The organism is Candidatus Tisiphia endosymbiont of Nemotelus uliginosus (assembly GCF_964264835.1).
In the GTDB taxonomy this organism is placed as follows: domain Bacteria; phylum Pseudomonadota; class Alphaproteobacteria; order Rickettsiales; family Rickettsiaceae; genus Tisiphia.
Genome location: NZ_OZ183485.1, coordinates 1,556,773 through 1,614,443, shown reverse-complemented (window position 1 = coordinate 1,614,443; position 57,671 = coordinate 1,556,773). Strand labels below are relative to the sequence as shown.

The following is a 57,671-nucleotide window of genomic DNA, read 5'->3' as shown; positions in this document are numbered from 1 at the left end:
AAGTTAGGAACTTGCAGATTATAAACAAGCCAAAGAGTCACCATGGTTAATTCCAACCTCTCCCCTTGTTCTTAATACCAAGTACTTTTAATAGTTTAGAGCCAGTAGTGCTTTTTTGTCCTTTGAATTTTAATTCTCGCTTTTTTAAGGCTTCTTGACCTATTTGTTTAGCTTTTTTTTGTAATTCAATATCTACCTCCTGTGTGCTTCTTGGAGGTGGAGGTGGTTTATAGTAATCCTTAGGAGATAAATTGTTCCTTAACATCATATCTGCATACGACTCTCCTGTCATTTTACTCACCAACTTATTTTTTAATGCATACTGTAAAAATTCAGAGGCAGAGTTTGATAATGGAACCCTTACGCTAGGATCTGATTGGCTATTAAAAAATAACAGTCTCTCTACGGGATCAGATTCTATAAATGCTACTTTTTGTTGTATAGCAGTCGTATTAACGTCGCTCCATTTACCATTTTCTTTATGCCAGAGCCTTTTTGGGACATTCACATATTGAGTACGATCGAATCTTTTTACCCTATAATCATTTTCTGTTGCCCAAATAAGCGCATTTTTACCTTCAATTTTAATATCATTAATACTTGCAAATAATACTGGGTTGCAAAATTTAGCTTTAGCCATTTTTTCTACCCACTGCCCATTTTGAAATTTTGCATCAACCTTAGGCCCTAAACTGAATTTAGCTATTACTTCTACGTCTTTTGCTACTTCTTTCATACTATCTACATTGTTCTGCAACCATTTCTTGTAGTGGCTACCTAATGCTTCGAAGCTAGAAGATAAGCCCTTGGGATCAACACCATTGTCTTGTAATGCTTTTACATTGCTGTCAATAGTATTATTAATTAAATCAATAGTATTGTTCACTCCGGTTAACCGTTTTTGCTCTTCTGATGGTAAGTTTTTATAATCAGCAACAGCTATGTCGAAAATAGTATCCTTTTTTAGGTTGCTCCTATTATTTAGATTACTCCTATCTTCTGTCAAACTATTACTCATATTGTTAAGTGCTTCAGAATATTTTTTAATGTTAAACACCAAATTCCCTTCATTAATTGCCTGTTGATAGCCAAATAGTTTAAATAGTGTATCTGTTAAAGTGATAAATGAATCAAAATCTTTACTAGAATTGCTAAAGGACTTTCCATGATCTATTTTAGTTAAGGTCCTACCATTTTGTACCATCAAATTACCAGCATGGTAATCACTTTCTCCAAAAAAATCACAAGCTGCTTTAATGTGCTCAAATCCTTGTACTTCTTGTAATTTTTTACTGTTATAGTTTAATTGGGTATTATCAGCACCAGTAAATTGATCTAAGGTTTCAGCATTGTCAAAAAACTTAGAACGAACATATAAGGACTCTTTATTATTATCGTCACTAATTACTAATTGTTCTTTTGGCGCACTATTAGATATTAATATTTCATAAGCAGGTGCAGCAAGTAATTCAAGTACTCCTTCACACCTATTAAGGTGCATTTGCTTAACCAGTTTTTCTTGTAATTTTCCCATTAACTTTTCATGACGCAAAGTAGGATATCGCGTTCTTAGGTCTGCAACATATCCTTTAGGAACAATATCTTGATAATTATCATTCAATTGTGTTAATATAAGTTTTTTTACCTTGTTCAGCATTTTTATAAAATTGCTTTAATATAAATGTTTTATTACTACCCTGTTCCTTCGCAACATAACCTGCCGACATCCCTTTGTCTTTTTTATTTATTGGAATAAACCTAGATTGATGTGCTACAGTCCTGTCTTTTAGTAACGTATCTAAAACTCTATTCTGCTCGCCAACTTCAACTGTTTTATACTTTTTACCTTTCAAATCTACTTTATTAGGTTTATCAACCATAATGCCCCACTTTATAAGACTGTTCGTAACATATTCTTTTTGCTAACTTAATGATATGTATTACCCTTACCATCTACCTTGATGTAAATTTTTATTTTGCTTAACTAGCGTCATGGGCAAATTAGTAATATTCATTTTAGTCTTACTTATAAAATTTCGTACCTCTGAGGTTTTAACTTCTTGGGTAATAAATTCATTGAATATATGCTGAAATTCCTTACGCTGATTAAGCGGTGCTGTATCTAGAAGCTTATTAAAGTTTCTATTGTATGTTTTAGTATTGTCAGCTCCTGCATTAATTAATGTAGTTATTGCTTCCGTATGTCCATTTTGTACTGCAAGATGTAAAGGAGTCCTATCAGATTGATTAAGTGCATTTAGTGCTGCTCCTTTCTCACTGAATGCCTTTATTGCTTCCCCATGTCCTTCACGTGATGCTATATGTATTGCACAACTGTCCTTATCGTGCCGACCCTAGTTTAATCTCTCATGTTTATACTCCTATAAATATTAATAGTAATACAACGCTCAACTATTTAAAAATTATTTACCTTAAATTCATAATATAAATAATTAATTAGTGTTGCATTTATGCTAATAAATCTAAACTATTAACTAGAAAAGTATGAAGAGGTAAGGGATAGCTAAAAGAGTTGTGCTAGAAAACAAAGTTAGCAATCCTTAAATTTTTATTAACTTTATAAAAATTATATGCAAATACTAAGAATTACCTCATAATTGGAGTTAGGATACAAAACGGATGACTAAAGGGCAAAATCAAAATAAGATAATACAAGTTAGGTAATTATGGCAACAAATACGAATCAATATGCTTCCAATTCTTCCTTTACCTATCAGGCGTTAACAATTGATGAAATTAAATTAATGGACTCTAATAGAGATGAGGAAGAACGTAAAACCAATATTCAAAAAATCAAGTTACAGTTACTGAAGAATGAGGCGTCTGTCAATGAGATGGAGATAATAATCAGGCCAGTAAATCCTGGATCATTTAATCACTTCCAAAAAGGAAAAGTAGTTGGCAAGAATATATTTGTCCATAATAAATCTGCTGATTCTGGCCCAGTAAGTGGCTTAATTCCAGTTAATGTTTCTCTTAGTAAAATAGGAACAACACGAGATTTTGATAAAATTAAAGAATTTCAAGAATATAATAATCATTCATTAGAAAATTCTAATAAGGAATTTAAACATTTAGAGCAACAATTTATAAAAGCACGTCAGAGCATAGTTAATAGTGGGGTAACTAATATAACAGAAGAAGATTTATGGACAAAAGCAAATATTGATATATCAGTACTTGAGCCTTTAATTAGTGTTGTTAATATAGTAGATAAAAATAATAATCAAATTTATATATTTACTGGGAAGGATGGAATCTCAGCTAGAGATCCTAAGTATTTAGCTAATACCATATATGCAATTAAGGATGCAAATGGTAAGTTTCAAAGAATAGATGATAATCATAATTCCCTCGGAGAATATATTCCTGCAGCAGATACGAAACCTGAAGCTGTACAAGTAATAGGGAAGCCAGAAATAGGGATTAATACAGAAAACGGTACTATTAAGATTAAATCAGTGAAACCAATTGCTGCTGATATAGATATATTAGCTTACGGTACTAAACTTAATTTAAAGCATGAGAAAATCGAAAATTATACAACAATAGTAGCAGGAACTAAGGAACCTGCGGTCAATCATTCTACCCTTCAACATATTCTTCCTCATATAAAAGCAGAGTTAATTCAGAAGCCAACTAACCAAATATTTACAGAATATATGGGCGAAGAAATTGATAGGGAATATTATAAAAAACAGATCAATCCTAAAATGGGAGAATTGCTCGACAATTTAGCACACATTGAACGGCAGAAAGAATATCTTAAAGGTATGGGCGAAGGACCAAGCGCGGTATTAGCTATAACAGGGGTAATGCGTGATATTTTTCCAAAAGCAGAAATTTCTCATTCTTCTGAACAATTTAACTATTTCTTTACTCAACCATTAGACACAGAGTGGATCCATATTACCTCAGCAGGGCACGTAAATATTATTAAAGGAGAACAGGAGTTGATACAAACCTTTAATCAAGTAGAAGCACAAGGAATGTGTATGCCTCCTAATCCGAATTGGGGGTGGCAACTTAATGATAAAGGACAATATGAAATAGATAGACAATTAAAAAGTAGAAATGAAGATATTGAGATATTGAGAAAACGTGCAAGAAGTGATAATAGTAAGCAAGTTAACAGTATTACAGATATATCCGAAAAAAATTTACAGTTAAACAAATTAAAGTTGGGGCAAGGCACGCTAGATACAATCTCCACAAAGAGTGAAAAAATTATAGCAGAGCAGACTAAGGAGCTAGAGACCCTATTGAGAGTTTATGAAAACAAATACACCGCTAAATCACAAGTGGTACATAGCAATAATTTGGCACCCAGACATCTTAGTCCAGTCTCTCCAGATTATCAACGTCTGTCTAATAACTCACTGCTGCAAAAGATACGAGCTCAAGCGGTAGATATAATAAAACCCATCATGCAGAAAGGTTTATTTCAGAATAACAGTAAGTACAATAATGAAATACCAATGCACAAACCTCATACTCTTGAACTAAGTAAGGAATAACACAAATTATGGAACAACAAACTTCAAATATAGCTCCTCTCACTACACAATTAAAACAGAAAACACAGCAACTTATGGATCAAGTTGTTGCAATAATTGGACAAGAGCAAGCTGACTTGCTGTTTAAGTCTATAAAGCGACCTGATGAAACAAGCACCTTACGAGAAAGGTTAACTACGATAGAAGGTAAGACACAAGCAATAGGCTTACAACATAAGTTAAATAACAATGACCGGGATCATTTAATGAACTCCGTACAACAACTTGTGCGTTTGACTACCGGTGATAAAGAGCAAATTAAAATGGTAGCAGCAAAGGATAATATTGATATTTATTATTTAAATAACCATGATGATGCTAAACATATATCTCAAGAATTAATATCTATGATTAATATTAATAAGAAAAATATTTCACTGAAAACTAAAAATATAGGTATTTCCAGATGATATAGCCTTGTATCTTGATATTGTCTTTAGTGAGAAACTATAAGATACTTAAGGGGACTTAAGTAAGAAGGCTAGATATACTGTGTATAGCCTTAGGACAAAGATCCTGTCGTTTAGATAAATAACTAGCCTTCTCGTACTCAATGGAGATCGGACGGTGTCTTAGGTCTTGAAGTTTATATCAATGAACCTGTATTTACAAGGTTGATCTTTGAGTATTTCATTAATTATAAACATAATAGTATTTTATGGACAGAATAATTTTAGGTATAGATATTTCTAAACAAACATTTGATGTATGGCATAAATCGTTAAGGTGCTGACACTATATGTATCTCCAAGTGCGCATATCTATTATGCTTTTGGTATGTTACCTTGTTTGTATCCTACTGATCTAAGCTATATGTAGAAAAGGGAATTGAAACTTATGAAAAACAATACCAAGAAACAATGGTGAAAAACCTACAAAAACAGGCAACAAGACTGGGGTTTAGTGTGGTTAAAATAGAACCTTCTTTAAAACCAGTTTGTTAGGAGGAGGAGAAGAATAGGAGAGTTGCATGCTGAGCATAGTAAAATGAAAACTCGGATGGATAGATTAACGGACTTATTTCTAGATGGTGATATCAATAAGGAAGAACATGAAAACAAACGCAATCAATTAATACAAAAACGTGAAGACATTGTACGGGAAATAGAGAATCATGACATAGCTGTGACGATAAATTCTCAGAATGTCTTATAAACTTAGTAGAACTGGCCTCCGGAGCACTAGAAACTTTCAAAGGTTCGACTAAGGAGGAAAAACGTAAATTGCTAAATTTTGTATTTGCTAACCTGAAATTAAAAGACGGGAAGCTGAACTTTATGCTACGTCCACCGTTCGACCCATTCGTAAAATGCAGCAAAATCTACGATTGGCACACTCTAGTGGATGATTATCGAACCCAAATGGGGGTGCGAGTTATTGTAATTCAGTATCCTTATCGTAAGTTTGTATAGTGCTATTAAGCCTAGTTATGTTATAATTTGTTAGCAAATATATGATTAAATAATAATATGACAACTACAGAAAGTAAGGCTGTTCAGAACATAGTACCAAGAATGATGGTAGGAACAGATGACTTTTATGAATTACTAGTTAACAGTGATGTATTTGTTGATAAAAGCTTGATGATCAAAGAATTATTAGAAGATCATAGTAAGGTTCTGCTCATTATTCGGCCAAGACGCTTCGGAAAGAGCTTGAATATGAATATGCTCAAAAAATTTTTTGAGATAGAGATAGATCAAGAAGGCATGCCTTTACCCAAAGAAGATAGAATAAATCACAAATTATTTATCGGTGGGGAAATTGATTTAGGACTCGCTAGTGGCAAAAAAAGACTACTAAAAAAACTTAAAATAGCACAATACTCAGATATTATCTCTGATTACCAAGGTCAATTCCCTGTTATTTCCATAAATTTTAAAGATGTTAAGGGCAATAACTACCAAGAAATTGAAAGTGGGATAAGGAACCAAGTGACTAAGTTATTTGCCAATCATTATTATTTAAAGCATCCTATTGCCAAAGATACTATCCTATTAGATAAGGCTCAAAAAGGAAAACTTACTCGGTATTTCGATGGAGAATTCACTAAAGAAGACCTAAAAGATAGTGTAGCTTTCTTAAGCGAGTTACTTTACAAACACTTTAATCAGAAAGTATATATCTTAATCGATGAATATGACACTCCTATCAATAGTTCATATATTAAATTTGGTAATAAACCAGAAGAGTTTGAACAAGTACTTGAACTATTTCGTGGCATATTTGGTAGTAGTTTAAAAAGCAATCCTTATTTAGAAAAAGGAGTTATTACTGGTATCTTACGTGTTGCTAAAGCCAACCTATTCTCGGATTTAAACAATGTTACTGAATATACTCTACTTGATGAAGATTTTTCTGAGTTTTATGGTTTTACTCAAGCAGAAGTTGATGAATTATTAACTATTGTTCCAACTAAGACTAGTCCTGATCAAATTAAAGATTGGTATAACGGTTACACATTTGGTGGCAGGATAATATATAATCCATGATCCCTTATGCAATGTGTAGCTCATAAGGGAAAGTTAGATTATTACTGGCTAGATAGTGGGGGGACTTCGTTGGTTGACAAAGCGTTATTATCAGATGAGATGCAGGAAGATTTGCAAAATTTAGCTGCAGGTAAGAGTATTATCTCCCCCATTACCAAACAAATAAGTTTTGCTGACATCAACAAACCAGTGGGATTATTTAGTTTATTATTATTTAGTGGTTACTTGAATCCTACCCCGCACCAACCAGAAGAAAATATTTATGAATTATCAGTACCCAATAAAGAGGTACGTTATATATATAATGCTAGGATGCTACAATGGGTAACTGATCAGTTAAAGATTGATAGTTCTAGATATTATTCTTTTGTTACTTTATTACCTGTTGGTAAGATAGAAGAATTTAAAGAGAAGCTACAAGGATTACTGTTGAACTCTACTAGTTTTCACCAGACAGGTATTGCTAGAGCTGAGTTATTTTATAGCGGCTTTATGCTTGGCCTAATGAATATACTTGCACCTGATTATATCATAGATAGTGAGCGTGAGACGGGTAGCGGTAGAGCCGACATTGTGCTAGTTCCTAAGAGGGGTAGAAAGGATAATGCAATTATTATTGAATATAAAATATCGAAAACTTCAGAGGATTTAGAATCTACGGCAACAGCAGGATTGCAGCAAATTATAGATAAGCAATATGATGCTAAAATCAAAGAACATTCTCACGTAAAAAAAAATTATTAAGATTGCGATGGCTTTTTGTGGTAAGGAGATGGCCCTAGAATATCAAGTTGATACAATGTCCTAGTTTATTTGTAGAAGTCAAGATTTGATCTTACAGACCCCATAAATTAACTTATTAGATTGTCAGATAAATTTTGACTGTCAGATAAGTGTTCAAGATACAAGATCTCATTATTTTTTTCAAACGCTAATTTTTTACTATCTTTAAAGGTTTGCATAGGCGTTTTACCATAACAATACTTACCAGAATGAGGACGTTCGTTATTATAATAACGTAACCAGGTATCAAGATCTTTTTGCAATTCAAAAAGTGAATTGTAAATCTTTTTACGCATTGCAGTATCATAAAACTCATTTTTCATGGTTTTATGAAACCTCTCACATATCCCGTTAGTTTGAGGGGAATATGCTTTTGTAACGGTGTGTTCTATTCCTTCAATACTTAAAAACAATTCAAAGGCATGATGTTCTATATTTCCTTTATATTCAGTACCACGATCAGTTAATATACGTAGTATAGGAATACCTTGTTCTTCGTACCAAGGTAGAACTCTATCATTTAACATATCAGCAGAGGTTATAGCTGTTTTGTCTGTGTATAATTTGGCATCCGTCACCCTGGAATAGCTATCGATAAAAGTTTGACCATAAACCTTACCTATTCCTTTAAAGTTGCCAACATAGTAAACATCTTGACAACCAAGATAGCCTGGATGTTCTGTCTCTATTTCCCCATGTGCCTCTTTAAGATTCTTACGATTCTCCAAGACACGTAATTGAGCTTCCGTAAGTATAATGCCATCCTGAGCCATTTTAGTTTCTAAAGCTACTAGCCGTTTCTTAAGATTATTGAGATCGTTCCTAAGCCAGATAGATCTAATGCCGCCGGGAGATACTAAAATCCCATCTTTTTTTAATTCGTTCGATACACGAAGTTGACCATAAGCGGGGTACTCTATTGCCATGTCTAATACCGCTTTCTCTACAATAGGATCAACTCTATTAGCCAATATGGGTTTCTTACGGCTTATTTCATACAAGGCTTCATCGCCACCATTCTCATATAATTCCTTGAATCTATAATAACTATCTCTGCTATACCCCATTGTCTTACATGCACTAGATACATTTCCTAAGCTTTTTGCTAGTTCAAGTAATCCTATTTTTGGTCTTATTATTTTCTGATTTAAATTCATTTTAATCTCCATTTAATAATTTGTTTATTTTACTAAATGTAAGATTAAATCTCAACTACTTCAGTTTATTTTACCGTGTATTCGTAACCTTCAGGAACCAGAAGGCTTTTCTCAGATAGAAAGATCTATATTTCCAGTAAGGATGGTGAAACTCCACTACATTTTGCTACATCATAGAAATAATTTGATCTCATGCTACTGCATACAAACAAAGTAGAGTATTACTTACTGTACTACAGTTAACTTAGGCTGTGTGCACCTTTATCTTAGCCCTAAAATAACAGAAGCAAAAGCAATAAAGCCCCCCTGTTCCCTCATTTATTTCTTTACGAACTTTCTTTCACCGTGAATTGTTGTTTTTGTTATGGAAGTTTGATACATGTTATAATACTTTTGCTACACAATAATCTTTACCAATTAAATCACATCCATTATTATTAGATTGCAGAAGTAAGTTGCCTACATTGTCTACCAGCTTATCTACTACCTCTTTTATAACCCAATGTTCTGCTAATTGCTTTTCTCTATCACTAATGTTAATAGTAGGATTTCTCTTCTTGTGCTTATAACTTGTTGCCAAGTTCAAAAAGCTTTCCAGTAAAGCTACTTGATTATCATCTTCTGTATTATTAATATTGCACTTATGTTCTGGATGAAATTGTATACCAAATCTCATTTTATTTTCATGACTATAAGCCATAATTATTTGATCTTCTGATAAACCATCAGTGCGAAGTCCATCTGCTAAAGTTTTTGCAGCAAAATGATGGGCTGTATCACCTTTAACTACTATTTTAGGAAATTGAAAACTATCCAAAGCGAGTTTTTCTTGATTTTTCGTCATTGCCATAAAATAGAGTAAAGTTCCTGGTCGCAATTCTATATTATGAGATCCTTTATGATAGCCAGTAACAGGCATTAATGTACTACCATGATATAAGGCTAAATGTTGTGCTCCTGCACAAATCCCCAAATAAGGAATACCTAGCTTATCAGAAATATCCACAATTTTTTGATACATTTTTTCTATCGCTGTATCAAACTGACAATGTCTTTTAGAAAATTCTTGATCTGCAGGATAACTATCTTCTGCACCAGGATTAATAATAGCATCAAATTGTTTTAAAAATTCTCCTTGATCGTCTACCATCTTATCTTGAATTAAATGAAATTGAATATTGTGATGTTTCTTCATTAATACTCTAGCAGCAGACCATATACCTTGGGACCAAGACTCACTACCATCACTGATTGCTATATGAACTTTAGCATCCTCTGCAAGAGTAAGGTTAGAATCTTTTTTTAGAAAGGAAAATAATGGATCTTTTGTATATTCTAATGCTGTCGTTTTAAGCAGAGTATTAAATAAAACATCAACTAAAGATTCACCACTATCATTTATTGTATAATCCACATCCCCAATATTTTTAACAGTTATATTTAAAAGTTCCTCGATTGATTTCTGGTTTTTGGACATTTCCATTGTTGCAAATGACCCAATAAGTTGTAGCGCAGTGATACCATGATTATTGCAGCTATACAGACTGTATCCTTCTTTAATTAAAGCAATTGCTAATTGGGTTTTATGAGCTAATAAGGCTAGGTGCAAGGGATTAAAACCATAAGGATTGCTTATTTGAAAAGTAAGAGTACTTTCTGTATCTTCTATTGATATCATCTGACCTGTAGTAAGTATTTTCCTTTCGTCCTCACTTAAATTTCTATTATACAAATAATCTTCAGCTAGCTTATACATATCAGTTACCATTTTAATCGCTATATCTGATTGTCCATCGGCCCTCATTTGTTCATAAAAACTTTCTTCTTTATATATATTTGGGAATCTTTTAATAATTTCTGCAGCTTTATTAATATCAGATTGTATTATAGCCATAATATATGGCACTATATTTGGAGAAGTGATTGTTTGAACTTGTAGGAGGGTATCGACAATTGTAAGCGCACAATTGGCATATAACGCTACCTCTAAAATATTTAAATCTCTATCGTGTGCTTTAGCGCTTGGATCTGCGCCAAGCTTTATAGCCCATTTTACTACATCCTCTAATCCATTTACTGCTCCATATTCTAGCAGTAAATCAGGTTTAATTCGCTTAGTATTATTAATATATTCTAATGTTGCTTGAGAAATCAAACATTTAGATCTATTTATATCGTATATTTTATGGTTTATCATATTAGCAAAGACTAAATTTATGTCACCCGGCAACTTTAAGATTATATCTAAAATTTGCTTATTATGATGAGGAATTGGTTTATTGTGGAGGAAAGCAATAGACATTAACGTTTTTTTTATATAACTCTGTGCTATCAGCACAATCAAGATCTATATCGCTTTGACTGAGCAAGTCTAGTAACTCTGATATTTGTGTTGTATTATGAACTTGAGAAAAAAGTATACGTTCTACAACTAATTTTAACAATTTGCTTGGATTCCAGGAGTTTTTTAGCAGCTCTTCATAAACGCTAATAGGCGTATTAGGATCATACAATATATTAATAATATCTTGTTCAGTCATGGTCATTTGAACTCCGTTTTCAATATTAGGTGTAATAGTTAGATAAGCAGACCCTATTACTAAACATCATTCTTCTAAGAACGCAATATATTAGGGTTCTAGTACTACGCAAGCATTCCTCTCGCACCACCATACATGGGGTCCGTATATGGTGGTTCAGATGGTAGATTAAGTGACACATCTTCATCTCTTGGCAACCCGAGCTCTGCAAAGTACTTGTTTGGTATAGCTATAGATAATCATGGCATACCATATGATATATCATGTAAGTTCAAATAGTCTCCAAGAGTAGTAACGACTGTATATTGGTATTTAAAACCGTTAAAACCGGATTTTAACAATTTCATTGTGGCTTGTCAATATATTGTGACCGTTGTCATGATTTCCCTAATCACCCATTGGGGTGCTGCTTTAAATAGCGTATGATGGTTCAGCAACGTACCAATTCATTCCTATTTTTTTTAAAGTTACTAATACTGTTTGATCTCAATAGGGGAACATGATATAATATTGGTTGTGTATTACGGTGGGTGGATAATGCGAATAATTTCGGTAAAGAAATTACAGGATTTCTGGCAGAAGGGTAATGCAGAATCGGAGCAACCTTTAAAAGTATGGTATCAGATTTTTAAGCAAGGCACTTTTAGCACTCCAAGTGAAATCAAACTATTATTTCCAAGTGCTAGTTTTCTTAGCAATAACAGAGTAGTATTTAATATTTGTGGTAATAAATACAGGTTGGTCACTCATATCAGGTATGATATACAAATTATTTATATACGATTTATAGATACCCATGCACAATATAATAAAATTAATGCTAAAGAGGTATAAAATTATGGAAGTACGCACGATTAAGACAGAACAAGAATATCAGTTTGCCTTAAATAAAATAGATAGTCTGCTTGATGCTAAAGAAAATTCCGGGCCAGCAGAACAATTGGAAATATTATCTATTTTAGTGGAAGACTATGAAAATAAACATTATAAAATAGATATGCCCGACCCAATTGAAGCTATTAATTTTAGACTAGAACAATTAGGGCTATCACGTAAGGATTTGGAAAAAAGCATCGGTTCTAGAGGTCGGGTGTCAGAGATACTGAATAGAAAAAGAAATTTGACGTTATCCATGATAAGAAATTTGCATGAATATCTGAATATACCGGCTAACATTTTGATTAATGAGAGTAAAAAGGTGTAGCGCGTATTAGTTGAATTTAGGTAAAACATGTTTATACGAGGCAGTATCAGGCTACTATAACACATCTATGCCAACACAGTTAGGATACAATGCGGATCCTAATATTCTCTCTGGCCATGGTGATACATCTTTGGAGGACTGGGCACACTTAGCTAACTTTGCTGCTTCATCCATTTTTTTGCGGTTTGCACTCTAATTTTGTCTCCCACTTCAATTGCCGCAGCTTTGTTAATTACTTCTTCCTTGCAAATATTACCTAATCTTTGCGAACCTTGCTCTTTACATATGGCAAACATTTGATATTTGTGTAATAATGCATCAGCCTCCTGCTGCTGTGGGTTTGAGGAACACAGTATACCGCTACAACCCTGATAAGTCTGGCCTCTGAAGCGGGTAAATCTTTCAAAGGTTCTGCGAACCCTCAAAAACGTAAAATGATAAATTTCGTATTTCAGAACCTACACCTAAGGGGCAGGAAACTTGAACCTGTCCTACGTTTCCCGTTCGATATTTTTGAAAAAACCACCACTCACTACCTGAGTGGCGGAGAGAGAGGGATTCGAACCCTCGATACGGTTAACCCGTATAACGGTTTAGCAAACCGTCGCCTTCAGCCACTCGGCCACCTCTCCAATATATACTCTTCTTTAGGTGATTTTGCTGCTAGGCGCGATGGAGAGCGAAGCCTATAGATAATAGGCGAGCATTGAGTAACGACGCATGCAAATTCATATCAGAAGGAGTATAGCTCAAAACTACTTTTTAGTGGCTTACTTTATAGCACTGAATTGTTCGTATTTCCATATTTATTTTACTTAAATATAGATAATAATTTCTTAAGTATAGTTAGGCGTTAAGAGGGTAATATGTTAAGTTATTAATTTAGTTTAGTAAGAATTAGTTAATTCTTACTAAACTAATGGTGGTTTTTATGGAAAGGCAATATTATCAATTTAACCGCTAGGACCCCTAGATCCTCTTCGTTGCTCCTTAATTCTCTTCAGTATATCCTGTGGAGTTGTATGAGAGGCAGAAGATTCATCAAGTTGAACGAAACGTTGCAACTGCTCTATTAAATTATCCCGTACGGGGTTAGTGTTACCTCTAATCCCCCCTTGCATTACATCTTTTGGGAGACCTTTAGGAGATTTTGTATTTTTCGGAGCTAAGCCTTCAGTACTAGCCTGTCTATAAGGAAGATTAGGCAATTTGCCGTCAGGGGGAAACGAAGGAGGAGGAGGAGCTATTGGCCGTCCATTAGCATCATAGGCAATTGGGACATTCATTGCTGGAGGAGTGGTACCTTGCTGCTTTATTTTCTCTGCCACAGGTTTAGGAGTATTCTGTGCCTTATTAGAGTTATCATGTATAGCTTTGCATAGTACCCCACACTTATTGTTGAAGTTGAAAGGCATGCATAATGTGTTTTCGTAGTAATGAAAACAACATAGCAGGGGTATCACTTAACGAGTTATAAAAATAATCTTTTATCCAATCAAATCCGTAAGTAAATAATGAGTATAATTTACGACCATGTTTTTTGATCTTTATAGGATAAATTTTGTTCTTAATGTCACCAGCAAGCACGCAAATAGCTAAGGATAAAGATACTATTGCAAATAGTTTTTCCAGCTTTTTTTGATCTGTAATGTGGGTATCTTCAATATTAAATCCAGATGACTTGAGAGACAGAAAAGGTCGCTCAATGCTCCACCTCTGCTTATATGCTAGCAAAGCACATTCACCAATAAGCACATTACTAGCAATAAATAGTTGCTCTCTTTCTAATTGCAAACAAGTTATTTTAATTGCCATACCATTGTAAATTTTGCTTTCTATAGTTTTAGTGTCACCCATTTGCATATCGGCAAAACATTTATTCAACTTCATCTTGCCACCGTTGAAATGCTTGACCTTCTCACTTTTTCTTAGCCTGATAGCAAAAGGTAATTTTTGGATTCCACCCATATATTGCAACCATTCCTCACCAACAAATTCCCGATCGGCAAGGATAAGCTCTATCATTTCCTTAGGTATAATTGTTAAAATTTGCTCAATCAATTTCTTTCTTTCATTAGTAGAAGAGTTGCCTTTTTTATCAAGTAACAACCATGCTATAGGAATTGAAATATTACCATAAACGATAGTTGCAACAAAAAAATTCAAATTTTTAATACCAAATTGCCAGCTGGTTCTATCTATGGCAAGGCTAATTTTACCTGTTAGACAGAGCAATTTAACAATAATTTTCCCTAAACTTATAAAGCACATATTTTGTTCTAAAAGCAAACGCTCAACTTTAACAATCTTGGCATGCAAATTGCCTTTAGAAGCGACATACAGTGCTAATTCTTTGATTCTCACAGTTTTAGCTTTTACTACTGCACAAATTAATTCTGCAAATGTTTTAATTCGTGCTGGGTGCCAATCTAAAAATATGTATAATATTTGGTATAGTGATTGAGAGTCCATTAATACCTCCTGTTGCTTGTTTCTCAGCGGAGATTAGTGACTCTCAGTCACTTATTCAATTTATTATTTTAACCCTCCTGTAAAATCTGTGGGGTACTATGATAGCTTTGTACTGTGCCTGACGTTCCTCTTCCTCTTTTGCCAGTTGAGCAAATAATTGTTGATCCTCACGGTACCGTTGAGCTGCTGCGCCCCCAGGAGCTTTGTCGATTTGTCCTGTTTCTATATTTCCCTTCCTTCGCGCGGCTAACTTTGCCTCTAATTCGGTGCTCAAATTTTTTTTAAGGTCACTTGATTGTGCCCCCTTCTTGAGACTTACTCCCTGAAGGGCGTTTGCAAAAGACTGGTTATGCATATTACTAACCTCCTTACTTGCGGGAAGTAAATCAGGCGGAGGCGGAGGTGCTGGTGGAACGGATGAGCTACTTACTGGCCCTACCGGTTCTGCCTTTAATGAAGTGGCAGGTGGTGTAGATACCATGTCACTATATTGATCAGCCGGAGTATTCACTCTCGTTTCCAGTACAGAAGCAGAATGTTTCACAGATGGCGAGAGCATTTCAGTTTTAGCATTCTCCAGTTTTACATGATCCTTCATTTCTACGTGTATTGGCGGAGGAGGTGACGGAGGGGTTGAAGGAATAGGAGGTGAAGCTGGAGGATTGGGGCCATCTGGTGCAGGGGACGCATTTGGGGATACTAGCGCAGAGACAAATTGAGCTGCCTGAGCTATCACTGCCTTATTGAGCAATGATATATCAGCAGTTGTCCCTAGCTCAGTCCATGTATGCTTACTTTCTTCTAGTGGTGTTAAAATTTTATTATTAGCTGGGGTAAGTTCGGGAGAACTGACAGATCGTAACAACTTGCTATGTTGCACAGCTGCTCTGTTCATGTCATCTACTTCAGGTATGCTATGTCGCCTGGTGATATTCTTTACTGCTCTTGTTGGCTCCGGTTTATCTATTATTGCGGTAGAGTTGCCTACATTGAGGCTTTGCTGAATATTATTATCTTGCTTTTTGGCTATTTCTTTTTCAGTTGCCTCAGCGGTCTCAATTACTCGCGCTTTCGTGAGTTTATTATATGGATCTTTTAAAAATTCAAATATAGAAGCAAAAAATCCTTTTATTGTAGTAATAATTGGATGACTATCTTTAATAGAACTAACGTTACGATACTTCATCTTTAATGCTTTCAGACCTTCTTTGCTCTCCCTATCCCCCTTCTCCGTCAAAGCTTCATACTCCTGACTCGCTTTTTGCATTACCTCAAACAAATGCGAATCGCCTAAGAGCGTTTTTAGCGTATGAAAATCCTCTGTTATTTCTTCAGCTTCCTCTATAAAATCTAACCTAACCCTCTTTGCAAAAACTTCTTGTATCCTGGTAATCAACGGTTTAAGAAAGCTGATTGCTCCTGACCTTTTAATATCTTCTGCACTTGCAAATTGCTCCTTTTTTTGCGAGGACAGTGGGCTCCGTCATCCCATCAGCGGCGGATTCGCGATCTGTAGAGACCACAGGAGACTTCTCATATTTGTCATGCTTGCCCTGCAGAAAATCAGCATTAGTATAGAATATGGAATTACCCACTTTCGTCCCATCTTCCTTATCTTGCGCAGCAATTATATCACTCATTAGATTGCCAGCTTGTTGCTTTTTTTTAGAGTCATCTTTATTACCCAGAGTGTACCCTCCCCTATTATCAGCCATATTCCACTTTTTAATTATTACTTATTTTATATTCCTTATTTTAGTGTAACATTATTAATTTACCAAAGTCAAAAAATAATTAAACAAAATTAAGAAATAATTTAGTAAACTTCTATCATGCACTATGCTGCAATTACCTTTTATCGAACGGACTAAATTCGCGCCTTATATGTCCAGTATATAATTGGCGTGGCCTGCTAATCTTTTGCTCTGGATCTTCGTGCATTTCTTTCCATTGTGCCATCCAACCTACCGTCCTTGCTATAGCAAAAAGTACTGTAAACATTTGAGAAGGAATGCCCATAGCTTGGTAAATAATTCCTGAATAAAAATCTACATTTGGGTAAAGCTTGCGATCGATAAAATATTGTTCATTAAGAGCAATTTTTTCTAATTCTGTTGCTATTTTAAGTAAAGTGTTATTATGTTGTCCTAATTCTGCTAATACTTCACTGCATACTTCTCTAAGGACCGCAGCTCTTGGATCATAACTTTTATAAACGCGGTGCCCAAAACCCATTAAACGAAATGGATTATTTTTATCTTGGGCCTTAGCGATATATTCCGGAATTCTCTCTACAGTACCAATTTCCTTTAGCATGTTAATTACTGCCTCATTAGCACCTCCATGAGCTGGCCCCCACAAGGAAGCTATACCAGTACTAATACATGCAAATGGATTAGCCCCCGACGACCCAGCCAAACGTACTATGGAGGTAGAAGCATTTTGCTCGTGATCCGCATGGAGAATAAATATCTTATCTAAGGCATTTTTGATTATAGGATTTACTTAGTACTTTTCACAAGGCGTGGCAAACATCATGTAAAGAAAATTTTCAGTAAAATCCAAACTATTGTCAGGATAAATAAAGGGTTGTCCTATTGAATATTTATAAGCCATGGCAGCAATTGTTGGCATTTTAGAAATCATTCGAATGGCGATTAATTCTCGCTCATGATCTTCAACATTTAAAAAATCTGGATAAAATGCTGATAACGATCCAACTACAGCAAGTAAAATTGCCATAGGATGAGCTGAAAAACGAAACGCCATAAACAAACTTCTAAGCCTTTCATTAAGCAGGGAGTGATGAGAAATTTTCTGAGCAAAAGATTCATACTGCCCCTTGTTGGGTAATTCACTATTTAATAGTAAATATGCTACTTCTAAAAAATCACATTTTTCCGCTAAAGTTTTAATATCATACCCTCTATGTCTTAATATCCCTTTATCTCCATCTATATATGTCATTGCTGATTTACAAGAAGCAGTCGACATAAAGCCAGGATCATACGTAAAATAGCCTGTCAATGAATATATATTAGTCACATCAATAACATCCGGCCCTATTGTCGATTTTTTAATTGGCAAATTAACAACTTTATCTCCTATCCTTAATTCCACTTCTTCTAAAGTGGGCACATCACTATTTTTCATATAAATTCCTCTGATAATTATAAATTTGCTAACTATTAGTTGGTCGAATGTTAATATTAACAAACTCTTGAATTCTTAACAAGTCATACCACGTAGTTTTCTTTTGGAGAGGTTGTCTGAGTAAATAGGCAGGGTGAAAAATAGCGGTAGTTTGGATAGGATCTATAAGATATGGATTAGTGTACCAGTAATATTCTTGCCTAATTTTAGTAACTCCAGCATTTTTTCCCAGCAAACTTGTAGCAGCTACATTACCTACTAATATAATTAGCTTGGGTTTGATTAAAGCAATATGTTTTTCGACAAACGGCCTACATATATCTATTTCATCTAGGGTGGGTTGACGATTAGCAGGAGGTCGCCAAAAAACAGTATTAGTAATATAGGCATTATCCTTTCGTGAGATGTTAATCGATGCTAATATCTTATCAAGCAATTGACCACTTTCTCCGCAGAAAGGGATCCCTTGCGTATCTTCAGTGCTACCGGGAGCCTCTCCAATCAACATAATAGAACTATTTGGATTACCGTCTGCAAATACTGTATTATTTGCTAATTTTTTTAAACTGCACCCTTCAAATGCCATTAACGATTTTTTTAATTCCTCTAAATTTGTAGCCTTATCCGCTAGTTCTCGCGCCTGCTGTAGAACAGAAGTAGCGTTAGGTAAGGGGTCTAATGTCCTTTTAGCATAAACTGAACTATTAGTATTTTTTAAAGAATTAATATTGGCATTTGCTCTTTTAGGCTTTATATTACTAATTGTTGGCACAGTTATTTTATTATCTGACTGAAGTTGGGACATAGGCAATGTTGTTAACTGGTTACTAGTACTGATAGTATTGATTAAATTTTTAGATTGCTTACCTGGTTCTAAAAAATAGTAATCTATCCCAATGACGCGCAACCATTTAAGGTGATTGATTTTGTTTATTAAATGATCCATTGTTATTATTAAAAAATTCTTAAGTGATGGAAGAACATATCATACCAAACAATTTACATGGTTTTAGGCTTGATAAAGCTTTAACCTATCTTATCAATCCAACTTCTAGAAGCCAAATACAAAAAATTATTAATGACTTACAAGTCAAAGTGAATGGCTTAATTATTCCTCATCCTAACTATAAGGTCAAGGAGAATGATGTTATTAAAATAGAGTTTCAAAAACTCTCACCTTTAACAATGCAGCCAGCTAATATTCAACTTGATATTTGCTATGAAGATACAGATTTAATAGTGCTCAACAAAGCAGCTGGAATGATTGTACACCCAGGGAATGGCAATTACCACGATACTTTAGTCAATGCTTTACTTTATCATACTCAATCTTTATCTAATGTAGGAGGAGATGAACGTCCAGGTATTGTACATCGCTTAGATAAAGATACTACTGGACTAATGGTAGTCGCAAAAAATAACTTCTCTCACGCACATTTAGCACAACAAATAGAAACACGACAACTGAAACGTAAATATAAGGCGTTGATCTGGGGGGTCATTAACCCCCTGGAAGGCATCATTAAAAATAATATAGGGCGCAGTAGAATTGCTAGAGAAAAAATGACTATTCTCAAGTTTGGGGGCAAAGAAGCAATCACGCATTATAAGACAGAAGACATACTATTTCATGGTTTGATAAGCATGGTAGAATGTCAGCTTACTACTGGACGCACTCATCAAATTCGAGTACAATTAAGCCATTTAAAACACTCTCTGGTGGGCGATCAAACTTATGGCAATAATAGCCGAAAGATTAGCCATAGCCCTGTTACAATCAAAGAAAAACTCGCTAATTTTAAACGACAAGCTCTTCACTCATGGTATATCAGCTTTACCCACCCAGTAAATAATCGTTTACTTGAATTTCAGTCTGCCCTGCCCGCAGATATTCTAGACATAATCTCATGATCATTAATTTAAAGGAGTCCAAAACTATACAAGCATTATTAACATATGGTGCCAGAAAGTTAGAGGCGATTGGAATCAATACTGCAAATTTAGAAGCTAGGATATTAATGCAATATGTCACTAATAAACCAATTGAGTATTTATTAGCCAGGTTTGAAGAAGTATTACCGCTAACACAGCAAATTACTTTTAAAGAATTAATTAATCGACGTCTCACTCTAGAACCAATAGCTTATATTATTGGAGTTAAAGAATTTTATGGTTACCAATTTATAGTAAACAATAAAGTACTAATTCCACGTCAAGATACTGAAATTATCGTGGAGGCAATTCTAAATGAGAATAATAATTTGGCTTCAGAAACCACTATACTAGAGCTTGGGACTGGTAGTGGGTGCATCGCCATCAGTCTCCTGTTAGAGCGAAAAAATCTTAAGCTCACCGCTACCGATATTAGTAAAGACGCCATAGTAATTGCCACACAAAATGCTAACCGACATAATGTTCTACCAAGGTTATCAATAATTCATAGCGATTGGTTTCAGAATCTAAAAAATAAAAAGTTTGATATTATTGTCAGTAACCCCCCTTATATCTCCTATAATGACATTCAATATATGGCACCTGAAACTTTCAAATATGAACCTAAGTCTGCATTATTTGCTGAGAATAATGGCCTAGCTGGCTATTATATAATAGCCCAGTGTGCTAAAAATTTTTTAAAAGACCAGGGTAAAATATTTTTGGAAATTGGTTTGAGGCAAACAGAGATAGTAAAAGAAATTTTTACCCACTATCATTATACATTTAAACAAATTTATCGAGATTTAGCAGGACAAGATAGAGTACTGTTATTTATTGCACCATCATAACTATACTCTTGAAATCCATCGAGCATACCTACTCTGCTTCTCAAACATAGTGGTAAGAGTTTTCACAATCAATAATTAGTAAGTGGTAGTACGGGTATGCGGTATCACCATGCCCCCACAATTTACATGACAGGTATGATAATCTACCATACATCTTTTTACGCATTGATCATTATCATTGAAACCAAAGTTAAAGTCATCAGACAATTTGGTACCTTGATTTATTTTACGTAAATCCCTATTTTGTTGCTCTAAGCTTCTAATTAAGCGAGATTGATTCGCTTTGTCTAAACAATAATTTTCACAACTTGTTTTGGATAACAAACAATTATTAGCGCACATTGCCCCAAACTCAGTTGGTGGTGGAACAATTTCATATTCAGTAGTATATATGGGGCCACAAGCTGCTAGGCTTAAAATTAGTAATGACGAAAGAAATTTAACTACTAATCTTATATACATTAAAACCATGCCACTATTAGGTTACAAAAATATAGGTAGCATAAAATCGCTCTACTGTCAATTAATATAAACTAATGCCCTCTTCTCTTATAGCTAATTATTCCTATATTAATACTGAATTCTATATAACTTACTTATATATAGAATTCAGAATATATACAGGCAATTTATCGACTCATTACCTTTGATAAATCACGCTATTTATTCTACTATTGCCTCACTATTGTTCCCTACTATAGAGACTATATTATCATCATATGCATAATGTTCTACACCTATCTGAATATTACCCTGTCCCTTTATCTCTTTTAATTTACAATCGGGGGTTCCCAATGATTCTCCTTTTACAGATAGCACGTTATTATTAGAGTTGAGATAAACACAACCATAACCATCAACATCGGCTTTCACGGGCGCGCCCAATGTTACTTCACAACTTTGTGTAATCGATATGTTAAATTCTGAAGCTTGAAACCCAAAATTTATACTATCATTATCAGTATAAGGAGAATTTGCTTGAGTATCTCGACCATTAATAATCAAATTTTGGGCAGTAACTATATTATAGTAACCTTCCTTTGTAAGGTTGCCGATAATAGCTTCATGCACCCCTATACGACCATCTGTATGTAGTTTGTCAGCAACCTCATGCCTAACGTTGGTTAAGATAGTCAGCGTTTTGATACCATGAGTCTTTTCTGCAAATCTTGTACTTAGCGTGGTAGTGCCATAATAGAGACATACTATATTATTTCTAGACTAGTAATATTTAATAAGTAAGTAAAACTATAGCTGCGAAAATTATATGTAACATATTAAAAAATTTTAAGATTACAACTTAATTGTCACAAATTTGGATGAAAGGCTTTATATTAGGGAATTAATATGAGCTATAGTATGATTTTAAGTACATTCCTCCTGCCCCTAATTTAATCACGACACTTGATCCTCTATTTATAAAAAAGCCCACTAATTATCTTGCAATTAATAAATTAGGTTATGTATAATTCTGTCAATTAGTGAAACTAAAAAAATTATTATGCAAAAATTCTTAAGCCTGATCATTGGGATGGCAATTATTTATTCTATTATTCAGGCAAAAATGCTGCCAACACCATCGTTAGAAGGCGAACATCCTAAAGCAGAACGCCAAAATAATGCACCCAATCATAACATTGCTACTTCTACTGAACCAGAGAAGCTAGAATTAACAGGTAATTTTTTGGAAAAATCTATTTCTAAAATAGTAATTAACTCTCTTAAAACAGAACAAGGGCGGTTATTTTTTGAAAATTTGCTACAGCCCCAAAATAACCTTAACTCAAAAGGAGATCATACTATAGAAGTAAATCGAAACCTAGTGCAACCACTATTTAAAATTCAAACTTTAAAGGAAGGAACCATTGGCCCTGTAACTTGTGGACACACCGTTAATATCCAATACCAAATCTCAGACATCCATGATAATTTAATTGCTCTTGCTACTAAAACATTCCTACTTGGCTCTAAGCCTATTCTACCAGGTATTGATATAGTAACAGCAGGGATGAAGGTTGGAGAATCACGGCAAGCGGTCCTACCCCCCAAATATGCCTATTATAGCCCTGGCTATAGAGCGGCCAACATAAATCATGATGCCTCTTATAAAGTACAGATCGTATTAAATTCAGCATTACCTAATAACTTTATTGATAGTAATGAAGTAAAAATTTTTGATGATAAGACAACTTATAAAGTACCATTATTATGTGGAGATAAAGTCAAACTTAATGCAAAAATTACTCGTTTATCAAATAACCAAGTACTGTTTGATTCAAAACAAACGGGACGCAATATTGATATGACAATAGGAGATATAAGCTATCCTTTAATTGTTTCATATGCGCTACACGGTAAAGTACCCGTAGGTACAAGAACAGTGATAGCCAAAGGTAAAACCTTTAACACCCTAGGATCACAATTGAATCAAATGCTGGCGCAAGATAAAATACCTATGGATGAATATCTAATGTTAGAATTAACTGATTTTAAAACAGAATAATTGAAGTAATATAATGCACAATAATTACACTACTAAAAGAGCAACAGTACCAGCGATAGAAGACTTACTATTTGAACCATTAAAGGTATTAGATCATGGATTTATTAGAGTGATTGATTATATGGGAGATGATAGTAGCATTGTACAAGCAGCACGTGTATCATATGGCAAAGGTACTAAACAATTAAATCAAGATAAAGGGTTAATTAATTATTTAATGAGGCATAAACACACCACTCCTTTTGAAATGTGTGATATTAAATTTCATATTAAATTACCTATTTTTGTTGCCAGACAATGGATACGGCATAGAACTGCTAGTGTTAACGAATATTCAGCTAGATATTCTATCCTAGGAAATGAATTTTATTTACCTGATAGACAAAATCTAGCTAGCCAGTCCTTAACTAATAAACAAGGTAGAAGTGACGAAGAAATACCAAAAGAGATTGCAGATAAAGTATTAGCATTGCTAGAGGAAGATGCTAAAACGTGCTATCAACATTATACTGCCATGATGAACCAGGATGAACAAGGTAATATAATTGACCCAAATACTATTGGTATTACTAGGGAACTCGCAAGAATGAATTTAACTCTAAACTATTATACCGAATGGTATTGGAAAGTGAATCTCCATAATCTATTAAATTTTCTGTTACTTAGAGCGGATCCTCATGCGCAATATGAGATCAGGGTATATGCTGATAAAATGTTAGATATAGTAAAAAACTGGCTTCCTTTAACCTATGAAGCGTTTAACGAATACAGAGTCGAGGGAAGTACTATTTCCAAAAAAGGCCTGGCCGTGATCAAAAAGCTCATTAATCACGAGAATATTACGCAAGAAACGAGTGGCATGACTAGGAGAGAATGGGATGAATTAATGCAAGTCATTAAATAGAATTTTGGATGAATAATTCAATTAAATTGCGGTATCATTATAAATAGTGATATTTACTTGTAAAAACTAAAATAATTGATAAATTAATCCTAATTTTTAAAATAGAATGAGGATCCATGTTCAACAATATTAGCTTTATCAGCACCGAATTATCAAATAATCAAGGAATTGTAGTTTTTATTAATGAGCAGCTAAAATTAAATAGTGAGCTATTATTACTTGACCAGCAATATCATGGTTTAATTTCTAAAACTATTCACAATAAATTAATTTTTACAGGTAAACCAACTGAGGTAAAAGTAGTAAACTCTATTGGTAAAGATGGGGAAGTAAAATATTTAATATTAGTGAGCTTAGGTGATGAAACAAAGCTACAAAATTTTGAGATAGAAGAAATAGGAGGGAAAATTTTATCAAATTGTCTTACTCATAAAATCAAGTCAGTGGGGATAAGGATTTCGCTTAATATAGGCCGATATGATCCCGCCACTTTTGCTTGCTTAATAGCTAGTGGTTTCCTGCGTGGCTCATATAAATTTGATAAATATAAGACGAAGCAAACTGATATAGAGAAATTTATGGTAGATCACTTAGAGATTTCTTTAGATAACTCTTTTGACGCTATAGAACTATTTAATGAGAAAAAGTCATTAGCTGAAGCGATCGTTTTTGCCCGCAACATTATTAATGAGCCCGCAAATATTAAGAACCCTCAAACTTATTCTGAAAGAATCTTAGAATATCTTGAACCATTAGGTGTAAAAGTTACTATTATTGGGGAAAGAGAAATGAAAAACTTAAGAATGGGAGCTTTATTAGGAGTAGGTCAAGGATCACAAAATGAGTCTAAACTGGTAGTAATGGAATATAATGGTGGAAATGAGAAACAGCCGCCGATAGCACTGGTAGGAAAAGGAGTCACTTTTGACAGCGGGGGTATATCTCTTAAACCATCTGCAAATATGGGAGAAATGAAATATGATATGGCCGGCTCAGCCTCAGTAGTTGGGAGTCTACTCGCCCTAGCAGGACGTCAGGCTAAAGCTAATGTAGTGGGAGTTGTAGGTTTAGTTGAGAATATGCCTTCTGGTAATGCTCAACGCCCGGGAGATATTGTTACTACAATGTCTACTAAAACAGTAGAGGTACTTGATACCGATGCTGAAGGAAGATTAGTGTTAGCAGATGCGATTTGGTATGTTCAAGAAAAATTTAATCCTCAATGCGTGATTGATCTGGCTACTCTAACTGGCGCTATAGTGACAGCTCTTGGTACGACTTATGCGGGATGTTTCTCTAATAATGATAAGCTAGCCAACCAGTTAATAGACACGGGTAATAAAGTTAATGAGAAATTATGGCGTATGCCTATGCATAAAGATTTTAAAGAAATGATTAAATCAGAGACAGCCGATATTGCCAATATTAGTACTGTTGGTAGGGGAGCTAATAGTTCAACCGCTGCGCATTTTATAGAACATTTTGTGAAAGATGGAATGGCTTGGGCCCATCTTGATATTGCTGGAGTAGCTTATACTAAAGCAGGTAAGAATACAGGGGTTAAAGGAGCAGTAGGGTTTGGGATAAGCTTGCTAAATCAACTTATTAAAGATTATTATGAAGAACAATAAACATAAACAAGGGCATGTTTTTGTAATAGGCAATGAAAAAGGTGGAGCAGGTAAAACTACTTGTTCCATGCACCTGATTGTTAGCCTACTTTATCATGGCTATAAAGTGGCAAGTATAGATACGGATACTAGGCAAGCCTCATTAACTAGCTATTTTACTAATAGGACTAATTATAATTTAAATAATCCCAACCACCTAGTACTATGCCCTACCCACTTTCATTTAACTGAAAGTCCTCAACAAATTATAGCGCACAAGGAAGAAGAAGAAAAAGCTAATTTTGAAGCAATATTTCAACAAGTGCAAGATGCAAACTATATTATTATCGATACACCTGGTAATTATTCTTTTCTCTCCAGATTAGCTCATTCTTATGCAGATACTATCATTACCCCCATCAATGATAGCTTCCTTGATTTTGATGTGCTAGCTAAAGTTGATGCACACAACTGCTCAATTATTACGCCCTCAATATATAGTCAAATGATCTGGGAACAAAAAATGCAAAAAGCTAGTAGAAATGGCGGCACAATTGAATGGTTTATAATGCGTAATAGGCTTAGCAACTTAGATGCAGTCAATAAAAGGAAAGTTTATGCTGCTCTTACACAATTATCAAAAAGAATTAGCTTTAAAATTGCTCCCGGTTTTAGTGAAAGAGTAATTTTCCGTGAGTTATTTTTACAAGGTTTAACATTACTCGATCTAAAAACCGCTAACTACGGTAAAAGTTTCAACATATCTCATGTTGCCGCCAGGCAAGAACTAAGAGATTTTCTAAAATATCTTGATATAGTACTATAAAACTATTGACACATTTTGTTCCTAAACAATTATAGGTTTATAAATTGCTTGACGAAACTAACCAATTTATTATAGAATATAGTAATCTTGATCAGTTGGAGAAGTGAAATGCCCACCCTGCACGATAAGACACATAAGCTAAAGTTAGAGATTGAGAGATTAGGCTTCGATACAGCTAAAAAATCTGAAGCGAAGCTACAAGCTAAAGCACATACTCTAAAGTTAGGGTTTGATGGATTAGAATTCGACCAACCCAAAGAAGGTGGGGTTCATGCAGCCGGAATAGCAGGCGGAATATATAAGGATAAGAATGGCAAAAGATCGATGGTTAAATGCGAAAGTGATTTTCGCAAAAATATCTCAGAATTTCTAAGATCCCAATTTTTCCAAGTGTTAAGCCCTGGCTCTGGTGCGAAAGTGTCACTTATTGCCCCTCAACCTATGAGTAAAAAATTATATCACGAAGGGGGCAAGATACAGGATAATGGATCAAATATATATGTAAAATCTGATTTTTTTGATCATTATAGTAATGACATGTATAAAGATATGGATGCGTACATGTCAGCTAAAACCAGGCCAAGCGACTTTGCAAGAAAATTAGAGGGTAGCAAAGCCAAAGGTAGACCTGCGTTCATGGGTACCAGAGAATGGTGGAGCAAGACTCTTACTAATGCCTTTAAAGAACGAAATTATCAAGGTTTTGAGCAAATAGCTCCTGTTAGTTTACTAATAAATGATTTTGACTTTCATACAGGCAATATAGGTGTTATTGAAGATCCTAAAGAAACTGATCCTAGATTAGTTCGGATAGATTTTGCTGAAAGCTTTAATAATTTGGAGGAGGCAATACATCCCCATTCTAGAAGTAAGCATCTTCCATTATGGGGTCCTACTAACCATTATCTAGAATTTCCTAATTATTTAAAAAATAATGATTTATTTGCAGACAGTGTACTCAAAACTGCAAAAATTGACTTAAGCTCAGCAATTCCTCCAATGTTCCAAGAATTAGCACGCTATTATACTCAGGAAGCATTGGCGCAGTGGGCCCAAAAGGTCATGCCTAGTAAATTCGGCAAGGTACCAATAACACAAATTACAATTCAAGATATTCAAACTCGTTTCACAGAAATAATGCAAAAAAGCAGGAGTCTTTGGAAGAATACGGAGTGCAAATTAAACTGAGTATTTTAGATTCAGCAAAGACAATTGAGGAAAACAAATTAAAGCAATTAATACGAGACCATTTTTCCTATTTTAATGACATAATCAATTGCAATAAAGGAAAAAAATTAAAAAAAAGATTTCAGGAAGAATATCAGCTTACGAATAACATTTCTCAGCTCTTAATACAAATGATCACTAAATTATTCCATATGATAATTAAAGAGCAAGGGCTAGGGCTAGAAGAAAAATTTAGGCAAAAAATCCTGCATATAGCTAAAAACACTCTCCAAGAAACTCCAACTGCTAGAAAAAATGATGTTCAGTTACTTAATACTCAACAGCAAGGTGCGGTGGTAGCAAAAGAAGCACAAATAACCTCAGTGACAAAGCCTATAAGTAATAATGCCCTTTACCCCGTTATTGTTAAAATCGGCAAGGCAAAAGAAGATAGCAATGCTACTACCTCTATGGGGTCAATAAAACACACCACCTTGCCACCGCAGCTCAACAATATTATACAAGAAGGACAATCTAAAACAACATTAGACCAGAAGAAAATAACAGTAGTACAAGAAAGTCCAATCAAATCTATACCTCCTTGTCCCAAAAGTAACGAAGAAATAACAAGAATAATCGAAGAACTAGCTAAAAAGTTAAAGAAGGAAAATGTTGCAACAAAGATCGAACTATTAAAGATCGCCCTAACAGATGATGGTATATTACCAGAGCAGAAAATAGTGATATTGCAGGAAATATCAATTAAGGAAGAGGACAGAAGAAGAGATGCTCTAATTGACTCTAGTGCTGCAAACTCCTTGATAGCAGGAAAAGTCATAGTACCCCACACTTATTGTTGAAGTTGAAAGGCATGCATAATGTGTTTTCGTAGTAATGAAAACAACATAGCAGGGGTATCACTTAACGAGTTATAAAAATAATCTTTTATCCAATCAAATCCGTAAGTAAATAATGAGTATAATTTACGACCATGTTTTTTGATCTTTATAGGATAAATTTTGTTCTTAATGTCACCAGCAAGCACGCAAATAGCTAAGGATAAAGATACTATTGCAAATAGTTTTTCCAGCTTTTTTTGATCTGTAATGTGGGTATCTTCAATATTAAATCCAGATGACTTGAGAGACAGAAAAGGTCGCTCAATGCTCCACCTCTGCTTATATGCTAGCAAAGCACATTCACCAATAAGCACATTACTAGCAATAAATAGTTGCTCTCTTTCTAATTGCAAACAAGTTATTTTAATTGCCATACCATTGTAAATTTTGCTTTCTATAGTTTTAGTGTCACCCATTTGCATATCGGCAAAACATTTATTCAACTTCATCTTGCCACCGTTGAAATGCTTGACCTTCTCACTTTTTCTTAGCCTGATAGCAAAAGGTAATTTTTGGATTCCACCCATATATTGCAACCATTCCTCACCAACAAATTCCCGATCGGCAAGGATAAGCTCTATCATTTCCTTAGGTATAATTGTTAAAATTTGCTCAATCAATTTCTTTCTTTCATTAGTAGAAGAGTTGCCTTTTTTATCAAGTAACAACCATGCTATAGGAATTGAAATATTACCATAAACGATAGTTGCAACAAAAAAATTCAAATTTTTAATACCAAATTGCCAGCTGGTTCTATCTATGGCAAGGCTAATTTTACCTGTTAGACAGAGCAATTTAACAATAATTTTCCCTAAACTTATAAAGCACATATTTTGTTCTAAAAGCAAACGCTCAACTTTAACAATCTTGGCATGCAAATTGCCTTTAGAAGCGACATACAGTGCTAATTCTTTGATTCTCACAGTTTTAGCTTTTACTACTGCACAAATTAATTCTGCAAATGTTTTAATTCGTGCTGGGTGCCAATCTAAAAATATGTATAATATTTGGTATAGTGATTGAGAGTCCATTAATACCTCCTGTTGCTTGTTTCTCAGCGGAGATTAGTGACTCTCAGTCACTTATTCAATTTATTATTTTAACCCTCCTGTAAAATCTGTGGGGTACTATGGCAGGTAATATAAAATTTAAAAAATTTATATTTGATAATATTGCGCAGAATAGCTCTCTTCTCAAACCCATGTTTACTCGAAAATTTACAGAAGGAGAGAGGAACAAACGCCATGCCTATAAAGCCGCATTACAAGATACTCCTGAAACAAAGAACCAAGTATTAGCGAATGAAGGGGGGAGTAAGGATCCTAATAATAATCAACTCAAACTAAATACTACGCTGTCTTCCAGTAAAGAGATCTCACGTAGTATACGGAGTCGTGGCTAGCGCCAACAATCTCCCGAATAATCTGGACTATCCTCACCAATTTTAACAACTCCTCGTTGTGCTAATTCGATATAAGTCTCGCTCCTAATAGGCAATGTATAGATTGTGTCATGATAATTGGTTAAAACAGGGCATTCTTTTAGCTGTTTACAATCAAAAACTAATGGCATACCTGGCACTGCAAATTTTGTTAATTCCCCATTATCTCTATAAATTAATTTTAAATAAAGAGCATTATAGCAGGTTAGCTTACGTCCCTTATCATCATCTAAAATTAGTGCAAGTTGCAGGATACTACCTGGTAGCTCTACCATCATTTCAGTGGGTACTTGAATAGACCGATAATTATTAATAATAAGGGTTTGATTCTTAGTTAACTTAATAGTGAAAGGGTCTGATACTATTTTTTCATATATTGTACCATAAATTTTACCTTCTATACTTATTTCGTACTTAACCCCTAGGTCACGATCAAAACTAACAGCCTTAGCTACTCCTGCAGTATCGACACCTTTGCAAGAGGATAATACAGTGATCGACTCCGAAATATCCATGATCGGAGAACAAGAATCTTTTTTTTGTTTATCGCGTAGTATTTGCTGCCATATATTTTTCATGTAATTGTACTCTTATGATTTGAAAAGTTGGTAGACGATAGAGAGCTAGGCAGTAATAAGGCCACAGCAGGAGCGCAAGCAGTACATATTAGCTACCTTGAACCCTGAAGACGACAACGCAATTCTTGATTTTCATCGAGTATATATACTATTATTTTAGGCCACGAACCCCCTCTAACTTGGCTTTCTCTAACGAGATATTACTAATCAATGCTTGATTAAAATTTACATTGGTTAGGTCGGCACTATTAAAATTCACATTATAAATTGTTGCTGATTCAAAGTTGCTACTCACTAAAGAGGAATTGCTGAAGGCCACATTATTTAAGTGGGCCATAGTAAAATCAGTATCGTGTAATATACAATTTTGCATTACCGAATTAGATAAATCTATCTTCTTAAATACAGAACCTGAAAAAATTATTTCTTTAAAGACCAGTCCAGTTAACACTAAGCCTTGAAAATTCATATTTGTTAAATCTTTTTCTTGTTCTAAAGCTTTGATAGAATATATAACATTTTCTGTTTTTACTGACGCAAATCCTTGGCTATTTAGAATAAGATTTCTTTTGAAATCCGAGGCATTAAAATTACTTTTGACATAACTCACGTTATTAATTTGGGAATGAGAGGTAGGAGAAGTATCAAAAGTAGTTTCCTGAAAGCGAGAATCTATTATAGCAGTCTGATATAAATTACTTAATATAAACTTACCCCCCACAAAGGAAGTATTTTTAATTAAGGCTTTAGTAAAATCTACTTGTTTCAGTTGAGTATTATAGATACTAGAGTTTATTAGTTCACTATTAGTAAAATTAGAATTAATTACACGCGACTGTTTTACATAACTATTATTCAATATTATCCCAGTCAGGTTACTATTTTCTATACTACTGCCCCCTATATTAACCCTATTGAATTTGAGAGATTTGGCGCTACTATTTTGTAATACTATACCCTGGATGCTACTCTCATTAAAATGACTATTATCTAAAATAGTATTCTGCATTTTTACCTGCTTTAAAGTAGCATTATTAAAATCAGTATTGGTAAAATTACATCCTACAATAATAGTATGATCGAGGTGGGCAGTGTGCATTGAAGAAAATGAAAATAAACAATTAGTAAATTTAACATTGTGTAACTGCACGTTATTAATAAAGCTATGAGTGAAATCAGAATTATTAACGATAGCACCAGAGAGATCTGCACCTGTTAAATCAGATGACTCATAATAGCAATCAGTAATATTAGCATCTTTAGCTATTATAGTCCGTAAATCAGCACCATAAAAAATGGAATTAGATATATTAGCTTTTTTGAAACTACTATCCTGTAAATTATTTTTCTGAAAATTAGAGTTAATAATAATGCTGTCCTCGAAGAAGGCTCTAATGAATCGGGAATTTTCAAAATTAACTTTTTCTATATTAGCTTTAATAAAAGCGGTGCCTTCGAAGTTAGTTTGAATAAAACTACTATCCTTAAGGGTAGCATTCCCAAACATCGAGGCTTCAAAGTCAGAGCCAAAGGATAATACTTTTTGGAAGCTACAATCTGTAAAGTCACTTTCTTGAATTATTGATTTAGTAAAGATTGCCTTGTCAAAATTCGCTCCTGAAAAATCCACCAGCGATATTTCACAAAAACTTAAATCTACTCCTGAAAGATCTTCCTTCACTAACTTCACCCTCAGTAAATTTAATCCCCTTAGATTTGTTCCAAATTTACCTTTAATATTTACTGGTAATTGACGTTTATTTTGTGCCTCTATATAATGTCTAATAACAGCACTTTGAGCTGACGTCAGTAAGCCATTCTCATCTCTCTCGGTTACAGAACAACTACTTAGCAAAGCTAAAATTACCCAATAAAATATCCCGCGCTTAAGACTAAAGAACATTATTTTTATTTACCTGTGTTAATATACCTGCATTACGCCCCCTATAAACTCTCATTATATTCCTCATCATTAAATTTATTATTAGGAATATGTAAATTAAGTAATTTTAACTTACGATGCAGCGCCGACCTCTCCATACCCACAAAAGAGGAAGTCTTAGAAATATTATTATTAAATCTCGTCATCTGCGCTGATAAATACTGTCTTTCAAATACTTCTCTTGCTTCTCTAAGAGGCATAGACATCATATCCAGATTCTCCTCTTGTTTATTTAAGTTTGAGCCATTGACTAAAATCTCGGCAGGAATCATATTAGGCCGGATCAATTCACTATTATTAGAGGATAAAGGATTCATAATTAAGGTCCACTCCACCATATTACGCAACTGCCTTATATTCCCTGGCCAATTATATACTTGCAAAGCGGCAATAGTCTCATCAGAAAATTCCCGTACCTTTAAACCTGAAAATTTGGCAAGTTGTTTTATAAAATATTTCACTAATATGGGTATATCATCTTTTCGCTCGTATAAAGAAGGAATTTTCAAGAATGTGACATTTAAACGATGATATAAATCTTCTAAAAAATTTCCTTTAACTACTTCTTCTTGAATATTTCTAGCAGTAGCCGTAATAAACCTTATATCAAGTTTTATTGGTTTATTACCTGATTTATCAAATGTTTGCTCTTGTAAAAATTTAAGTAATTTTACTTGTAGAGGAATGGGCAACGCAATAACTTCATCAATATATAAAGTCCCATGATTTGCTACTTCTAGTACGGAAGGTCGCCTTACCCCATTTTCGTGCTCCTCTATTACTCCAAATAGCTCTTGATTAATTTTGTCAGGGTTCATACATACGGGGCTAAACACCACAAACGGGGCATTAGCACGTTTTGACTGTTTGTGAATTAGCCTAGCTGCCAACTCTTTACCACTACCAATTTTACCTTGAATTAATACCCGGCTAGTAGTCAAGGCAATTTTATCAATATCTGCTTTAAGTTTAGTAGTAATGGGCGAATTACCGATTAGCTCAGCTTTATCAATAACCTTGGATTTTAAATTAATATTTTCTCGTTTTAATTTGGTTACTTCACAAGCGCGCTTTAACAATATCATTAATTTATCATGACTAAAAGGTTTCTCTAAATAGTCATAAGCACCCATTTTAATAGCACTGACTGCTGTCTCGATAGTGCCATGGCCGCTTATTACTATAATTGGAACTAAAGGATAACGTTTTTTCACTATCTCTAAAATACCCAGCCCATCAAGTTCGCTACCTTGCAGCCAAATATCTAGAATTATGGCTGAAGGCACTTTGTCTTGCAGCATTTTAAATGCTTGAGTACTATCAGCAGCACTGCGCGCCGTAAACCCTTCATCTTTTAAAATGTCTGAAACTAAATCTCGAATATCTATTTCATCATCAACAACCAGAACATCTAACGACATTGTAGACATGAATTTACCCTTAAAAGCTAATTATGAATTTATACGTTAATAGCTAATAGCGAAGAAAGCAACTACTTTTATAACATTTTTGTCACAACTTTAGTAGCGATTGTGTTAAAATAGATTGTTTTGGTTGATTAAAGAGTGGTTAGAATAGTTGAAATTGGCTCATAACAAAGCATAAATTCAGCAAAGTGATGATAGATCTACTTAACTTCAAGATAGATGGTAGAGAAATTTTTATACAACAACAATCTATAAGTGATAAATAGGTGCGCGGCAGCGTGGATATTTTGGGGATATTTCAAATAGCTTCAAGAGAAAAGTAGATATATTCTCCTATTTTAGAAGAATATACCTACGCCGTTAGGTTTAAGAGTTAAGAAAAAGGGAATGAGTCAAAATTCCTCCCCCTCTGACTCGGAGTAGGAGGGAGATCCACCTAGCCTCTCAACCTCCTGCTCCTCATAGTCTTGCGTGGAAGAGCAATTGGAGTCATCAACCCCGTAGTATGTCTTCTCTTCTCCACTATCTGGCGACGCTATACCCCGATCTATCCACCAATTACAGATCTTCCACATGCTCCAGAATAGAGCTACCGTTCCAACACCTATTATGTAACCACTGATCGGCAACAAAAGGCTGCTGCCCCATATAGCCCCCGTCATCAGTGCCGCAGCGCCTGAGGTAGCTCCGCTATCCATCCCCTCATTGCCTATATGAGGCATAGCAGGGTTAGATGTTGTCATATCCAGTATGTGGCCACCGTTCGCCCCGCCATGAAATTGCATACCCCCAGTGGGTGGAGGGGGGATGGGTTCCCCCATTATCTCTCCCTCATTTGTTTCTACCACTCCTTCACCTCTAGAGAGGTTACTATCTTCCTGCCCAGGATCCTTTAAGCCGTTATCATCAACAGTACCTTTGTCTTGCTCATCACGCGTAATGTCCTCACCCAAATTATCTTGTTCTGAACTGCTAACCTCTTTATGAATACGCTCAAAGTGCGATCCTCCTTTCCATACCCATCCACCATTATGAAGGTCGGTTTGCAGTTTCAATAACTTGCTATTTTTTGATTTTAAGCTGCCTGACTCTGAGCTGCCTAACTCTGAGCTCAGTAATTTCGTTGTTTCTTGACCCGCCAGCTCGTATATCTTTTTCATTAAATCTGCTACATGTTCAGGGGCGTCAGCTGGAGTGTGCAGGCCTTGTGAGACTGTCATATCTTTTCTCTCCTTTTAATTAATAAAAATTCTTTTAATTAACAACACTGTCTTTTCTGCTGTTATTTCATTAAATTCACAAACTACAGTTGTTGTATTTACATAACGATCAAAGCATTAACGTATATATTAAAATATTAATATATTTTAATCAGGGGCAATATAAGTTATTAATAAAAATAAAGCAAGTGCTTTAAAGAAAAAATCATAGTACCCCACAGATTTTACAGGAGGGTTCAAATAATAAATTGAATAAGTGACTGAGAGTCACTAATCTCCACTGAGAATAAGCAACAGGAGGTATTAATGGACTCTCAATCACTATACCAAATATTATACATATTTTTAGACTGGCACCCAGCACGAATTAAAACATTTGCAGAATTAATTTGTGCAGTAGTAAAAGCTAAAACTGTGAGAATCAAAGAATTAGCACTGTATGTCGCTTCTAAAGGCAATTTGCATGCCAAGATTGTTAAAGTTGAGCGTTTGCTTTTAGAACAAAATATGTGCTTTATCATAGTACCCCACAGATTTTACAGGAGGGTTAAAATAATAAATTGAATAAGTGACTGAGAGTCACTAATCTCCGCTGAGAAACAAGCAACAGGAGGTATTAATGGACTCTCAATCACTATACCAAATATTATACATATTTTTAGATTGGCACCCAGCACGAATTAAAACATTTGCAGAATTAATTTGTGCAGTAGTAAAAGCTAAAACTGTGAGAATCAAAGAATTAGCACTGTATGTCGCTTCTAAAGGCAATTTGCATGCCAAGATTGTTAAAGTTGAGCGTTTGCTTTTAGAACAAAATATGTGCTTTATAAGTTTAGGGAAAATTATTGTTAAATTGCTCTGTCTAACAGGTAAAATTAGCCTTGCCATAGATAGAACCAGCTGGCAATTTGGTATTAAAAATTTGAATTTTTTTGTTGCAACTATCGTTTATGGTAATATTTCAATTCCTATAGCATGGTTGTTACTTGATAAAAAAGGCAACTCTTCTACTAATGAAAGAAAGAAATTGATTGAGCAAATTTTAACAATTATACCTAAGGAAATGATAGAGCTTATCCTTGCCGATCGGGAATTTGTTGGTGAGGAATGGTTGCAATATATGGGTGGAATCCAAAAATTACCTTTTGCTATCAGGCTAAGAAAAAGTGAGAAGGTCAAGCATTTCAACGGTGGCAAGATGAAGTTGAATAAATGTTTTGCCGATATGCAAATGGGTGACACTAAAACTATAGAAAGCAAAATTTACAATGGTATGGCAATTAAAATAACTTGTTTGCAATTAGAAAGAGAGCAACTATTTATTGCTAGTAATGTGCTTATTGGTGAATGTGCTTTGCTAGCATATAAGCAGAGGTGGAGCATTGAGCGACCTTTTCTGTCTCTCAAGTCATCTGGATTTAATATTGAAGATACCCACATTACAGATCAAAAAAAGCTGGAAAAACTATTTGCAATAGTATCTTTATCCTTAGCTATTTGCGTGCTTGCTGGTGACATTAAGAACAAAATTTATCCTATAAAGATCAAAAAACATGGTCGTAAATTATACTCATTATTTACTTACGGATTTGATTGGATAAAAGATTATTTTTATAACTCGTTAAGTGATACCCCTGCTATGTTGTTTTCATTACTACGAAAACACATTATGCATGCCTTTCAACTTCAACAATAAGTGTGGGGTACTATGAAAAAAACATATTATTTTAAGTACAAAATGTTATTTTTGAGATAATAATTGCTAAAAACGAGCTTTAGCAGATAACAATTTTTGTACTTTTTCAACCATCTTCTATTGTTGTCCAGTAGTGTGACAGAAATATACGTGAGGAGCAGAAGAAGTATGACGAACGTAGATAATTAGTTTTCGGAAATAGTATGACTTGTCTTAAATTCGCAAAGTAATAGCCTTCGTACTTTAGTTGGTAATACATTTCGTGCTTCCTGCATTATCAACAGCACTTAACTCTTTTAATTTATAAATTAAATCTAGTGCTTGTTTAGGGGTTAAGTGGTCTACATCAATTTTGTCTATTGCTGCCAATAATTTATTGGATTTTATATCTTTTGGTGGCGCTGGTGCTATATTAGATAAAGTTATATCAGTAGCTTCAGCTTGTAAAATATTTAGCCCCTGGTTGTTACTGGTTTTTTCTAATTTCATCAAAATCTCTCGAGCTCTAATTATCACCGATTGTGGCAAACCAGCTAGACTTGCCACATGAATTCCATATGATTTATCGGCGGCACCTTTAACAATATCGTGTAAAAATAATATTTCATGTTCTAATTCTTCAATAGCACTAGTATAGTTTTCCAAGGCTGGCAGCACATTACTTAGGTTGGTTAATTCGTGATAATGCGTTGCAAATAAACAGCGACATTGCAAAATATTATGAATATATTCCAGTACTGACCAGGCAATAGATAGTCCATCATAAGTAGAAGTTCCTCGACCTATTTCATCTAATATTACTAACGATCTTGCAGTTGCTTGCGCCAGGATGCCAGAAGTTTCTAGCATTTCTACCATAAATGTTGAACTGCCTGCCTGTAAGTCGTCGCCTGCCCCTATTCTGCTAAAAATCTTATCCACCACGCCAATTTTAGCACTAGCTACAGGCACAAAGCTACCAATTTGTGCTAATATAGCAATTATAGCATTTTGCCTTAAAAAAGTGCTTTTACCTGCCATATTTGGGCCGGTAATTAACCAAATTCTATTAATAGTTGACAAGGTACAATCATTACTAACAAAAGGCTTGTTCTTTCTTGATAAGCTTCGTTCTACCACCAGGTGACGGCCCGAGATAATCTCAAAATTTAAGTCATTCGTTAATGTTGGTCTTGTATAATTATATTCATAAGCAATATAAGCGAAATTACAAAAGACATCTATATTACTTAAGCAATTAGCAAGCTGACGTAAAAACGTAACGCTATCAATAACTTGTCGACATATTTGCTGATATAAATCTGTTTCAAGATTAATAGCTAAACTTCTTGCGTTCACCATATCACTTTCTAATCGTTGTAACGGAAGGGTAGTATAGCGCACCGCACCCGCAGTTGTTTGTCTGTGGATAAATTTGGTATCGATCATTTTTTCATTATGTCTTGGCGTAATTTCTATAAATAAACCAAGGATATTGTTATGTGATATTTTTAAATTATCAATCCCTGTTTCAATACGATACTCATTTTTTAACTTTTCAATGTGAGATTTGCCATTATTAATTAGATCATATAATTCTTGCACTTTAGGGTGATAAGTATGTTTTATTATTCCTCCTTCATTAATAGTATTGGGAGCATCTTCTTTAATTGCTTGATCTATTAAATCATATAACACATCATGTCCAGATAATGGTTTTACTAAATTGTCTATATGAGGAGGCAAATTTAAGCCACATAAATTAATAAATTCACCTTTTATTTGTAAGGCGACATTTAAGGTATATTTAATATTTAGTAGATCACGTCCACAACCACGATTCATGGTAATGCGAGCTAAACATCTCTCTATGTCCCCTGCTTGTTTTAGCAATTTTCTAATATTCTCTGCTAGCATAATATTAGAGTAGAAAAAGTGAGTTAGGTCTTGGCGAGAATTAATTGCGATTATATCGATTAAAGGGGATGATAAGAAGTGATATAATAAACGACTACCAGCTTTAGTAATCGTATTATCTAGGCTGTCTAATATACTACCTTTAGCTTGCCCTAATAAATTACTAGTAATTTCTAAATTGCGCCGAGTAGCAGCATCAATGGCCAGAAAATTATGATAATTAATAATTTTTGGGAAGGGTAAATTAGGAATATTTTGTTTCTGCGTTAAAGATAAATATGATAAAATACTACCAAGGCTACTGATTTGACATTCAGATATTTCTCCGATGGCTTTCAAGTCATAAATTTTATAAAATTCTAAAATAATGTTTTGACATTTTTTAGAAGCAAAATTACTATCAACTTGGTAGGAAATTCTAAGGCGTAACTGATTATAAATATCATGTGCTAATTGCTGCAGTCGATAATTTTCACTCAGCAGGATTTCTTTAGGTTTGATTCGTGCTAATTCATTTAATACTTCTCTTACGGGCATATCTATAAGAAATATCTCTAAGGTAGAAAGATCTACATAACAAATGGAGGCAGTATTTTTTGTTAAAGCTAAGCTAGCTAAATAATTTGGTTGATGAGCAGTAATTAACGCTTCTTCAGTGACAGTACCAGGAGTGATAATACGCGTTACCTCCCTAGTTACTACTGCTTTATATCCAGCACGTTTTTTCGCTGCTTCAGGTGTTTCTAATTGTTCACAAATAGCAATTTTAAAATCTTCTTCAATCAGTTTATTTAAATAAGTTTCTAGCGAATGGTATGGTACCCCGCACATTGCAATTTCCTCATCCCCGTTCTTTCCGCGTTTGGTAAGAGCAATGCCTAGCACTTGGCTAGCAGTCAAAGCATCCTCAAAAAACATTTCATAAAAATCTCCCATCCTAAATAATAATAAACAATCCAAATGAGCAAATTTGATATCTAAATATTGCTGCATCATCTTAGTGGCATGCTGGTAATTATATTTAAGGCGAAATTCTTCTAAAGTCATATATCTATCCATTAGTACAAAAACTATAAGACTTAAACAAATATTTTAAGTAGAGTCAATAAAATAAAACAAGAATTAAGGAAGTAAAAAAAGAAAAGGAGATTAGAAGTAGATTTCGAAAGAAGTCTATTGAAGTTACTTGATTCTGTGGGTGGGCCCACAGCACCAAGTAACAAAACGCTAATACGCTTTTAAATTAGAAAGTAACTCCAGCAAACAAACCAGCGGAATATTGCTTAGTACGTTTAGTAAGCTGCATGCTAGCTCTGACGCCATAGCTGAGGTAACTATCATTCTTAGCGCGTACTTCTCCACTTAAAGTAAAGTTTGATTCATTAACTTTATAAGTGGGGACACCGCGCAAAGGAGCTGGCATATCTGATACTCTGCCTTTTGCATGTTTTTTTATCGTGTTAATACATTCATATCCATATGATAAGGTAAGAGATGGTATTAAGGTTAAATTGTCTTGTACCTTATAATCTTGCGCAAGAGTAGCTCCTATTTCAGTAATTAAAGATTTACGGTTTGGGATGTTAAATTCCATAGTAGTACTTCTAGTGTTTCCGCTCTCTTTATAAGATTTAAGAGATACTTCTTGATAGTTAACATTAAAAAATGGTGTTACCACTAATTTAGATTCATTGATATAATTATAACCTACCCCTATAGTACCAAGATAATGCGCACCTGATGGCTTGCCTCTCTCTAGGTTGGTAGCTAGCCCAAGCGCAATCTTACGTTTTATGTCATATTTAATTTGACCCGCTCCTATTGCAGCATAGACAAAAATCGGGTTATCAAATTTATAAGTACCATGGATCGAGACTAGATATTCTTTCATATCTGCTTTGCCATGTCCATTCTTAAAATCCATGTTAGATTTAGCACCATTAAGTTGCAGCCCTAAATTGAAATTTTCATTCATTTTATAGTTAATTTGCGCATAGGCAATTCCGGTATCAGCTTTTTTAATACCTAATTCTTTTTTACTTATTGTTTTGGTATGATTATACATATAATCACCACCTATATCAGCAGTATAAAACTGCTCTACTGGGTGCAGCACATTATTATGCGCATTAGCATGCATAGTTTGCAAAACATTGGTACCAACTGCTATGGTAATTCTCGCACTAATGCTACACGACTTGGCGATTCAATAACCGAAGCTACATATTGGGCAGTAATTTTTTGAGCAGCTGCAGTAGGGTGAGAAGCCATATCAAAAAAGCCCCAATCTCTGTATGTTCCTGCAATATCTTGAGGCGAGAGATAGGCTGTTGGGTTATTACTAATTTCTTCAACTAACCTAGCAAAATCAGCATATATAACGTTAGCATTAGGGGCATGTTGCGCTATCCCATCGGCAATGGCTTTATTATACTCCTTACTTGCATTTGCTCCATTAAGCTTTTGTTTTTCATCTGTATCACCACCTTGATATTGCCTATAATATTCATTAAAATGAGTTAGCTGTACCAAATAATTACCCCCATCATTTTGAAAAGTCTTGGTAAATTCTCCTCTCAATCGTCCTACCTCAGCGAAAAATTTATCCTGCATCTGTTGCGCCAATGCAATGATTATAGCAAATATCTGATTATCTGGTACACCATTTGCTCTGAAAGTAGCAATATGGCTCTGTATTCCCTGTTTTATTTGGGCACTTAAGTCCAACCCGGGTAGTTGTCCTTCCAGCGTAACTAGATCCGGTATTAGGGACAAGTGATTGACAAACCCATCTATCTGATTTTTAGACATCATATCACTTGGCCCTGTATAAACCATAAATAGAGCGTGAGGAATTGCAGCAACATTAGCTTTATAATTAGCATATTGGTCGCTTAGGTTCAATGTGGTAGCAGAAAAATTATTCTTGTTCTGCTCAAATTTAACACCATATCGCTGAGTCATTAAAGCTGCCCAGCCATTATCTGCCCAAGTAAAACTATCCCCAAAGCTTATGACATTAGTAAAATTTTCATAGGTCTTAGCCGCAACAGTAACGCTAGAGGTTAAGAATGTGGTAGCCATTAAAATACTGGCAAAAATTTTCTTTTTTTGTCTCATAAGAATTCCTTAAATAATTAATGATTTATATACTCTTTCTTGCTTTTACCGCTAACTTGATCAGGTAATTCTAAGCAAAATTTGGCTAGCGCCACTTCAGCAGCCACAATTCAGTCTCTTGCGATAATAGTAGGTGATTTTCACAGTACCAAACTAAGATCCCTACTATACGCAGCGTAGGGTTAATTCTTAGGGATACTAGATAGATTTATTATCTTAAGCAAGAATTTTGTACAATTATATATATAATTGTAAGAGATATCCCAATTTTTATCATTAAGTGTGGTAAAAATTTAACATAATTTAGCAAAATAATAGCTAGAATTATAAAGATATTAACGTTTTTTTACTGTAGCACTGCTTTATTCCCTTGTAATTTATTGTTAAAAATATTTAGTAACATATTATCTACATCATCAAGTAGCATCTCTAAAAATTTTGTTCGTGGTTTGATTTTAAATTCTCTGACTTTCAAATTTTTATCAACTTTTTTTGTGTCTTGCAGCCATTTTATCGCATCATCTTGCGTCCCTACTGCATCAACAAGATTTAACTGCAGAGCCTGGCGGCCCGAATATATACGACCATCGGCAAGTTTCTTCACTTCCTCAATTGGTAGTCCTCTTCTGCTTGCTACAAGTTCTACAAAATAATTATAAGTATCTTCTATATTGAGCATTATCGCTTCCCGAACGGCTTGAGTAACCTTTTCGGTAGGATTGGGGGCAGCTTTTAACTCTCCTGACTTAAAATTATTAAAGGTAATACCAAGTTTTTGTGCTAAATCTGTCACTTCCAAAGTTTGAAAAATCACTCCTATTGAACCAGTAATTGTCCCATTGTGACTCACAATATAATCTCCTCCTAACGATATCAAGTAACCTCCACTTGCCGCTAGCGTTCCCATCACTACTGCAACTGGTTTTTTCTCTGATATTTTCCGCAAGATATTATAAATTTTCTCTGATCCCACCACAGTTCCACCCGGAGAATTGACATGCACTATTAAAGCACTAATTTGTTCATCATCAATTATTTTTTCCAGTTTTTTGTCGCGTTTTGTATCTTCAAAAATTATCTCGTCTATTAATACTGAAGCGATGTATTTACCGCTGCTAATATATTTACTACTAGTATTTTCTTGTCGTTTAACTATTATTGTAGCAATTGAAGTAACAAATAAGCAAATTGCTGCTAATTTCCAAAGCATCAAATTCCGTCTCTGTAGTTTTCGCTCGATTAAGTAATCAGGAGATATTGTCATACTGCGTCCATATTCTTTATTTTATTCTCATTAACCTAGATTGGTTTCTTTTCCAATCTTTTTCTTTAATAGCTTCTCTTTTATCATGTAATTTTTTTCCTTTGGCAATACCAAGCTCAACTTTTGCTATATTTTTGTTATTAAAATATATGGCAAGAGCAACAAGAGTATAGCCTTTTAAGCGAATTTTACCAATTATTTTCTTTATTTCGCCTGACGTTAGAAGTAATTTGCGCGTTCTACGAGTGGAGTGATTAAATCGACTAGCTTTATCATATTCTGCTATATGACAATTATATAAAAATACCTCATTGCCAGAATTTTCTGCATGGCTATCTTCTATACTCCCTTTTCCTTGTCGCAGAGATTTAACTTCACTACCCGTTAGTATTATGCCCGCTTCAAGTTTTTCTTCAATAAAATAATTAAAATAAGCTTTTTTATTTTGGGCGATTATTTTTTTATATTCGTACATAATTAATAGAACTCTTTACCTAAGCCCTGCATAGCTTTTGTTATTGTTTCTTGAGTATATGCAGTTGCAGTAGTCAAAGGCAAACGAAGCTCCTCTCCACATAAACCTAAATTGTGAGCTGCATATTTCACTGGGATAGGATTGGTTTCTGCAAATAATGCTTTATATAACGGTGTTAATTGCTGGTTGATCTCTCGAGCCGCTTGTTGATTATTGTTTAGCCAATTAACTTGTAATTTCTTACATAAAGCTGGCACTATATTAGAGGCCACAGAAACACACCCTACCCCTCCTTGTGCATTATAAGGCAGAGCTAATCCATCATTACCACATAATAAATTAAATTCTTTATTAATGAGCTCTTTCATTCGTAAAGGTCGCTCTAGATCAGTGCCTGCATCTTTAAGGGCTATAATCCGAGGCAAGTCGGCTAATCTCACTATAGTCTCATCCGCAAAATCCACTATTGTCCTAGTTGGTACTGAATATAACATTATCGGTAGGTGACTTGCCTCATGTAATGCGGTAAAGTGTAGATAAATTCCTTGCTGGGTTGGTTTAATATAGGCAGGAATACTGCACATAAAGCCATCAACTGAAGCTTCTGTGCCTATTTTTAATATCTCTAAAGCCGCTTGAGTATTAGTAGCGGAACAGCCAGCTATTATTGCTATGCGCCCTTTGGCAACTTCTACCGTTACCTGTAACAATGTTTTATATTCTTCCAATGTTAAGCTAGTTCCCTCCCCAGTAGTACCTCCTACTACAATGCCATCAACTTCATTATCAATTTGATAATTAATGATCTTTTCCCATGCAATAAAATCTAATTTATTATCCTTAAAAGGTGTGATTAAGGCTGTAATAAGCCCTTTAAATATATTACTGTTCATAATTTATCCATTGACTCTATATTCTATAGATTGCTTAAAGTTAGCTTTTCACTTTTTCACTAGCAATAGGAGATTTTGTTAATTTTTTCTCATTCACAGTTTTTAACTGATTAAAAATAGTTAAAGCTGAGGTGACAAAACTTCCTGGATCGGAAAGATTAGCAGGTAAAATCACAGTATTACTCTCTTTAGCTAATTGCCCAAAAGCACTCATATATTGTTCAGCAATTTTTAAAGCTACCGCATCCTGACCTCCAACTTTTTGCATAGAATTGGCAATAATTTCTATGCTGTTTGCCGTAGCAGTAGCGACTAAACCTATTGCTTCTGCTTCACCTTTCGCTCTATTGACTTGATCAATATAGGCTGCTTCAGAGCTTAGTACTATTTCGGTTTTTACTCCTTCTGCATTATTTATTTTTGCCTGCCTATAGCCTTCCGACTCTAAAATCTGAGCACGCTTTTGCCTATCGGCTGCCACTTGTAATTCCATAGCTTTAAGAATTGTTTGAGGAGGCTGAATATCTTTAATTTCATAACGCATACATTGAATTCCCCAATTTACTGACGCTTGATTAATCGCTGACACTATAGCCACATTTAAAGTTTCGCGCTCTTCAAACGTTCTATCTAATGGTAGTTTCCCGATTTCAGAACGCATAGTGGTTTGAGCGAGCTGGGTAATAGCATAATATGGGCTACTTACCCCATAGGAGGCAGCTACAGGATCAATAATTTTTACGTATAAAACTCCATCTATTGATAGTGTCACATTATCATTGGAAATAGCTGTTTGGGCTGTAACATTAATTGCCTCTTCCTTTAAAGTATGTTTATATGCTACCTTTTGAATAATTGGCACTAAAAGATTTAAACCAGGCTGTAAAACTTTATCAAATTTCCCCAACTTCTCTATTATCCATGCTTGTTGCTGTGGCACAATTTTAACCATCTGGATAATAATAAGTAAGGTAATACAGCCCAAAGCTAATAATATATATGACGACATTTTATCCTCTTATTTTATTTAATTCACATTTTAATTCACATGTTAATTATGTTAAAATTAACAACCTACATTACCCTTAATAGACTTCTTTCTCTACAGCTAATAAGTTAACATAACTTCCATCAGTAACTTTAGTTAGGCCTTCAACTACTATTAAATCTCCTTCTTTTATTTCATTAGAAATAATTTCTGTCAGTCCATTTACACTGTTACCAAGCTTAACATAAAGTTTTTGAGCAACATTATTGTTAATTTTATATATAAAATCTCCTTGATTATTGCTCTGTATTGCCTGGCTGGCAATGGCTAAATTTTTATGTTTATTAATTAACCAATCCACATTCACATAACTACCATGAAGAATATCACTCTTTGAATCCACAATAATTCTAGCGCTTATAATACCGTTATTAGACAAATATTGAGAAATACTTGCTACTTGCCCTTGAATTTTATGGCCTTTATTATTAGTCACTATCAGCTCATCGTGTTTAGAAATTCTCGCAAAGAGCGGGGCCGGTAACTCTACTAATATATTTTGAATTCCTACATCTTGGCCTATAATACTAAAAAGGTAATCTCCTTGTTGTATTTTATCACCTACCCGGGGCTTTATTACACCGATTTCTCCATCAAAAGGGGCAATAATACACATCGAATTATAAGTATCCATTTCTCTATCAAAATCAAGTGCGGTTTCTGCAAACTCTAATTGTGCCTTCTCAAATTCACTATTACTAATATATTTTTTATGATATAATAGTTTACTACGCTTATAAGACGCTTCTGCGAATTTTAACATTGTCTGTGCCTTAGATTTAATCGACATCGCAATTGCTTGATCAATAACTAATAATATTTCTCCTTTACTAACTTTATTGCCTTGCTTGGTAGTAATGATCTCTAAATTACCTGCTACTTTAGCATAGTAATCACGCGCCTTACTACTTTTGCATTGTCCTACTACACTGAATACTTCATATAGTTCCGCTAGTTCTATCTTAGCAGCTCGTACATTAATACTTGCAGCTTCCTGAGCTACAGCATTACTACCGAACAAACCTATATATACAACAATAATTACCTTACTAAGCATCATTAAAATATTAACCTTATAATTTTAAATCTGTTAACCACCGGTGCTCTGCTTCTAAAATTTCAAAGCGAATTTTTTCACTCTGTCTATCCAATTCTATTTCAGGTATTAAAGATGCTCCTTTATATTCAAAACCCTGAAAATTAATTCGTAAGTCAGCACATATTGTCCCTACAGCTTCAAGATTTTCTAAAAGATCATCCACAAAAATTATTTGTTTAGGGTAATAATTTTTCTTACGTAAAATACTACTCAATATCTGCCCTTTATCAACATTAGCAGTCAGGATTACTCCCCCCTTCATCGTAGGAATTCCGCCTCCTACTTCTATCCCTTCAACTAACATTTCGTCTTGTAAAGGGGCAGATCGTGTAAAATCTATATTGATCGCTTTTAATTCATTTAAACGCCACTGCGTAAAATCTTCAATAACACCAAAATTTCCAGTATATAACTTAGTTAAGCCCATAGTAGGAATTTGCATTTCCCATAAAGATTTTAGTATGTTAGCTATATAAGGGTCCACTAAGCGTATAGCACGTTTTTTTAGGATAATACTAAATAAAAAATTTCTCTGACTAGTGGTAAGCCGTTTTTTGCTTTCCATACGCCATTCTACTCGATAAGGATGAGTTAGACGATACTCCACTTCATCCATAATAAGCACTTCATCAACGTCAAACAGTACTTAAAGTGTCTTGATCTATGTTACTTAAGATATCTGCGATTTTTAACAAATCCTTAACTTGTTCAATTTTAGAAAATTTATGGTTAGACATATTTTTAATAATTAGTTTTCTTAACAAGCAGTTAACACTTCTTCTATAGAATTAGCAATCACTGCTAAATCCGCATCTCTTGAAAGCTGGTGATTTCCGTCTTTAATGAGTTTCATTAACACAGTTTTAGAAATAATTTTGTCCATAATCTGCTGAGAGAAAACATACGGAACCTCCTCATCCTCCATCCCATGAATTAAATGAACTGGCATTTTTAGATTGATATTATGGCTATTTAGTAACAGATATTTTCTTGCTTCTACTATTAATCTATAGCTTATAGGAAATACATTATTACTACAACTCCCTGTTAGGTCTAACCATTGCTGTTGTTCCATTTGTTTTTTATGCATTTCAGGTAGTTTTTGCCAAATTAATTCTTCAGTAAAATCTACCGCTGCGGCAAGACAAATAACCGCTTTAACTTTTTGAGGGAAATTTCTTGCCGCCAGAAGTGCTAGCCAAGCGCCCATACTAGAACCAATTATGATGGCTGGGTGCTCTACTAATGAATTTAAAACCATCTCCACTCCCTCTAACCAAGAGCCAATTGTTTCTTCAATAAAGTTTCCTGACGATTTTCCATGCCCAAAATGGTCAAATATATATAATTATAATTTTGTTGTTTGCAATATTTTTCAAGAAACTGAGATTTTTTACCCCTCATATCCGACATTAAGCCATGCAAGAAAATCACGGATGGCATATTTTTTTTGGTACTTAGGCACTGATTATAAGTGATATATTTATTCTTCTCTATATTATATAATCTATCCATATATGTTTTTAATGATTAAACTTAAATTAATAAGAAATTAATGACTTCTATAAATTTGACTCAACGATATCATAAACCCACTATTTTGCAAGTAGTTCCCTCACTATTCTCAGGAGGAGTAGAGAGAGGGACAATTGAAGTAGCAAAAATGCTAAAAGGAGTGGATTATAACGTTATTGTTGTTTCATCTGGTGGTTCATTAGTCAATGAATTAACCACCAATAATATTCCTCATATTCAAATGAATAGTGCTAGTAAAAATCCTTTTATTATATGGAACAATGCAAAACTATTAGCAAAAATCATTAGAGAATATAAAGTAGATTTAGTCCATGCAAGATCACGGGCTCCTGCTTGGAGCTGTTACCTGGCAACAAAAGCAACTAATACTAAATTTCTCACAACATTTCATGGTATTTATAATATTTCAAATTTTCTGAAGCGATTTTATAATAGCATCATGTTAAGGGGAGAAAAGATTATAGCAGTATCCCATTTTGTAAAACAACATATATTAGATAATTATATAATTCCTGAGAATAAAATTGTGGTAATACATCGAGGGGTGGATTATCATTACTTTGATCCTAAGAACATTACAGAAGACAAACTACAAAAATTTCAAAAGAAATATGGTATCCCTAACAATGTGCCTATTATCTTATTACCTTCAAGGATGAGCAGTTGGAAAGGCCACCTCTCTTTAGTGGAAGCTCTAGGTAAACTCAAACATCGCGATTTTTATTGTTTAATGGTTGGAGATTTATCCAAACACCCCAACTTCACTCAACGCGTAAAATCCCTAATTAATGCCTTAAAATTACAAAGTAAAATTCAAATATTTGGTCATGAGAATAATATGCTTGGCTTATATGCTATCTCAGACCTGGTATTATCTACCTCCATTGAACCAGAGGCATTTGGTCGTACTATTGCTGAGGGACAAGCTATGGAAAAGATTGTGATTGCCACCAAAATCGGCGGTTCGGTAGAAACAATTATAGATAAACAGACAGGTTTCCATACTAAGCCAGGGGATGCTGATGATTTAGTAGAAAAAATTGAATATTGTTTATCTATAATTAACACACCTGAAGGAGACAAGATTAAAAAAGCCGCACGAAACGCGGTAGTTGATAATTTCTCTCTAGAGTTAATGTTAAATAAGACTCTCGATTTATATAATCAAATGCTCGAATAGCCCTTAGGCTCTAAAAATTACCTAGTGTTATTAAACAATTCACAGTTAGCGCTATAAAAAACCTTGACAGGCATTTTTTAATCGTTTAGGTTGCTTAAAAATCACAGGATATTCAATGAACGCAATAAATTCTTATTGCCACATATGGAACAAAGCTAGAAACAGCAAATTTAGACATATTGTTTGGCCTATCAGATCAAATGAGTTAATGAAATTTGTGCCTATGGCCTTGTTAATGTTTTTTATTCTCATTAATCAAAATTTAGTACGTAGTATTAAAGATAGTCTTGTGGTAACATTAATAAGCTCAGAGGTTTTAAGTTTTATAAAGCTTTGGGGTGAAATGCCCATGGGAGTTTTATTCGTCATTATTTATTCCAAGCTGTGTAATATTATTACTACTGAACAAGCTTTCAGGATAATAGTATCAACTTTTTTACTATTTTTTATCATATTTGGTTTTATTCTATTTCCATATCGCGAATATTTTCATCCTGCTCCTGCACTAATACAACATTATGTTATGGTCTTTCCACATTTTAAATGGTTTATTATTATATGGGGGCAATGGAGTTTGGTATTATTTTATATTATGGGAGAATTATGGCCTATAATTGTGTTTACCCTTTTATATTGGCAGCTCGCTAATAAAATTACTACTATTGAAGAAGCTCCTAGATTTTATTCATACTTTACCTTGTTTGGTCAAACAAACTTACTAATATCAGGTAGTATAATTATATATTTTGCGAAAGGAGAGCATTTTTTATTACCATTATTTTCTCACCTCACCGATAGAACAGAAATTCTTCTGAAATCATTTATGTTAATTGTCATCATCTCCGGAATCATCTGTTTAATTTTACATAAAATTGTTGAACTCAAAATTATCGAGACTACTAAGAATATTCGGTATAAAAATAAAAGAACAGATATATTAAAGCTCAGCTTAATTGATAGTGCCAAAATAGTTTTTACTTCTAAATATTTAGGAATTATTTGTGTATTAATGATATCCTATTCTATGTCTATCAATTTAATTGAAGGATTATGGATGTCTAAGACTAAGCAACTATACCCTACTACTCAAGAGTTTATCTCTTATCAAGGTAGAGTATTATTCTGGACTGGAGTTTGTACCTTAATTTGTGCCTTTTTAGGCAGTAGTTTAGTAAGAATTTATGGCTGGTTTTGGGGAGCAGTAATTACCCCAATTATCATGTTATTATCCGGAACAATGTTTTTCTTATTTGTCATACTAGAGCAACCTTTACTCGCCATAATGACGGGCCTTAGTTATTTCTCGCCCTTAATGATTATTGTATTCATAGGGGGTTTATGGCACGTGCTAGCTAAAGGTATAAAATATTCACTTTTTGATTTTACTAAAGAAATGGCTTATATACCACTTGATAGTGAAATGAAAACTAAAGGCAAAGCGGCCGTAGACGTGCTTGGCGGAAAAATAGGAAAATCTGCTGGAGCAATTATCCAGTTTGTTACTTTTAGTATTTTTCCTAATACCGTACATAATGATATAGCTGGTTTTCTAATGGCTATTTTCCTTATCGTTTGCGTATTGTGGGTCTATGGGGTCAAAACTTTAAGTGAGTATTATAAAAACTTATTAGAACAATAATATACTCCTCTTCAGATGAATTTGCATGCGTCGTTACTCGTTGCTCGTCTATTATCTATAGGCTTTGCTCCATCGCGTCTAGCAGCAAAATCATCTGAAGAGGAGTATAGGTCTTTTCGAGATATATACTGTTCGTGTTCCAAGAATTGCATTGCATTTTGAATTAGGAGCACGCACAAGCCGTACATAAGAGCATGCGAATCCATGAAAAAATGAAAGAGCAATTCTTGAAAGACGAGTAGTATATCTGCGGTATTTATGTGTCCTAAGGCTAAATATCGCTAGCTATTATTAATTTTTGAACGCAAATAAAGTAAATACGACTATCCAATAATAATAAAACTATATTATGAGCAAATTAATGACATATGTACCCATGGTAATTGAGCAAACCTCCCGAGGGGAAAGAGCTTATGACATATATTCTAGATTATTAAAAGAAAGAATAGTTTTTGTCTGTGGGCAAGTTGAAGACTACATGGCCAATGTTGTAGTTGCTCAATTATTATTTCTGGAAGCTGAAAACCCAGAAAAAGATATTTTTATGTATATTAATTCTCCAGGTGGGGTTGTCACTGCAGGTTTAGCGATTTATGACACTATGCAGTATATTAAGCCTAAGATTTCTACCTTATGTATAGGACAAGCGTGTTCAATGGGTTCTTTATTACTGACAGCAGGAGCAGAAGGGATGCGCTATTGTTTACCACATAGCCGTATCATGATCCATCAACCTTCAGGAGGATATCAAGGGCAAGCTACTGATATAGAAATTCATGCTAAAGAAACTATGAAAATCAAAAAAATGTTAAATCAATTATATGTTAAACATACTAGCCAAAAATTATCTGCGATTGAACATAGTATGGAGCGTGACAATTTTATGGATCCTGCCCAAGCTAAAGCGTTTGGATTAATAGATAAAGTTATTAGTAATAGAGAGATCCTAAAAAAGGAAGAGTAATTTATTAGGTTGTGTGAAGGAAATCTGGTAATAGGTTTGTATAGGTCAAAATCCAGAAAATTTTGTCAACACCACCTAGACTTATAAAATAATCAATATATACTCACAGAACCTAAGAATTTGATTCTGAAATAAATGTTTTAAAAGCATGCAATTCATATCTTTCTAGTTTTAAAAATTACTGTATAATTCTTAAAAGAGCAGATAATATTAGTGGTCAGTATAATTAAAATAATTTACTTCCATTATTAAAAAATGTTAAACTCATAAATAAAAAAAAAGTAACATCATGTCAAGTGAATTGGAAAAAAAAGAATTGAACTGTTCTTTTTGTGGTAAAAGCCAGCATGAAGTAATCAAATTAATTGCTGGACCAACAGTATTTATTTGTAATGAATGTATTGCACTTTGCGTTGACATTATAAAAGAAGAGACTAAAGTTACATTGAAATATGTTACTTCATCAATTCCGACTCCTCAAAAAATTTTTGCTACCCTTAATGATTATGTAATAGGCCAAGATCAAGCCAAAAAAGTCTTAGCGGTAGCAGTATATAATCATTATAAAAGATTAGAGTACATTGAAGCAGGTAATAATGATGTTGAATTAAATAAATCAAATATTTTACTTATTGGCTCTACTGGTTCCGGTAAAACGCTATTAGCTCAAACCTTAGCAAAAATTTTGGATGTGCCTTTTACTATGGCAGATGCCACCTCGCTTACTGAAGCAGGGTATGTGGGGGAAGATGTAGAAAATATTTTACTAAGATTACTCCAAGCTGCCGAGTTTAATATTACCAAGGCGCAAAGAGGTATTGTTTATATAGATGAAGTAGATAAAATTGCTAGAAAATCAGAAAATATATCTATTACGCGTGACGTGTCAGGAGAAGGGGTACAGCAAGCATTACTTAAAATCATGGAAAGCACAATAGCCTCTGTTCCTCCACAAGGCGGCAGAAAACATCCACAACAAGATTTTGTACAAGTTGACACCTCTAATATTTTATTTATATGCGGTGGTGCCTTTATGGGGATCGATACTATAATTAACACTCGGACTGCTCAAACTTCTATTGGTTTTGCGGCAAATGTAAAATTAAAGGAGGAAAAAAACCATAGTGAAATTCTAAAATTATTAGAAATTGAAGATCTAGTAAAATTTGGCTTAATCCCAGAATTCATAGGCAGATTACCAATAATAGCAACATTAAATGATTTAGATAAAGCTTCGCTGGTCTCAATATTAACAGAACCAAAAAACGCTATTATAAAGCAATATTGTAAATTATTTGAGTTAGATGATGTCGAACTGACAGTCGATAGTGAGGCATTAGATACAATCGCTGAAAAAGCTTTAGCAAGAAAAACCGGAGCACGGGGACTTAAATCTATAATTGAAAATCTTTTGTTAGAAAGTATGTATAATATCACCGATCTTAAAAAGATGCATGTGCATATTACAAAAGAGGTAATAGAGGGCAAAGCAAACCCTAGCATATCCCCAAGAAATTATGTTAAGCCTAGTAAGAAAAAGCTGGCAGTTTGAGGCGTGGCGGTTGTTCAGTAGAGCAGAATAATATCTTACAATCTTGCTCTACTGTGTTTCAATAGACTATTTTCGAAACTCTACTGGCGATGGTAATTTGGACAATGAATCTAGGCTCAAATCCTCACCTACACTTACGTACGATGCGGTTTGAAGCGAAGAGTTGACTTCACAAATTCCCTACCAGAAGCGAGTTTCGAAAGTAGTCTAATGCTGCCTATAAATATTATCTCTCAGGTAATTTTTTATAAGATGTTAAGGAGGGCGCTGCTTGAGCAGTATTTGTCTTATTCTTCTTTAGATTATGCATTTCCGTTAATGTTTTTTGTAGTTCTTCATCTTTCAAGATCTGCTTGATTTTCTGAGCTTTAGTGTTAAGAAATATTTTTGGGAGATGATCTTTTATTACATCCTTTATTTTGAACAATCTTGTTTTCCAATCTAATGGCGTATTAGAAATGATAGCAGCTTCTCTCACTATTGCCCCTGCTACTTCTTTGACATCGCTTTTATCTTCTTTAAAGGATACCGAAGATAATAATTCTATTACGCCTTTTTTCATTTTATCTGTATCTTGAGTAGTAATTATTTTTTTGTTTTCCAGTTCTTTTGTAAAATATTTGGCTAATTCGTCTTTAACCGGCTGAAAATATATATTCTCAATCTCCTGGGCGACTTTCTGACTATCATATTCCCACGCTTCCTCTAAGTAATGAATCAAATCTCTTGGTTTAAAATCTTTTGACTCTTTAAGTGCTAGCAATTCCGGTGCAGAATTTAATCTTTCAACATCATCAAGGGCTATAGCTAACCTTAACTCAGTAGCCCTATATGAAGGGTCAGTACGGTTAGCCTCTTTTTTTAGAGCTGCACGAAAACTTGGATCTTTACTTAGTATTTTAACAACTTTTATATTTCTCTCCCATAAAGCACGATGCAAAGGTTTCAGGTCTAGAAAGTCTTGCCGCCCGCCCACTCCTGCTTTTAATAAGTTTTCTAGAGCTATCCTCGCTGTGGCCCCCTTATCACTAGTCGTCCCCCTATCATCATCACTACTCATCACTAGAACCGAGTCTAGCAGTGTCGCGAGTGATTGTTTTGAGGTAACAGTCTCTATATAGTTTCCTCGTGTATTATATCTAGATGTCTTATATATTATTGTAACCTTTGGGTTATTTTTCAAGAGTAAAGCTAATTGCTTTAATCTTGTGGAAGATAAAGTCGCTAAATCCTCATGGTCAAGACCGTCATTATCCCGTTCCAGCACAAACTCGCCTGGTGCCTTCACTGCTTTATTACTATTCTCTTGTACCATTATTTTGCTCCATAACAATATATTAAGCTAATAGCCTGTATTAAAATATGATACTTAATTGTAGCATAGCAAAGAGGAGATATCTTAATAAAAATTAAAGAATTTCTTAATATATCTTATATTTGTGGAGATATTTCGTGATATATTTGCTCCATATTAAACTTGACTCGGCAATTTAGCATCGGGAGGGCGAATATATAATGGTTCTATGGGAGAGAAAGGTAAAGCTTGTGTTATTGCTAGTTTAGTAGCTAGATACCGGCATATATGTAAGGCTTTTACTTTAGCAAAGCGCGGCAGAACTATTATATTCTTATTATCTTTTATCTGATCATATATCAACTCCACTCCACTACCCGCGCATATTTTAGTGCCCTCTTCTGCTGTCCCTATTAAATCTACAGCTTGTTTATAATTTATTAATGAAGCTTTTGAAGCTAGACCATCATTATTAAATCCTTGACTGTATAGCTGTTTTCTATATGCGTTAAGAAATACAAATATTTTACTATAATTTTTGACCTGCGTGCTTGCTCTAAAATATGAATACTCAAAATTTGAGACCGTAATACCCTTAATATTGGTACTCAATATTATAGCTTTGGCGACCGAAAGCCCTATTCTAATGCCAGTAAAACTACCTGGTCCATTAGTCACAGCTAAATAATCTAGTTCCTTATAAGACATCCCAGCTATTTGTAATGCTGATTCAATCATAGGCACTATGGTTTCAGCTTGCATCGAGGGCCGTGGCTCCTCAATATAGGCTAAGATTACTTGATCGTCTGAAATTGCAACAGATACATTATTATTTGCAGTATCAAAGGCTAAAATTTTCATCTATAATCACTTGTTTAGTCTATTAGTAATCAATTCATTATAATGACAATACAAATAAAGAGAACAATTTTTAGAGCCTATGATATTCGAGGTAATACTCTTTCTGATCTTTCGCTGCTACTCGCCTATAAAATTGGCTTTTCATTCACTAAAATGATCACGCAAGCACATGATATTCCAATATGTGTAGGACGCGATGGTAGATTAAGCTCTCCAGCTCTTTATGAAGCACTGGTTAACGGTATTATGGATGCAGGAGGCAAACTCATTTCAATTGGGGTTGTACCTTCTCCTGCTTTATACTTTGCTGATAAAATATTAGGTCCTGCAGGTAGCATCATGATTACTGGCTCCCATAATCCTAAAGATGATAATGGTTTTAAGATGCTAGTAGCTGGCACGCCATTTTATGATAAACAAATTCAAGATTTATACGATGTGATTTGTGCTCACCAATGGGATAATGTGCCCTTCCACTTTACTGCCACAGGTAAATTAACAGAATTAGAGATTACTGAGCAATATATTCAGCGAATTCTGCAAGGAATCACGATCAATCCTAAGTTAAAAGTTGCCTGGGACCCTGGCAACGGGGCAGCTTGTAACATTATTAAACTGTTAAAAGTAAAATTACCCAATAAAAATTTAATAATAAACTCTGAAATAGATGGTAACTTTCCAGCTCATCATCCTGATCCTACCCTTTTAAGCAATCTGAAAGAACTGATTCACCTAGTACAATCTGAAAATTGTGACGTAGGCATTGCCTTCGATGGAGACGGGGACCGTCTTGGCGTCATCAGTAAAACAGGCAAAATGATTCTAGCAGAACAAATTCTTGCGATATTAGCTAAAGATGTGCTAGCTCAAAATCCAAATGCTAATATTATAATGGATATCAAAACAAGTGAAGCAATATTTAAGCAAATTAAAGCGTATGGTGGTAATCCTATAATATGGAAAACGGGGCATTCCTATATTAAAGATAAAATGCAAGAGACAGGAGCATTGCTAGCAGGGGAAACTAGTGGCCATCTTTTTTTCGCTGATAAATATTATGGTTATGATGATGGGATTTATGCAGCTTTACGTCTGCTTGAGTTGCTATCTAAATCTAAAAAGTCTTTAGATGAAATGATAGATAAATTACCTCAAATTGATCCGCCAGTAGAAATAAAAATCCCAATAGAAGATGATAAAAAATTCATGGTTATTAAACAAATTGGCCAAAAATTAATAGATCAAAATATTACTTTTAATGCTATAGACGGGATAAGAGTTAGCTCTACTACCGGCTGGTGGTTGCTCCGGGCCTCTAATACAGAAGCAAAAATTATTGCAAGGTATCAACCCAATGAATCCCAAGGCTCTACTGCATTAAGAGGGGAACTCTCTTCTGTACTGCGATCGGTCAATATTATAATATAGTCTAAGCCTTGAATGCAAAAGAAAAAAATATTAATTATTTGTGGA

At 34.3% G+C, this 57,671-nt stretch carries 55 protein-coding genes, 1 tRNA gene and 1 pseudogene (1 of these 57 running past the window's edge); 24 read left to right on the top strand and 33 right to left on the bottom strand.

Annotated features, from left to right (window positions below; translation table 11 throughout):
* Positions 1-46 precede the first annotated feature (46 nt).
* The 3 genes from ACFELV_RS07190 to ACFELV_RS07180 all read right to left on the bottom strand — a co-directional run bounded on the left by ACFELV_RS07190 (position 47) and on the right by ACFELV_RS07180 (position 2,327).
* On the bottom strand, positions 47-1,621 hold the full coding sequence (locus tag ACFELV_RS07190) for a hypothetical protein (protein WP_375327369.1): 1,575 nt from the start codon (positions 1,619-1,621) through the stop codon (positions 47-49).
* Entirely contained in the window at positions 1,614-1,880 is a 267-nt protein-coding gene (locus ACFELV_RS07185) for a hypothetical protein (protein WP_375327368.1), read from the bottom strand. Before ACFELV_RS07185 ends, ACFELV_RS07190 begins: the two co-directional genes overlap by 8 nt.
* 66 nt (positions 1,881-1,946) lie before the next feature.
* Entirely contained in the window at positions 1,947-2,327 is a 381-nt protein-coding gene (locus tag ACFELV_RS07180) for an ankyrin repeat domain-containing protein (protein WP_375327560.1), read from the bottom strand.
* Positions 2,328-2,687: 360 nt separating this feature from the next.
* Between ACFELV_RS07180 and ACFELV_RS07175 the strand changes: the two genes are divergently transcribed.
* From ACFELV_RS07175 to ACFELV_RS07155, 5 genes are all read left to right on the top strand, one after another.
* On the top strand, positions 2,688-4,538 hold the full coding sequence (locus ACFELV_RS07175; protein WP_375327367.1) for an anthrax toxin-like adenylyl cyclase domain-containing protein: 1,851 nt from the start codon (positions 2,688-2,690) through the stop codon (positions 4,536-4,538).
* 8 nt (positions 4,539-4,546) lie between these two features.
* Positions 4,547-4,987, top strand: coding sequence for a hypothetical protein (locus ACFELV_RS07170; protein WP_375327366.1), 441 nt, complete (start codon positions 4,547-4,549; stop codon positions 4,985-4,987).
* Between the two features lie 577 nt (positions 4,988-5,564).
* Positions 5,565-5,732: a hypothetical protein gene (locus ACFELV_RS07165; RefSeq protein ID WP_375327365.1), complete on the top strand. Its 168-nt coding sequence runs from the start codon at positions 5,565-5,567 to the stop codon at positions 5,730-5,732.
* 314 nt (positions 5,733-6,046) lie between these two features.
* On the top strand, positions 6,047-7,069 hold the full coding sequence (locus ACFELV_RS07160) for an AAA family ATPase (RefSeq protein ID WP_375327364.1): 1,023 nt from the start codon (positions 6,047-6,049) through the stop codon (positions 7,067-7,069).
* A gap of 6 nt (positions 7,070-7,075) precedes the next feature.
* Positions 7,076-7,813, top strand: a complete 738-nt coding sequence (locus tag ACFELV_RS07155) for a PD-(D/E)XK nuclease domain-containing protein (RefSeq protein ID WP_375327363.1) — start codon at positions 7,076-7,078, stop codon at positions 7,811-7,813.
* Positions 7,814-7,920: 107 nt separating this feature from the next.
* Here the strand turns inward: ACFELV_RS07155 and ACFELV_RS07150 are convergent, their stop codons facing one another.
* From ACFELV_RS07150 to ACFELV_RS07140, 3 genes are all read right to left on the bottom strand, one after another.
* The gene (locus ACFELV_RS07150; protein WP_375326314.1) at positions 7,921-9,009 is read right to left on the bottom strand and encodes an IS481 family transposase; all 1,089 of its coding nucleotides are present in this window, start codon (positions 9,007-9,009) and stop codon (positions 7,921-7,923) included.
* A 382-nt stretch (positions 9,010-9,391) separates the two neighbouring features.
* Positions 9,392-11,311 (bottom strand): gamma-glutamyl-gamma-aminobutyrate hydrolase family protein, encoded by a 1,920-nt coding sequence (locus tag ACFELV_RS07145; RefSeq protein WP_375327362.1) that lies wholly within the window; start codon positions 11,309-11,311, stop codon positions 9,392-9,394.
* Positions 11,286-11,555 carry a hypothetical protein gene (locus ACFELV_RS07140; RefSeq protein WP_375327361.1) on the bottom strand — a complete coding sequence of 90 codons (270 nt, stop codon included), beginning with the start codon at positions 11,553-11,555 and terminating at the stop codon, positions 11,286-11,288. Before ACFELV_RS07140 ends, ACFELV_RS07145 begins: the two co-directional genes overlap by 26 nt.
* A gap of 531 nt (positions 11,556-12,086) precedes the next feature.
* Here ACFELV_RS07140 and ACFELV_RS07135 point away from each other — a divergent pair.
* Positions 12,087-12,383 (top strand): type II toxin-antitoxin system HigB family toxin, encoded by a 297-nt coding sequence (locus ACFELV_RS07135; RefSeq protein WP_375327360.1) that lies wholly within the window; start codon positions 12,087-12,089, stop codon positions 12,381-12,383.
* Between the two features lie 4 nt (positions 12,384-12,387).
* Positions 12,388-12,753: a type II toxin-antitoxin system HigA family antitoxin gene (locus ACFELV_RS07130; RefSeq protein WP_375327359.1), complete on the top strand. Its 366-nt coding sequence runs from the start codon at positions 12,388-12,390 to the stop codon at positions 12,751-12,753.
* A 152-nt stretch (positions 12,754-12,905) separates the two neighbouring features.
* On the opposite strand, the gene ACFELV_RS07125 is transcribed toward ACFELV_RS07130, so the two are convergent.
* The 8 genes and pseudogenes from ACFELV_RS07125 to ACFELV_RS07090 all read right to left on the bottom strand — a co-directional run bounded on the left by ACFELV_RS07125 (position 12,906) and on the right by ACFELV_RS07090 (position 19,324).
* Entirely contained in the window at positions 12,906-13,049 is a 144-nt protein-coding gene (locus ACFELV_RS07125) for a hypothetical protein (RefSeq protein WP_375327358.1), read from the bottom strand.
* 245 nt (positions 13,050-13,294) lie between these two features.
* Positions 13,295-13,385 (bottom strand) — tRNA-Ser (locus tag ACFELV_RS07120).
* 321 nt (positions 13,386-13,706) lie between these two features.
* Positions 13,707-14,081 carry a hypothetical protein gene (locus tag ACFELV_RS07115; protein ID WP_375327357.1) on the bottom strand — a complete coding sequence of 125 codons (375 nt, stop codon included), beginning with the start codon at positions 14,079-14,081 and terminating at the stop codon, positions 13,707-13,709.
* Positions 14,082-14,145: 64 nt separating this feature from the next.
* The gene (locus ACFELV_RS07110; RefSeq protein ID WP_375326208.1) at positions 14,146-15,225 is read right to left on the bottom strand and encodes an IS4 family transposase; all 1,080 of its coding nucleotides are present in this window, start codon (positions 15,223-15,225) and stop codon (positions 14,146-14,148) included.
* 55 nt (positions 15,226-15,280) lie between these two features.
* The gene (locus ACFELV_RS07105) at positions 15,281-16,621 is read right to left on the bottom strand and encodes a hypothetical protein (protein ID WP_375327356.1); all 1,341 of its coding nucleotides are present in this window, start codon (positions 16,619-16,621) and stop codon (positions 15,281-15,283) included.
* A 31-nt stretch (positions 16,622-16,652) separates the two neighbouring features.
* Positions 16,653-16,940 carry a hypothetical protein gene (locus tag ACFELV_RS07100; RefSeq protein WP_375327355.1) on the bottom strand — a complete coding sequence of 96 codons (288 nt, stop codon included), beginning with the start codon at positions 16,938-16,940 and terminating at the stop codon, positions 16,653-16,655.
* Between the two features lie 133 nt (positions 16,941-17,073).
* Positions 17,074-18,378: pseudogene (locus ACFELV_RS07095) on the bottom strand (citrate synthase).
* A gap of 28 nt (positions 18,379-18,406) precedes the next feature.
* On the bottom strand, positions 18,407-19,324 hold the full coding sequence (locus tag ACFELV_RS07090) for a uracil-DNA glycosylase family protein (protein ID WP_375327354.1): 918 nt from the start codon (positions 19,322-19,324) through the stop codon (positions 18,407-18,409).
* Positions 19,325-19,350: 26 nt separating this feature from the next.
* Between ACFELV_RS07090 and ACFELV_RS07085 the strand changes: the two genes are divergently transcribed.
* Both ACFELV_RS07085 and prmC read left to right on the top strand, forming a co-directional pair.
* Positions 19,351-20,289, top strand: coding sequence for an RluA family pseudouridine synthase (locus ACFELV_RS07085; protein WP_375327353.1), 939 nt, complete (start codon positions 19,351-19,353; stop codon positions 20,287-20,289).
* A complete protein-coding gene (gene prmC, locus ACFELV_RS07080) occupies positions 20,286-21,161 on the top strand; it encodes a peptide chain release factor N(5)-glutamine methyltransferase (RefSeq protein WP_375327352.1) in 876 nt (291 codons plus the stop codon). Before ACFELV_RS07085 ends, prmC begins: the two co-directional genes overlap by 4 nt.
* A gap of 75 nt (positions 21,162-21,236) precedes the next feature.
* Here prmC and ACFELV_RS07075 read toward each other — a convergent pair whose 3' ends face one another.
* Both ACFELV_RS07075 and ACFELV_RS07070 read right to left on the bottom strand, forming a co-directional pair.
* Positions 21,237-21,623, bottom strand: coding sequence for a hypothetical protein (locus ACFELV_RS07075; RefSeq protein ID WP_375327351.1), 387 nt, complete (start codon positions 21,621-21,623; stop codon positions 21,237-21,239).
* A 201-nt stretch (positions 21,624-21,824) separates the two neighbouring features.
* The gene (locus ACFELV_RS07070) at positions 21,825-22,232 is read right to left on the bottom strand and encodes a hypothetical protein (protein WP_375327350.1); all 408 of its coding nucleotides are present in this window, start codon (positions 22,230-22,232) and stop codon (positions 21,825-21,827) included.
* A 430-nt stretch (positions 22,233-22,662) separates the two neighbouring features.
* Between ACFELV_RS07070 and ACFELV_RS07065 the strand changes: the two genes are divergently transcribed.
* The 6 genes from ACFELV_RS07065 to ACFELV_RS07040 all read left to right on the top strand — a co-directional run bounded on the left by ACFELV_RS07065 (position 22,663) and on the right by ACFELV_RS07040 (position 29,031).
* Complete coding sequence (locus ACFELV_RS07065) at positions 22,663-23,664, top strand: FKBP-type peptidyl-prolyl cis-trans isomerase (RefSeq protein ID WP_375327349.1); 1,002 nt, start codon at positions 22,663-22,665, stop codon at positions 23,662-23,664.
* Between the two features lie 13 nt (positions 23,665-23,677).
* On the top strand, positions 23,678-24,568 hold the full coding sequence (gene thyX, locus ACFELV_RS07060; protein ID WP_375327348.1) for an FAD-dependent thymidylate synthase: 891 nt from the start codon (positions 23,678-23,680) through the stop codon (positions 24,566-24,568).
* 116 nt (positions 24,569-24,684) lie between these two features.
* Positions 24,685-26,199 (top strand): leucyl aminopeptidase, encoded by a 1,515-nt coding sequence (locus tag ACFELV_RS07055; protein WP_375327347.1) that lies wholly within the window; start codon positions 24,685-24,687, stop codon positions 26,197-26,199.
* A complete protein-coding gene (locus tag ACFELV_RS07050) occupies positions 26,186-27,004 on the top strand; it encodes a division plane positioning ATPase MipZ (RefSeq protein WP_375327346.1) in 819 nt (272 codons plus the stop codon). Before ACFELV_RS07055 ends, ACFELV_RS07050 begins: the two co-directional genes overlap by 14 nt.
* Positions 27,005-27,112: 108 nt before the next feature.
* The gene (locus ACFELV_RS07045) at positions 27,113-28,192 is read left to right on the top strand and encodes a hypothetical protein (RefSeq protein WP_375327345.1); all 1,080 of its coding nucleotides are present in this window, start codon (positions 27,113-27,115) and stop codon (positions 28,190-28,192) included.
* Positions 28,162-29,031: a hypothetical protein gene (locus ACFELV_RS07040; protein WP_375327344.1), complete on the top strand. Its 870-nt coding sequence runs from the start codon at positions 28,162-28,164 to the stop codon at positions 29,029-29,031. The genes ACFELV_RS07045 and ACFELV_RS07040 overlap by 31 nt, the downstream gene beginning before the upstream one ends.
* Here ACFELV_RS07040 and ACFELV_RS07035 read toward each other — a convergent pair.
* Positions 29,022-30,101, bottom strand: a complete 1,080-nt coding sequence (locus ACFELV_RS07035; RefSeq protein WP_375326208.1) for an IS4 family transposase — start codon at positions 30,099-30,101, stop codon at positions 29,022-29,024. The genes ACFELV_RS07040 and ACFELV_RS07035 overlap by 10 nt on opposite strands.
* A gap of 98 nt (positions 30,102-30,199) precedes the next feature.
* Between ACFELV_RS07035 and ACFELV_RS07030 the strand changes: the two genes are divergently transcribed.
* Positions 30,200-30,472 carry a hypothetical protein gene (locus ACFELV_RS07030; RefSeq protein ID WP_375327343.1) on the top strand — a complete coding sequence of 91 codons (273 nt, stop codon included), beginning with the start codon at positions 30,200-30,202 and terminating at the stop codon, positions 30,470-30,472.
* Here the strand turns inward: ACFELV_RS07030 and ACFELV_RS07025 are convergent.
* The 4 genes from ACFELV_RS07025 to ACFELV_RS07010 form a co-directional block, all read right to left on the bottom strand.
* The gene (locus ACFELV_RS07025) at positions 30,469-31,089 is read right to left on the bottom strand and encodes a hypothetical protein (RefSeq protein WP_375327342.1); all 621 of its coding nucleotides are present in this window, start codon (positions 31,087-31,089) and stop codon (positions 30,469-30,471) included. The two genes, ACFELV_RS07030 and ACFELV_RS07025, sit on opposite strands and share 4 nt — an antisense overlap.
* Before the next feature lie 151 nt (positions 31,090-31,240).
* Positions 31,241-32,992 carry a pentapeptide repeat-containing protein gene (locus ACFELV_RS07020; protein WP_375327341.1) on the bottom strand — a complete coding sequence of 584 codons (1,752 nt, stop codon included), beginning with the start codon at positions 32,990-32,992 and terminating at the stop codon, positions 31,241-31,243.
* 41 nt (positions 32,993-33,033) lie between these two features.
* Entirely contained in the window at positions 33,034-34,452 is a 1,419-nt protein-coding gene (locus tag ACFELV_RS07015; protein WP_375327340.1) for a sigma-54-dependent transcriptional regulator, read from the bottom strand.
* Between the two features lie 398 nt (positions 34,453-34,850).
* Entirely contained in the window at positions 34,851-35,678 is an 828-nt protein-coding gene (locus tag ACFELV_RS07010) for a hypothetical protein (RefSeq protein WP_375327339.1), read from the bottom strand.
* A 306-nt stretch (positions 35,679-35,984) separates the two neighbouring features.
* Between ACFELV_RS07010 and ACFELV_RS07005 the strand changes: the two genes are divergently transcribed.
* The gene (locus tag ACFELV_RS07005; protein ID WP_375327338.1) at positions 35,985-36,242 is read left to right on the top strand and encodes a hypothetical protein; all 258 of its coding nucleotides are present in this window, start codon (positions 35,985-35,987) and stop codon (positions 36,240-36,242) included.
* A gap of 55 nt (positions 36,243-36,297) precedes the next feature.
* Entirely contained in the window at positions 36,298-37,377 is a 1,080-nt protein-coding gene (locus tag ACFELV_RS07000) for an IS4 family transposase (protein ID WP_375326208.1), read from the top strand.
* A 243-nt stretch (positions 37,378-37,620) separates the two neighbouring features.
* On the opposite strand, the gene mutS is transcribed toward ACFELV_RS07000, so the two are convergent.
* The 10 genes from mutS to ACFELV_RS06950 all read right to left on the bottom strand — a co-directional run bounded on the left by mutS (position 37,621) and on the right by ACFELV_RS06950 (position 48,460).
* Complete coding sequence (gene mutS, locus ACFELV_RS06995; protein ID WP_375327337.1) at positions 37,621-40,320, bottom strand: DNA mismatch repair protein MutS; 2,700 nt, start codon at positions 40,318-40,320, stop codon at positions 37,621-37,623.
* A gap of 196 nt (positions 40,321-40,516) precedes the next feature.
* Positions 40,517-41,413, bottom strand: coding sequence for an autotransporter domain-containing protein (locus tag ACFELV_RS06990; RefSeq protein WP_375327559.1), 897 nt, complete (start codon positions 41,411-41,413; stop codon positions 40,517-40,519).
* Between the two features lie 26 nt (positions 41,414-41,439).
* Positions 41,440-42,393 (bottom strand): SGNH/GDSL hydrolase family protein, encoded by a 954-nt coding sequence (locus tag ACFELV_RS06985; protein ID WP_375327336.1) that lies wholly within the window; start codon positions 42,391-42,393, stop codon positions 41,440-41,442.
* A gap of 346 nt (positions 42,394-42,739) precedes the next feature.
* Positions 42,740-43,657, bottom strand: a complete 918-nt coding sequence (gene sppA, locus ACFELV_RS06980) for a signal peptide peptidase SppA (RefSeq protein WP_375327335.1) — start codon at positions 43,655-43,657, stop codon at positions 42,740-42,742.
* 16 nt (positions 43,658-43,673) lie between these two features.
* Positions 43,674-44,132: an SsrA-binding protein SmpB gene (gene smpB, locus ACFELV_RS06975; RefSeq protein ID WP_375327334.1), complete on the bottom strand. Its 459-nt coding sequence runs from the start codon at positions 44,130-44,132 to the stop codon at positions 43,674-43,676.
* A gap of 2 nt (positions 44,133-44,134) precedes the next feature.
* Positions 44,135-45,025, bottom strand: coding sequence for a 4-hydroxy-tetrahydrodipicolinate synthase (gene dapA, locus ACFELV_RS06970; protein ID WP_375327333.1), 891 nt, complete (start codon positions 45,023-45,025; stop codon positions 44,135-44,137).
* A gap of 40 nt (positions 45,026-45,065) precedes the next feature.
* Complete coding sequence (locus ACFELV_RS06965) at positions 45,066-46,034, bottom strand: SPFH domain-containing protein (RefSeq protein ID WP_375327332.1); 969 nt, start codon at positions 46,032-46,034, stop codon at positions 45,066-45,068.
* 76 nt (positions 46,035-46,110) lie between these two features.
* Entirely contained in the window at positions 46,111-47,133 is a 1,023-nt protein-coding gene (locus ACFELV_RS06960) for an efflux RND transporter periplasmic adaptor subunit (protein WP_375327331.1), read from the bottom strand.
* A 13-nt stretch (positions 47,134-47,146) separates the two neighbouring features.
* Positions 47,147-47,788, bottom strand: a complete 642-nt coding sequence (locus ACFELV_RS06955) for a DUF2608 domain-containing protein (RefSeq protein ID WP_375327330.1) — start codon at positions 47,786-47,788, stop codon at positions 47,147-47,149.
* A gap of 141 nt (positions 47,789-47,929) precedes the next feature.
* Positions 47,930-48,460, bottom strand: a complete 531-nt coding sequence (locus ACFELV_RS06950) for an alpha/beta hydrolase (RefSeq protein WP_375327558.1) — start codon at positions 48,458-48,460, stop codon at positions 47,930-47,932.
* A gap of 267 nt (positions 48,461-48,727) precedes the next feature.
* On the opposite strand from ACFELV_RS06950, the gene ACFELV_RS06945 reads away from it, so the two are divergent.
* The 4 genes from ACFELV_RS06945 to clpX all read left to right on the top strand — a co-directional run bounded on the left by ACFELV_RS06945 (position 48,728) and on the right by clpX (position 54,043).
* Positions 48,728-49,888, top strand: coding sequence for a glycosyltransferase family 4 protein (locus ACFELV_RS06945; RefSeq protein ID WP_375327329.1), 1,161 nt, complete (start codon positions 48,728-48,730; stop codon positions 49,886-49,888).
* Between the two features lie 115 nt (positions 49,889-50,003).
* A complete protein-coding gene (locus tag ACFELV_RS06940; RefSeq protein WP_375327328.1) occupies positions 50,004-51,527 on the top strand; it encodes an Npt1/Npt2 family nucleotide transporter in 1,524 nt (507 codons plus the stop codon).
* 361 nt (positions 51,528-51,888) lie between these two features.
* Positions 51,889-52,491 (top strand): ATP-dependent Clp endopeptidase proteolytic subunit ClpP, encoded by a 603-nt coding sequence (gene clpP, locus ACFELV_RS06935; RefSeq protein ID WP_375327327.1) that lies wholly within the window; start codon positions 51,889-51,891, stop codon positions 52,489-52,491.
* Between the two features lie 289 nt (positions 52,492-52,780).
* Positions 52,781-54,043 carry an ATP-dependent Clp protease ATP-binding subunit ClpX gene (gene clpX, locus ACFELV_RS06930; RefSeq protein WP_375327326.1) on the top strand — a complete coding sequence of 421 codons (1,263 nt, stop codon included), beginning with the start codon at positions 52,781-52,783 and terminating at the stop codon, positions 54,041-54,043.
* 226 nt (positions 54,044-54,269) lie between these two features.
* On the opposite strand, the gene ACFELV_RS06925 is transcribed toward clpX, so the two are convergent.
* Both ACFELV_RS06925 and tsaB read right to left on the bottom strand, forming a co-directional pair.
* On the bottom strand, positions 54,270-55,358 hold the full coding sequence (locus tag ACFELV_RS06925) for a hypothetical protein (protein ID WP_375327325.1): 1,089 nt from the start codon (positions 55,356-55,358) through the stop codon (positions 54,270-54,272).
* Positions 55,359-55,514: 156 nt separating this feature from the next.
* Positions 55,515-56,198 (bottom strand): tRNA (adenosine(37)-N6)-threonylcarbamoyltransferase complex dimerization subunit type 1 TsaB, encoded by a 684-nt coding sequence (tsaB, locus tag ACFELV_RS06920; protein WP_375327324.1) that lies wholly within the window; start codon positions 56,196-56,198, stop codon positions 55,515-55,517.
* A 48-nt stretch (positions 56,199-56,246) separates the two neighbouring features.
* Between tsaB and ACFELV_RS06915 the strand changes: the two genes are divergently transcribed.
* Both ACFELV_RS06915 and miaA read left to right on the top strand, forming a co-directional pair.
* Positions 56,247-57,626: a phosphomannomutase/phosphoglucomutase gene (locus ACFELV_RS06915; RefSeq protein ID WP_375327557.1), complete on the top strand. Its 1,380-nt coding sequence runs from the start codon at positions 56,247-56,249 to the stop codon at positions 57,624-57,626.
* Positions 57,627-57,638: 12 nt separating this feature from the next.
* On the top strand, positions 57,639-57,671 hold the 5' portion of the coding sequence (gene miaA, locus ACFELV_RS06910) for a tRNA (adenosine(37)-N6)-dimethylallyltransferase MiaA (protein ID WP_375327323.1). The gene runs 924 nt beyond the window's last position; only the first 33 of its 957 coding nucleotides appear in the window; its start codon is at positions 57,639-57,641; its stop codon lies off the right edge, out of view.

Coding starts and splice junctions, on each gene's coding strand:
- ACFELV_RS07185 (WP_375327368.1), bottom strand. CDS start 1,880: ATGGTTGATAAACCTAATAAAGTAGATTTGAAAGGTAAAAAGTATAAA.
- ACFELV_RS07175 (WP_375327367.1), top strand. CDS start 2,688: ATGGCAACAAATACGAATCAATATGCTTCCAATTCTTCCTTTACCTAT.
- ACFELV_RS07170 (WP_375327366.1), top strand. CDS start 4,547: ATGGAACAACAAACTTCAAATATAGCTCCTCTCACTACACAATTAAAA.
- ACFELV_RS07165 (WP_375327365.1), top strand. CDS start 5,565: ATGAAAACTCGGATGGATAGATTAACGGACTTATTTCTAGATGGTGAT.
- ACFELV_RS07160 (WP_375327364.1), top strand. CDS start 6,047: ATGACAACTACAGAAAGTAAGGCTGTTCAGAACATAGTACCAAGAATG.
- ACFELV_RS07155 (WP_375327363.1), top strand. CDS start 7,076: ATGCAATGTGTAGCTCATAAGGGAAAGTTAGATTATTACTGGCTAGAT.
- ACFELV_RS07150 (WP_375326314.1), bottom strand. CDS start 9,009: ATGAATTTAAATCAGAAAATAATAAGACCAAAAATAGGATTACTTGAA.
- ACFELV_RS07145 (WP_375327362.1), bottom strand. CDS start 11,311: ATGTCTATTGCTTTCCTCCACAATAAACCAATTCCTCATCATAATAAG.
- ACFELV_RS07140 (WP_375327361.1), bottom strand. CDS start 11,555: ATGACCATGACTGAACAAGATATTATTAATATATTGTATGATCCTAAT.
- ACFELV_RS07135 (WP_375327360.1), top strand. CDS start 12,087: ATGCGAATAATTTCGGTAAAGAAATTACAGGATTTCTGGCAGAAGGGT.
- ACFELV_RS07130 (WP_375327359.1), top strand. CDS start 12,388: ATGGAAGTACGCACGATTAAGACAGAACAAGAATATCAGTTTGCCTTA.
- ACFELV_RS07125 (WP_375327358.1), bottom strand. CDS start 13,049: ATGTTTGCCATATGTAAAGAGCAAGGTTCGCAAAGATTAGGTAATATT.
- ACFELV_RS07110 (WP_375326208.1), bottom strand. CDS start 15,225: ATGGACTCTCAATCACTATACCAAATATTATACATATTTTTAGATTGG.
- ACFELV_RS07100 (WP_375327355.1), bottom strand. CDS start 16,940: ATGGCTGATAATAGGGGAGGGTACACTCTGGGTAATAAAGATGACTCT.
- ACFELV_RS07090 (WP_375327354.1), bottom strand. CDS start 19,324: ATGGATCATTTAATAAACAAAATCAATCACCTTAAATGGTTGCGCGTC.
- ACFELV_RS07085 (WP_375327353.1), top strand. CDS start 19,351: ATGGAAGAACATATCATACCAAACAATTTACATGGTTTTAGGCTTGAT.
- prmC (WP_375327352.1), top strand. CDS start 20,286: ATGATCATTAATTTAAAGGAGTCCAAAACTATACAAGCATTATTAACA.
- ACFELV_RS07075 (WP_375327351.1), bottom strand. CDS start 21,623: ATGTATATAAGATTAGTAGTTAAATTTCTTTCGTCATTACTAATTTTA.
- ACFELV_RS07065 (WP_375327349.1), top strand. CDS start 22,663: ATGCAAAAATTCTTAAGCCTGATCATTGGGATGGCAATTATTTATTCT.
- thyX (WP_375327348.1), top strand. CDS start 23,678: ATGCACAATAATTACACTACTAAAAGAGCAACAGTACCAGCGATAGAA.
- ACFELV_RS07055 (WP_375327347.1), top strand. CDS start 24,685: ATGTTCAACAATATTAGCTTTATCAGCACCGAATTATCAAATAATCAA.
- ACFELV_RS07050 (WP_375327346.1), top strand. CDS start 26,186: ATGAAGAACAATAAACATAAACAAGGGCATGTTTTTGTAATAGGCAAT.
- ACFELV_RS07045 (WP_375327345.1), top strand. CDS start 27,113: ATGCCCACCCTGCACGATAAGACACATAAGCTAAAGTTAGAGATTGAG.
- ACFELV_RS07035 (WP_375326208.1), bottom strand. CDS start 30,101: ATGGACTCTCAATCACTATACCAAATATTATACATATTTTTAGATTGG.
- ACFELV_RS07030 (WP_375327343.1), top strand. CDS start 30,200: ATGGCAGGTAATATAAAATTTAAAAAATTTATATTTGATAATATTGCG.
- ACFELV_RS07025 (WP_375327342.1), bottom strand. CDS start 31,089: ATGAAAAATATATGGCAGCAAATACTACGCGATAAACAAAAAAAAGAT.
- ACFELV_RS07020 (WP_375327341.1), bottom strand. CDS start 32,992: ATGTTCTTTAGTCTTAAGCGCGGGATATTTTATTGGGTAATTTTAGCT.
- ACFELV_RS07015 (WP_375327340.1), bottom strand. CDS start 34,452: ATGTCGTTAGATGTTCTGGTTGTTGATGATGAAATAGATATTCGAGAT.
- ACFELV_RS07010 (WP_375327339.1), bottom strand. CDS start 35,678: ATGACAGTCTCACAAGGCCTGCACACTCCAGCTGACGCCCCTGAACAT.
- ACFELV_RS07005 (WP_375327338.1), top strand. CDS start 35,985: ATGGACTCTCAATCACTATACCAAATATTATACATATTTTTAGACTGG.
- ACFELV_RS07000 (WP_375326208.1), top strand. CDS start 36,298: ATGGACTCTCAATCACTATACCAAATATTATACATATTTTTAGATTGG.
- mutS (WP_375327337.1), bottom strand. CDS start 40,320: ATGACTTTAGAAGAATTTCGCCTTAAATATAATTACCAGCATGCCACT.
- ACFELV_RS06990 (WP_375327559.1), bottom strand. CDS start 41,413: ATGCATGCTAATGCGCATAATAATGTGCTGCACCCAGTAGAGCAGTTT.
- ACFELV_RS06985 (WP_375327336.1), bottom strand. CDS start 42,393: ATGAGACAAAAAAAGAAAATTTTTGCCAGTATTTTAATGGCTACCACA.
- sppA (WP_375327335.1), bottom strand. CDS start 43,657: ATGACAATATCTCCTGATTACTTAATCGAGCGAAAACTACAGAGACGG.
- smpB (WP_375327334.1), bottom strand. CDS start 44,132: ATGTACGAATATAAAAAAATAATCGCCCAAAATAAAAAAGCTTATTTT.
- dapA (WP_375327333.1), bottom strand. CDS start 45,025: ATGAACAGTAATATATTTAAAGGGCTTATTACAGCCTTAATCACACCT.
- ACFELV_RS06965 (WP_375327332.1), bottom strand. CDS start 46,034: ATGTCGTCATATATATTATTAGCTTTGGGCTGTATTACCTTACTTATT.
- ACFELV_RS06960 (WP_375327331.1), bottom strand. CDS start 47,133: ATGATGCTTAGTAAGGTAATTATTGTTGTATATATAGGTTTGTTCGGT.
- ACFELV_RS06955 (WP_375327330.1), bottom strand. CDS start 47,788: ATGGATGAAGTGGAGTATCGTCTAACTCATCCTTATCGAGTAGAATGG.
- ACFELV_RS06945 (WP_375327329.1), top strand. CDS start 48,728: ATGACTTCTATAAATTTGACTCAACGATATCATAAACCCACTATTTTG.
- ACFELV_RS06940 (WP_375327328.1), top strand. CDS start 50,004: ATGAACGCAATAAATTCTTATTGCCACATATGGAACAAAGCTAGAAAC.
- clpP (WP_375327327.1), top strand. CDS start 51,889: ATGACATATGTACCCATGGTAATTGAGCAAACCTCCCGAGGGGAAAGA.
- clpX (WP_375327326.1), top strand. CDS start 52,781: ATGTCAAGTGAATTGGAAAAAAAAGAATTGAACTGTTCTTTTTGTGGT.
- ACFELV_RS06925 (WP_375327325.1), bottom strand. CDS start 55,358: ATGGTACAAGAGAATAGTAATAAAGCAGTGAAGGCACCAGGCGAGTTT.
- tsaB (WP_375327324.1), bottom strand. CDS start 56,198: ATGAAAATTTTAGCCTTTGATACTGCAAATAATAATGTATCTGTTGCA.